The sequence below is a fragment of the Paraburkholderia sp. CNPSo 3272 genome (assembly GCF_024206495.1).
In the GTDB taxonomy this organism is placed as follows: Bacteria; Pseudomonadota; Gammaproteobacteria; order Burkholderiales; family Burkholderiaceae; genus Paraburkholderia.
The window spans coordinates 393,197-449,934 of sequence record NZ_JAMBPQ010000001.1 but is presented as its reverse complement, the minus strand read 5'-3'; the positions used below and the strand labels follow the sequence as shown (position 1 = coordinate 449,934).

Sequence of the window (56,738 nt, the reverse complement as noted above, 5' to 3'; positions counted from 1 at the left end):
AACGACGGGAGGTGACAGTGGTGAGGCGAGCGGCGCGCAAGATCAGCGATATCGCGCGGCACTGGGCGGAAGCGTCGCCCGAGGCCGTGGCGATACGCGAAGAAGCAAAGGTGACGAGCTTCGGGCAGCTTTGGAGCGACGTTGGGCAAGCGCAGCAGTTTTTGCGCGAGCAGGGTGTGGACGTGGGCGACCGCGTGCTGATCGTGGCCGAAAACTGCTCGGCCGTGGTGACGCTGCTGTTCGCGCTTTCGGAAATCGGCGCGTGGCCGGCCGTGGTCAATGCGCGGCTCTCGGAGCGTGAGATCGAAACGATCCGCGCGCATTGCGGGCCGCGTCTCATGCTGTTTACGCACGGTGCTTCGCCCGATGCGCTGCGCCACGGCGTGCGCTATCGCGCGCGCGAAATCGCGCCCGCCGGGCTCGGTCCGCTGATGATGGCCGCGCCCGACCTCGACGCCGCGCGCGAGGCCGAGGCGCTCGCGCACGAGGTCGCGGTGCTCCTCTACACGTCGGGCACGACGGGCCAGCCCAAGGGCGTGATGGCCACCCATCGCGGCCTGCTGCATTTCGCGCATGTCTCGGCGAGGTCGCGCGTCATGACACAGGCGGACTGCGCGTACGCGGTCATGCCGATGTCGCATATTTTCGGCCTCGCCACGCTGCTGCTCGCCACGTTCGAGGCGGGCGCGAGCCTGCATCTCGCAGCGCGCTTCTCGGCGGAGGAAGTCGTGAAAGCGCTGGGCGCCTCCGAAATCTCCATTCTCCAGGGCGTGCCGACGCTCTTCACGCGCATCGTCGCCTATGTGCGCGAGCACGGCGGCACGGTGCATGCACCGCGTCTGCGCTACCTGTATACGGGCGGCGGTCCGCTCGATCCCACGCTCAAGCAGCAGGTCGAAGCGCTCTTCGGCATGCCGCTGCATCACGGCTACGGCATGACTGAGTACGCGGGCTCGCTCTTCATCACGCGCATGGACCGTCCGCGCAAGGATGTCTCCTCGGGCGAGATCGTCGAGGGTGCCGAGTTGCGCGTGGTCGGGCCCGACGGCCACGATGTGCCGCGCGGCGAAGCGGGCGAATTGTGGGTGCGCGGTCCCGGCGTCATGCACGGCTACTATCGCGAGCCGGGCCTGAGCGCGGAAGTGCTCGATGCGCAAGGCTGGCTCAAGACCGGCGACCTCGGCCGGCTCGACGCGGAAGGCGCGCTCTTCATCGTAGGCCGCTCGAAGGATCTCATCATCCGCTCGGGCTTCAATGTGTATCCCATCGAGGTCGAGTCGGTCATCAACACCTACGCGTCGGTGCGCCAGAGCGCCGTGGTGGGGCGGCGCGACGCCGAAGGCAACGAGGAAGTCGTGGCTTTCGTGGAAGCGAAGGAGGGCGCGACGATCGACACAGCCGATCTAGCCCGCTACCTGAGCGAGCGGCTTTCGGCCTACAAGCGCCCCTCGGAAATCGTGGCCATCGACATGATTCCGACCACGGCCAGCGGCAAGCTGCAAAAGCAGCCGCTGCGTGAAATGGCCAAACGCGCCGTCCGCGCTCACTGAGCATTCCTCATCTTTCTCATCCTCACGGGCGGCATCGTTGCCGCCTGATCAACGATTGCAGGACATACACCATGATTCGCGACCAGGAAACGATGAACGTTCTGCTCGATAACGTCGCGCGCTTCGTGCGCGAGCGTCTCGTGCCGAACGAAGAGCGCGTGGCCGAAACCGATGAAATTCCGGCCGACATCGTCGACGACATGAAGGCCATGGGTCTCTTCGGCCTGACCATACCGGAGCAGTACGGCGGGCTCGATCTCACGATGGAAGAAGAGGTGCTCGTGATGTTCGAACTCGGCAAGACTTCGCCCGCGTTTCGCTCGATCATCGGCACGACGGTGGGCATCGGCTCGCAGGGCATCGTGATCGACGGCACCGACGAGCAAAAGGCGACGTGGCTGCCGAAGCTTGCGAGCGGCGAGACCATCGCGAGCTTTGCGCTCACGGAGCCGGGCGCGGGCTCGGACGCCGCCTCGATCAAGACGCGCGCCGAGCGGCGCGGCGACCACTACGTGGTGAACGGCACCAAGCGCTTCATCACGAATGCGCCGCAGGCCGGCATGTTCACGCTGATGGCGCGCACCGATCCGGACGAGCCGCGCGCGGGCGGCATCACCTCGTTCATCGTCGACGCGAAAACGCCCGGCATCAGTTTCGGCAAGCGCGACAAGAAGATGGGACAGCGCGGCGCGCATACCTGCGACGTCATCTTCGAGGACGTGAAGGTGCCCGCGGAGAACATCATCGGCGGGAAGGAAGGCGTGGGCTTCAAGACCGCGATGAAGGTGCTCGACAAGGGGCGCATCCATATCGCGGCGATCTGCGTGGGCGTGGCGCAGCGCATGCTCGACGACGCGCTGCGCTACGCGATGGAGCGCGAGCAGTTCGGCGAGAAGATCGCCGAGTTCCAGCTCGTGCAGGCCATGCTCGCCGATAGCCAGACCGAACTGTACGCGGCGCGCTGCATGGTGCTCGACGCGGCGCGCCGGCGCGACGCCGGCCAGAACGTGAGCACCGAGGCGGCGTGTGCGAAGCTCTTCGCATCCGAAATGTGCGGGCGGGTGGCAGACCGCGCAGTGCAGATCTTCGGCGGCGCGGGCTATATGTCCGATTATGGCATCGAGCGTTTCTACCGCGATGTGCGCATCTTCCGCATCTACGAAGGTACGAGCCAGATTCAGCAGATCGTCATTGCGCGCAACATGATTCGCGCGGCTGGCGGGCGCTAGGCGAGAGGGGCGGCGCGCAGCACGCGCGCCGCGTCATGGGCTTATTCCAGGCGGCCGATGCCGTCGGCCACCAGCAGATCGACGAGCTTGCGCGCGAACAGGGGCAGCGCATCGCGCTCGGCCATGCAGATCTGCAGCTTGCGCACGGCCCACTCATCGGTGAGCGGGACGATCTTGAGCGACATGGTTTGCGCGTGGCGGCGCGCTGTGCCCTCGGGCAGCACGCCAATGCCGATGTTTGCCTCGATCATACGGCACGCGGCTTCAAAATTGCCGATCTGGATGCGCCAGCGTATCGTGCGCTGCAAATCCGACGAGGCGCGCTTGAGGAACGAGAAAATCGCGCTCTCGTCGGGCGGCCCGATGAAGTCGTAGTCGAGCGTATCGGCAAACGCCATCTCGCTCGCCTGCGAAAGCGGGTGGCTCAGCGCGGTGACGAGCACGAGCCGGTCGCGCCGGTAGGGCAGCACCTGCAGTCCCTCGGTGCGCACATTGCCGGCCACGATGCCGATATCGATCGTGCCGTCCTGCACGGCGCGCACGATGTCGGGCGAAAGGCGCTCGTGAATGTCGACGTACACATCGGGATGATTGATGAGGTAGGTGCGCAGCACGGCGGGCAGGAATTCGCTCATCGCCGTGGTATTCGCAAACACGCGCACATGGCCCTTTACACCCTGCGAGTATTCCTGCAGGTCTCCCGTGAGTTGCTCGAGCTGCTTGAGCACGCGGCGCGCGTGCGCAAGCAGCGTCTCCCCGGGTCCCGTTAGCGTGACCCCCTGGCTCGTGCGGCTCAAGAGCTTCACGCCCACCTGTTCCTCCAGGTTCTTGATTCGCGTGCTCGCCGCGGGCAGTGACAGGTGCGCGCGCTCCGCGCCGCGCGTGAGGCTGCTAGCTTCGGCTACGTGTGTGAAGAGCTTCAGGTCGACGAGATCGAAATGCATGGATGAATGCCGTGACTCCAGTGTCCGTCAGCTCGTTCGTTCGGGGGATGCAAAAAACATGCGGGACGAGCAGACTCCAGCCATTATTGCGCCGCAGCGCAATGCACGCCATTAGCGATAGTACGGGTTAATCCTGGCCGAAACAGGCGTTCGGCATATCCAAATTGTGCAGCCTGGGCCGATGCGTCAAGCTGGAACACGAACGGCACAGCTTGCCGCATAACGATTCAAATCGAATGAACGCCCGGCGCAAAGCGGGCTGGAGGAGCGAAAACGATGACGACGCAACGAATGCTGGACGGCAAGGTGGTGGTGGTGACGGGTTCGGGCGGGGGCATTGGCCGCGATATCGCACTCATGATGGCCCGCCACGGCGCGAAAGTCGTGGTGAACGACGTAGGCGCCTCGCTCACCGGCGAGGGCCACAACGACGGCCCCGCGCAAGCCGTGGTGAACGAGATCAAGGCGTTCGACGGTCAGGCCACGGCGAACACCGACAGCGTGGCCGACGCCGCCGGCGCCGCGCGCATCGTGCAGAACGCGCTGGATGTGTTCGGGCGCATCGATTGCGTGGTGAACAACGCGGGCATCCTGCGCGACCGCTTCTTCCACAAGATGAGCGAAGAAGAGTGGGACGCCGTGCTGAAGGTTCACCTCTACGGCTCCTACTATGTCTCGCGCGCCGCCGCCGACCACTTCAAGGAGCAGCGCAGCGGGGCGTTCGTGCATATGACGTCAACGTCCGGGCTGATCGGCAATCTTGCGCAGGCCAACTACAGCGCGGCGAAGCTCGGCATTGCGGGCCTGTCGAAATCCATCGCGCTCGATCTGGAAAAGTTCGGTATCCGTTCGAACTGTATCGCGCCGTTCGCCTGGAGTCGCATGATCAACTCGATCAAGATCGATTCGCCGGAACAGGAAGCGCGCGTCGCCAAGATCAAGCAGATGACGCCCGCGAAGATCGCGCCGCTCGCCGTCTATCTCGCGAGCGAGCAGGCCGCCGACGTGACGGGCCAGATTTTCGCGGTCCGCAACAACGAAATCTTCCTGATGAGCCAGCCGCGCCCCGTGCGTTCGGTGCATCGTGGCGAAGGCTGGACGCCGGAGACGATTGCCGAGCACGCCATGCCGGCGTTGCGCAAGTCGTTCCATACCCTCGATGTTTCCGCCGATGTCTTCAGCTGGGACCCCGTCTGATGACGCGCAGCCCGCGCGCGGCGCGCGTCGTCGACGCCGCGCAGCTCGATTTCGCGCAGTACGTGCGCCCGGGCGACACGCTCGCATGGGGCCAGTGCGGAGCCGAGCCGTGCACGCTCACGGCGCTGCTGATGGCGCAGCGCAAGGCAATCGGCGGGCGTTTTCGCGTGTTCGTAGGCGCATCGTGGTCGGACACACTCGAGCCCGCCTATGCCGACTGCGTGGACTTCATGGCCTATGGCGCCTCGGGTACGAACCGGCGGCTCGAACGCGAGGGCGTGCTCGACATCCTGCCCTGTCACTACTCGCAGTTTCGCAGCGCGCTGACGAGCGGTCCGAATCGCATCGACGTATTGATGCTGCAAGTCGCCCCCGCCGATGAGGCGGGCCGCTACAGCCTCTCGATCGCCCATGAGTATCTCGTGCCGCTGATCGACAGCGCGCGTGTGGTGATTGCGGAGGTGAATGCGGCGGCGCCCTGGACCTACGGCGAGCGCATGTTGCGTGCCGACGATTTCGATGCGCTCATCCATACCGAGCGCGCGCCGCTGGAAGCGCCGGCCACGCAGGCCGGCGACACCGAGCGGCGCATCGCGCAATACGCCGCTTCGTTGATCGAAGACGGCTCGACGATCCAGTTCGGGCTGGGCGCCCTGCCCGAAGCCATCGTCGCGCAGTTGCGCGACCGGCGCGACCTTGGCGTGCATAGCGGCACCATCGGCGACGCCGTGGTCGAACTGATTGAGGCCGGCGTGGTGACGAATGCGCGCAAGTCGCGCGATCGAGGCGTGAGTGTGGCCGGCACGATGATGGGCACGCGCAAGGTCTACGCGCATGCGCACTGCAATGCGCAGATCCAGTTTCGCGCCACGGCCTATACGCACGACATCGACGTGCTCGGCAGCCTCGACCGGTTCGTGGCGATCAATTCGGCGCTCGAAGTCGACTTGACGGGCCAGGTCAATGCTGAGGCCGCCGGTGGCCGCTATGTGGGCGCGGTGGGCGGAGCGCTCGACTTCATGCGCGGCGCGGCGCGCTCGCACGGAGGTGTCGCGATCGTCGCGCTCGCCTCGAGCACGCGGCATGGCAGCCGCATCGTCGCGCGTCTTTCGGGGCCGGTCAGCACACCGCGCAGCGACGTGGCGGTGATCGTCACCGAGCACGGCGTGGCGGACCTGCGCGGGCTTACGCTCGCGCAGCGCACCGAGCGCATGCTCGCCATCGCGCCGCCGCAGTGGCGCGAACAGCTGGCCGCGCAACACCATGCGCGGCGGGATGCGATAGCGGTTTGACGGTACGCAGGCGCACGACGCGGCGAACAACAACCAGACACCATGCAAAGGAATCCGAAATGAGAAGAGCAGCGATAGTCGCACCGGTACGCACGCCGGTGGGCACGTTCGGCGGCAGCCTGCGCCCCGTTTCCGTCGAAACGCTCGCGGCCACGGTGCTGCGCGAAACCATCGCGCGCAGCGGCGCAGACCCGGCGCGCATCGAAGACGTGGTCTTCGCGCAGTCGTATGCGAACAGCGAAACGCCTTGCATCGGCCGCTGGGCCGCGCTCGAAGCGGGGTTGCCCGTGCAGGTGCCCGGCATGCAGATCGATCGCCGTTGCGGCGGCGGGCTGCAGGCGGTCGTGACTGCCGCGATGATGGTGCAGAGCGGCGCGGCGGACGTGGTCGTGGCCGGCGGCGTGGAAAGCATGAGCAATATCGAGTACTACACGACCGACATGCGTTGGGGCGCCCGCGCGGGCTCGATAAAGATGCACGATCGTCTCGAGCGCGGCCGCGAACGCTCGCAGCCCGAGGGGCGCTTCGGCTACATCTCCGGGATGATCGAAACGGCGGAGAACCTCGCGAAGCAATACGGCATCACGCGCGAGGAAGCGGACGCTTACGCCGTGCGCAGCCATCAGCGCGCGGCGGCGGCATGGGAGTCGGGCCGCTTCGCCGACGAGGTGGTGGCGGTGTCGGTGCCGCAACGCAAGGGCGACCCGGTGCTGTTCGCCCGTGACGAAGGCGTGCGCGCCGACGCTAGCGAAGCGTCACTCGCGAAGCTCAAGCCGCTCATGAAAGGCGGCAGGGTGACGGCGGCCAACGCGAGCCAGCAGAACGACGCCGCGGCTGCATGCCTGATCGTCGCCGAAGATCAGCTCGATAAACTGGGCCTCACACCGCTTGGCTATCTGACGGGTTGGGCCGCTTCGGGATGCGATCCCGCGACGATGGGCATCGGCCCGGTGCCGGCCGTGCAGAAGTTGCTGCAAAAGACCGGGCTCACCTTCGATCAACTCGATCTCGTCGAACTTAACGAGGCCTTCGCGTGCCAGGTGCTCGCCGTGCTCAAGGGTTGGGGCTGGCACGACGAATCGCGGCTGAACGTGAACGGCTCGGGCATTTCGCTCGGTCATCCGATCGGCGCGACGGGGGTGCGCATGCTCACGACCTTGCTATACGAACTGCAGCGCCGCAAGGGCCGCTACGGCCTCGAAACGATGTGCGTGGGCGGCGGGCAGGGCATCGCGGCCATTTTCGAGCGGGCGGCGTGAGTACGAACGCTTCGTATCCCTACTGAACATAAAAAGGAGGAGACGATGCTCGATGCACTCAACGCGCAGCTCGCGCGGCTGCAAACGCATCCGTTCTATGCGGGACGTCTGCCGGGTAGCGTTGCGAGCGCGGCGGAGTTCGCCGAGCGCGTGCCGCTCATGACGCGCGCCGAACTGGTGGCCGAGATGAATCGCCCCGGCTACGGCGCGTTTGCGCCGGCCGTCCCGCCGGTGCGCGTGCACCTCACGCCGATGGGCGCAACGCTGGTGCCCATCCTGCAGAGCGCAGCCGACCTGCGCGCCATCGAAGCCGCTTGCGGCCAGCATCTCGACGCGTGCGGCATCGGCGCCGGCGACGTCTGCATGGTGACGTTCGGCTATCACCTTTTCGTTGCGGGGCTTTTCTATCAGACCCAAATGGAAGCGCGCGGCGTGGCGTGCATTCCGCATGGCCCCGGCGAGACCGAGCGCGCGGCGCGCGTTGCGCAGCAATGCGGCGTGACGGTGCTGGCCGGTAATCCGTCGCACGCGCTCAAGCTCATCGAAGCAGGTTGCCCCGTGCCGCGTGTGTTCTTCGCGGGTGGCGAAGCGTTCACGGGCAACGCCGCGCTATACGCCCGCGTGCGCGAAGCGATGCCGGGCACGTTGCTGATCGACAGTTACTCGCTTTCCGAATGTCTGCCCGTGGCGCGTACGTTCCCCGGCGGCACTGGTGTGCACGTGTTCGACGAACTGCTGTACGCCGAAGTCATCGACCCGGACACTGGCATGCCGGTCGCCGAGGGCGAGCGTGGCGAACTCGTGCTCACCCATCTGCAGAAGGAGTTGCAGCCGCTCGTACGTTATCGCACCGGCGACCTCACGGTGCTCGAGCGCACCGCGCCCGTGCATGGGCGCACGGTGTCGCTGCCGCGCGTGGTGTTCGGCCGCGCCGATTCGATGGTGAAGATCAAGGGCGTGAAGGTCTACCCCTCCGAGTTGAAGACGGTGCTGCTGGGCGTGGAGGGCGCAACGGGCGCGTATCGGCTCGTGGTCGGGAGAAAGGCTCATGGCGGCGACCATCTGACGCTGCAGGTGGAGGGGACGGTGCAGGGCGGCGCAATCGAGGCCATAGCCGAGCGCTTCAAGCGCCAGACGCTGATACACGCGGACGCCATCGAGACGGTCGCGAAGATCGAAAGCGCGGGCCTGGTAGAAGATCAACGGAGAGAGACGACATGAATGCAAGCGCAACGCAAAACCCATCCCCGTGGCGCCTCGTCGTAGGCGGCCACAGCTACGCGGACTTTTCGATTTCGGTGTCGCCGGCCGTCGAGCGCGCCGTGGCCGAGAATCTCGCGCCGCCCACGGTCTATCTGAACGTCTTCAACGAAGACAGCATCACCGTAGGCGTAAACGAAGATCCGAACCAGGTGCTCGATTTGCCGTTCTGCCGCGACAACAACGTGCTCGCGCGGCGGCGCGTGAGCGGCGGCGGCGCGATCTACGCGGGGCGCGGCTCGGCATTCCTCGCGTTCTATCTGCCGATCGGTCTGCCCGGCGTGCCCCAAACGGCGGCGCAGGCGTTTCCCACCATCCTGGGACACGTCGCCGAAGCGCTGCGTGATGTCTTCGGCCTGCAGGCCGCTTACCGGCCGCTGAACGACGTCGAAATCGACGGTCGCAAGCTCGTGGCCACTTCGCTCAAGATCGAAGGGGGCGTGCTGACATTCCGCATTCTGCTGAACGTGAAGGCGATCGACACGGCGATCGCGGCACGCGCCATGCCCATGGCGCCCGAGAAGGTCAAGGACAAGAAGCACAAGGATCTCGGCTCGCGCTACACGTTTCTGGAGCAGGAGCTCGGCCGCGAAGTGAGCGCCGATGAGTTGACCGCGTGGGTCACGGCCTGCGTTCGCCGCACGTTCGGTGAAATGGCGCTCGAGTCTGGCGCGCTCGGCAGCGAAGAACTCGTTTTTGCCCAGCAATACGAGCGCGAACTGCACGAGGAAAGCTGGTTCCATGAAAAGAGCGAGGCCACTCGTTACAGCTCGATCACCCAGACGGGCGACCGTATCGTGCGCGGACGCGAAAAGGCGCCGGCCGGGCTGATCTGGCTGAGCCTGCTCGTGCGTGACGGCACGGTGGTCAAGGCGATCGTCAATGGCGACTGGCACCCGCGTCCGCTGGCATCGGTCGCCTGGCTCGAAGACGGCTTCACGGGACTCGCCGCCACACGCGAGGCGTGCGCGGCGCATATCGAGGCATTTCTCGCGCGCCCCGACGTGGAGTTCGCAGGCGTCGAGCCGATGCATCTCATCACGGCGCTCGACAAGGCGCTCGTTGAACTCGCCAGCGCCGGGGTGAGCGCATGAGCGAAAAAACCTTGCTGATTGAACAGGACGCGGGCGTCGCGACGCTCACGTTCAATCGTCCGGAAGCGAAGAACGCGCTCAACGGCGAGATGCGCGTGGAATTGCTCGAAGCCGTGCAGCGCATACGCGCCGATCGCGGCGTGCGTGCAGTCATTCTGCGCGGCGCGGGTGACGACTTCTGCTCGGGCGGCGACGTGCGCGGCATGAACGTGACGAGCGCCGAAACGGGACGCGACCGGATCGACGACCTGCATGGCTGGGTCAGCATGCTGATCGACCTCGACCGCCCGGTGATCGCAGCCGTGGATGGCGTGTGCTACGGCGCGGGCTTCAGCTTTGCGCTCGCCGCCGATTTCGTGATTGCCAGCACGCGGGCGCGCTTTTGCATGCCTTTCATGAAAGTCGGTCTCGTGCCCGATTGCGGCGCGTTCTATACCCTGCCGCGCATGGTGGGACTCGCGCGTGCGAAGGATCTCGTCTTTACGGCGCGCGAATTACGCGCTGCACAAGCGCAGGAGATCGGCGCGGTGCTCGAAGTCGTCGAGCCCGAACAGCTTCATGCGCGCGCTACGCAGGTCGCGGCCAGCCTCGCGACGGCGTCGCCCATTGCGTTTGGTCTGGCAAAGCGCGCGTTGAACCAGTCGCCTGGCAGCGATCTGCGCGCGATGCTCGAAATCGAGTCCGCGGCGCAGGGCATTGCGTTCACGACCGAATTCCATCGCGAGGCCGTGAAGCGCTTTCGCGAGAAGGCCGATCCGCTCTTCAAGTGGCCCGCCGCCGAGGCCTGAACTTTCACCCCATGCACCGCCATGACGATCGACTATCACACCCTGCGCAACTGGCCGTTCAAGGACGTCGAGCAAACCTATACCGCGCGCGACGCCATGCTCTACAGCCTCGCCGTGGGATACGGCGCCAATCCCGTTGATCCGGACGACCTGGCATACGTCTACGAAAAAGAGTTGCGCGTGCCGCCGACGTTTGCCGTCGTGCTCGGCTTTCCCGGCTTCTGGGCACGCGACCCGCGCTCGGGCATCGACTGGGTGCGGCTATTGCACGGCGAGCAGAGCCTCGTGATGCACAAGCCGCTGCCGCCGGCCGCGACCGTGATCGGCCGCTCGCGTATTACGCGCGTGGTCGACAAAGGCGCAGGCAAGGGCGCACTGCTCGAAATCCAGCGTAGCATTACGGACAAGGCAAGCGGCGAGTTGTATGCCACTGTCACGCAACTCACGTTCTGCCGCGGCGACGGCGGCTTCAGCGCGCACGACGGCTCGAGCGACGAAGCGCCCGCGCCGCCGCCGCCGATGCCCGAGCGCGCGCCCGATCATCATTGCGATCTGCCGACGCGCCCGGAAACGGCGCTGATTTATCGGCTGTGCGGTGACGACAACGCGTTGCATGCCGACCCGCAGGTCGCGCGCGCGGCGGGGTTCGAGCGGCCCATCCTGCACGGGCTCGCCACGTGGGGCGTGGCCGCGCATGCCCTGCTCAAGACCCTGTGCGCGAGCGACCCGCAACGCCTCGCGGCCTTTCACGCGCGCTTTACCGCGCCTGTTTATCCGGGCGAAACGATCCGCACCGAGATGTGGCGAGACGGCAGCGAGGTGAGTTTTCGCGCACGCGTGCTGGAACGCGACGTGCTCGTGCTCAATCATGGACGCGCGCAATTGCGCTGAACGCTATTCTGCATAACGAAGGATTAGACTATGGCCCGTCAACCGAAACCGCTCGTGCGCTCCGATATCGCGTACAGCACGCCCGATCGTATCGTCGTGCGCGGCAAGAGCCTGCCCGACGAAGTGCTCGGCCACATGAATCTCGGCGACTTCGCGTATCTGCAACTCACGGGCAAGGCGGCCACGCCGCAGCAGTCCGCCATGTTCAACGCGATCGTCATCACGCTCGTCGAGCACGGCATGACGCCCAGCGCCATCGCCGCGCGCATGACCTATGCGGGCGCACCCGAGTCGCTGCAGGCGGCCGTCGCCGCGGGGCTATGCGGGCTCGGCTCGGTGTTCGTCGGCAGCATGGAAGGCGCGTGCCGCATGCTGTCTGAGACGCTGCCTTATGACGGCCAGTGCGACGATCTCGAGAAACTCGCAGTCGATACCGTCGCCGCATGGCGCGCGCGCGGCACACCGATTCCGGGGCTAGGCCATCCGCTGCACAAGCCCATCGATCCGCGCACGCCGCGTCTTTTCGAGCTGGCCGCGCAAAACGGCATGTCGGGGCGCTATGTGAAGCTCATGCAACTCATTGGCGCAGAAGCGGAGCGTGCGTCGGGCAAAGCGCTGCCGATCAATGCGACGGGCGCGATCGGCGCGATTTGCTGCGAATTCGGCTTCCCGTGGCGCATCGTGCGCGGCTTCGGCGTGATGGCGCGCGCGATTGGCCTCGTGGGTCATCTGCTCGAAGAAGGTGAGCGCCCCATGTCGTTCGAGTTGTGGCAGCGTGTGGAAGACGAAGCCTCTGCACACTTGCGCGGCGAAGCGTGAGGCCGGCGCGCGGTCCTGGTTGAAAGGCGCGTGCAAGTATCGCGCGGCAATGGTCGGGGGATTAACGAAAGCGAAAGGGCTGATTCGGCAAAGGCAACTTCGCGAAGCGGCGCCAGCCGTTCATAGTATGGCCAACAGGCCCTGATCTCGCAACGGAGAATTGCCATGCCGGAATCGCAAACGCCAACGCTCAGCGCGTGGCTCGACACGACAGAAACGCTTACCGACGACATCACCGCGTTCCCTCTGCGCGCGCTCGCAGCCACGCTCGATCGCGAAGCCCCTGATAGCGCCGTACCGCCGCTGTGGCACTGGCTCTATTTCCTGCCTGTCTCGCCGCTCGCGCAGGCGGGTGCCGATGGACACCCGAAACGCGGCGGCTTCCTTCCGCCGGTCGACCTGCCGCGCCGCATGTGGGCGGGCGGGCGTCTCACATTTCACGCGCCCCTGCACGCGGGCAGCGAGGCCGCGCGCACTTCCACCATCGCCAATATCGAAGACAAGACCGGCCGTAGCGGCCGTCTCGTGTTCGTGACCGTGCAGCATCGCTATGAGAGCGGCGGGGCGCTGTGCATCGAGGAAGAGCACGACATCGTCTATCGCGACGCGCCGCAGCCCGGCGCGAGCGCGCCCAAGCCGGTCGTAGCTCCTGAAGGCGAGACCTGGTCGCGAACGCTCACGGCCAGCACGCTCATGCTGTTCCGCTATTCCGCGCTGACCTTCAACGGCCATCGCATTCACTACGACTTCCCGTATGTCACACAGGAAGAGGGCTATCCGGGCCTCGTCGTGCACGGCCCGCTCATCGCCACGCTGCTGCTCGACCTCGTGCACCGCGAGCGGCCCGACGCCACGATCGCGACGTTCGCGTTTCGCGCGGTACGGCCCACGTTCGCGGGCAACGCGTTCACGCTGTGCGGCAAGCTCGCGGACGACGCGCGCTCGGTCGAACTCTGGGCGAAAGACCACGACGGCTATCTGACGATGCAGGCCACCGCCACGCTGGCCTGAACGGCAACACGATTATTCATAGCGAATTCATATCGATCATGCAAACCACGCAACAAGATTCGTTTCAGGACATCCGCGAAGCCGTGCGCGATCTGTGCCAGCAGTTCTCCGGTGAATATTTCCGCAAGATCGACGAGGCGCGCGGCTATCCTGAGGAGTTCGTCGACGCGCTCACGAAAGCGGGGTGGCTCGCTGCGTTGATTCCTCAGGAGTACGGCGGATCGGGTCTGGGCTTGACCGAGGCCTCGGTCATCATGGAAGAGATCAACCGCTCGGGCGGCAACTCGGGCGTTTGCCACGGCCAGATGTACAACATGGGCACGCTGCTGCGCCACGGCTCGCCCGAGCAAAAGCGCAAGTATCTGCCGAAGATCGCGAGCGGCGAACTGCGTCTGCAATCGATGGGCGTGACCGAGCCCACCACGGGCACGGATACCACGAAGATCAAGACCACGGCGGTTCGCAAGGGCGACCGCTACGTGATCAACGGGCAAAAGGTGTGGATCTCGCGCGTGCAGCATTCGGACCTCATGATCCTGCTTGCGCGCACCACGCCGCTTGCCGACGTGAAGAAGAAGTCTGAAGGCATGTCGATTTTCGTGGTGGACTTGCGCGAGGCGATTGGCAACGGCCTCACGGTGCAGCCGATTCTCAACATGGTCAATCACGAGACCAACGAACTCTTCTTCGATAACCTCGAAATTCCGGCGGAAAACCTGATCGGCGAGGAGGGGATGGGCTTCAAGTACATCCTCGACGGCCTGAACGCCGAGCGCACGCTCATCGCGGCCGAATGTATCGGCGACGGCTACTGGTTCATCGACAAGGTGAGCGCCTATGCCAAGGAGCGCATCGTGTTCGGGCGGCCGATCGGCCAGAACCAGGGCGTGCAGTTTCCCATCGCCCGCGCGTTCGTCAACGTCGAAGCCGCGAGCCTGATGCGCTTCGAGGCCGCGCGCCGCTTCGACGCGCACGAGGTCTGCGGCGCGCAGGCCAATATGGCGAAGCTGCTAGCCGCCGACGCTTCGTGGGAAGCGGCGAATGCATGCCTGCAATTCCATGGCGGTTTTGGCTTCGCCTGCGAGTACGATGTGGAGCGCAAGTTCCGCGAGACGCGCCTGTACCAGGTCGCGCCGATCTCGACCAACCTGATCCTCTCGTACGTGGCGGAGCATGTGCTCGGCCTGCCGCGTTCGTTCTGACCGGAGACGCGCGCCATGAGACCACTCGATGGTATCAAGGTCGTCACGCTCGAACATGCGATCGCCGCGCCCTTCTGCACGCGCCAGCTTGCCGATCTCGGCGCGCGCGTGATCAAGATCGAGCGGCCTGGCGTGGGGGACTTCGCGCGCGGCTATGACGAGCGCGTGCATGGACTCGCGTCGCACTTCGTGTGGACGAACCGTTCGAAGGAAAGCCTCTCGCTCGACGTCAAGCACAAAGAGGCCGCGCCGATCCTCGACGCGCTGCTAGCCGACGCCGACGTGCTCGTGCAGAATCTCGCGCCGGGTGCTGCGGCGCGACTCGGACTGAGCTATGAAGCGCTGAGCGAGCGTTACCCGAAGCTGATCGTGTGCGACATCTCCGGTTACGGCGACGACGGTCCTTACCGCGAGCGCAAGGCCTACGACCTGCTGATCCAGAGCGAATCGGGCTTTCTGTCCATCACGGGGTCGCCGGGCGAGCCCGCGAAGGCGGGTTGCTCGATCGCCGACATCGCCGCAGGCATGTATGCCTATTCGAACATCCTGAGCGCGTTGCTGATGCGTGGTCGCACCGGGCGCGGCTGCCGCATCGACGTTTCGATGCTGGAGAGCATGGTGGAGTGGATGGGCTATCCGCTCTACTACGCGATCGACGGGCAAACGCCGCCGCCGCTCGCAGGCGCTTCGCACGCGACAATTTACCCATATGGGCCGTTTCCGGCCGGTGACGGCAAGTCGGTGATGCTCGGCCTGCAGAACGATCGCGAATGGAAGCTCTTTTGCGAACACGTGCTGTCGCAGCCGGAACTGGCCACCGATGAGCGCTTTGCCGCGAACTCCCAGCGTTCCGCGCGCCGTGCGGAACTGCGTGAACTGATCGTCGAGGCGTTTTCGAAGCTGACCGCGGCGCAGGTCATCGAACGGCTCGATCGCGCCGGCATTGCCAACGCCCAGATGAATACGATGGCCGACGTGTGGGCGCATCCGCAACTGCAGGCGCGCGAGCGCTGGCGCGAGGTGAAAACCTCGGCGGGGATCGTTCCGGCGCTGTTGCCGCCGGGCGCGCCTTCGGCATTCGATGCGCGAATGGATGCGGTGCCGGCGCTCGGTCAGCATACCGAATCAATCCTGCGCGAGCTTGGCTATGACGAATCGCGCATCGATGCGCTGCGCGAAGCGGGCGCCATCTGAACGCGTCTTGCGCCTCGCAAACCGACTCCACTGAACTACGCTGCCATGACAGATCATCCCAGCCGCGCACTTGCGGCGTTCGCCTCGCAACTGCGCTTCGATTCGATCCCGTCTCACGTCGTCGAGCGCACCGTCAATCTCTACGTAGACTGGCTCGGCTCCGCGCTGGGCGGCAAACTCGCGCGCCCAGTAGAGACGATTGCGCGTTTCGCACGCGCCGCGCGCGGCGCCCCCGAAACGCAGGGCCCGTGCGATGTGATCACGGACCGCACCCGCACCACGGCGTATTTCGCCGCGATGACCAACGGCGCCGCTTCGCATTTCGTCGAGCAGGACGACGTGCACAACGGCTCGGTGCTGCATCCAGCGACCGTCGTGTTTCCGGCGACGCTGGCGCTCGCGCAGGCGCTCGGCGCAACCGGGCACGAGTTCATCGCGGCCTCGGTGGCAGGCTACGAAGTGGGCATTCGCATCGGCGAATTCATGGGTCGTTCGCACTACAAGATATTTCACACGACCGGCACCGTTGGTACGATCGCGGCTGCTGCCGCGGCCGGCCGCCTGCTGAAGCTCACGCCCGAGCAGATGCTCGACGCGTTCGGATCGGCGGGCACGCAGGCGAGCGGCTTGTGGGAATTCCTGCGCGACGCAGCCGATTCGAAGCAACTGCACACGGCCATGGCGGCGGCGAACGGCCTGATGGCTGCCGAGCTCGCGGCAGACGGATTTCGCGGCGCGCAGCGCATTCTCGAAGGTGCGCAGGGCATGGCGGCGGGCATGTCGAGCGATGCCGATCCAGGAAAGCTGGTCGATCGCCTGGGAGAGCGTTGGGCCACGGTCGAAACGTCGTTCAAGTATCACGCAGCGTGCCGTCACACGCATCCGGCCGCTGACGCGCTGCTGTCCGTGATCGAAGCGCATCGTCTGAACCCCGACGATATCGCGAGCGTGACGGCGCATGTGCATCAAGGCGCCATCGACGTGCTTGGCAGCGTGGTCGTGCCGAGCACCGTTCACCAGGCGAAATTCAACATGGGAACCGTGCTCGGCCTGGTCGCATACCGCGGCTATGCGGGCGTGAACGAGTTCGAGCGCGACTACTCGGCGGACAATATCGCCGCGTTTCGCTTACGCGTGACGATGGCGCTCGACGAGGAAGTGGACCGCGCGTATCCCGCGCGCTGGATCGGCAAGGTGAGCGTCACGACGCGCGACGGCCGCACGTTGCAAGGCCGCGTGGACGAACCGAAGGGCGACCCGGGCAACACGCTTTCGCGCGAGGAGATCGGCGCGAAGTTCGTGCGGCTCGCGGCATTTTCGGGCGCAGCGAGCGAAATCGATGCGCAGCGCCTGCTCGACGCGGCGTGGGGCATTGCCGAGGCGCAGCGCGTGGGTACGCTGTTCGGCGAGAGGGCGGGTGTATGAGTGCCGCGCTTTCCCGCTCGTATCTCTTCGTGCCGGGCAACCGGCCCGAGCGCTTCGAGAAGGCGCGCGGCGCGGGGGCGGATGCCGTGATCTTCGATCTGGAAGATGCGGTCGCGCCGGACCAGAAGGGCGCGGCGCGCGACGCCGTGCTTGCGTCGCTGGACCCCGTGCGCCCCGTGTGGGTGCGCGTGAACGGCACCGACACGCCCTGGTTCTCCGATGACGCCGCCGCGCTCGCGGGACATGCAGGCGTGGCGGGCATCATGTTGCCGAAAGCGGAAAGCGCGGAGCAGGTCGCGGCGGTGCGCTCAGGCGCACACGACGCGCTGCACGTGTTGCCGATCGTGGAAACGGCGCGCGGGATCGCGGGCCTGGATGCGCTGTGTGGCGCGCGAGGCGTGCTGCGCGTGGCGTTCGGCACGCTCGACTTTCAGGTGGATATGGGCATCGACGGCGACGGCGAGGAACTCGACGCGTTCCGTTCGCGGATCGTGCTGGCATCGCGGCTTGCGGGCATCGCGGCCCCCGTGGACGGCGTTTCGACCGTCTTCGACGACGCCGATGGACTCGAGCGCGAGGCGCGGCGCGGGCGGCGCTTCGGCTATGGCGGCAAGCTATGCATTCATCCGAAGCAGATCGAGCCCGTGCATCGCGCGTACGCATGGAGCGAGCTAGAGCGCACGTGGGCGCAGCGCGTGCTCGACGCGGTGCAGGCGAGCGGCGGCGCGGCGGTGGCGCTAGACGGCAAGATGGTCGACATGCCGGTGATCCTCAAGGCGCGGCGGATTCTGGGGGTTTGAACGCTTGCCGCTGTCGTTGAAGCTGCTGCGCAGAAGTCGATAAAGAAGGCGCCTTTGTTTTCACAAAGGCGCCTTTCGTTTTTTGTTACTAGCCAGCGGAAGGCCTTAGCCGATTGCGCCAACGAGTTCGGGTACGGCCGCAAACAGGTCGCCCACGAGGCCGTAGTCGGCCACGCTGAAGATCGGTGCTTCTTCGTCCTTGTTGATCGCGACGATGACCTTCGAGTCCTTCATGCCCGCAAGGTGCTGAATCGCACCGGAGATGCCGACCGCCACGTACAGTTGCGGCGCGACGATCTTGCCGGTCTGGCCGACCTGATAGTCGTTCGGCACGTAGCCGGCGTCGACGGCTGCGCGCGAGGCGCCGAGCGCGGCATTGAGCTTGTCCGCGAGCGGTTCCAGCACCAACGCGAAGTTCTCGCCGCTACCAAGACCCCGGCCACCCGAGACGATGATCTTCGCGCTCGTGAGTTCCGGACGGTCGAGCTTCGTGACTTCACGGCTCACGAATTGCGAAAGTCCGCTGTCGGCTGCGGCTTCGATGTTTTCGATCGCTGCGTTGCCCCCAACGGCAGCGACAGCATCGAACGCCGTCGTGCGCACGGTGATGACCTTGACCTGGTCGACCGATTGCACCGTCGCGATCGCATTGCCGGCGTAGATCGGACGCTCAAACGTGTCGGCGCTGTCGACTGCCGTGATATCGCTGATCTGCGCGACGTCGAGCTTCGCGGCAATACGCGGCGTGACGTTCTTGCCCGCTGCCGTTGCCGGCGCCAGGATGTGCGTGTAGTTCTTCGCAATGCCCAGCACCGTTGCTTCGACGTTCTCAGCAAGGCCCTGCTCGAGTTGCGGCGCGTCGGCCAGCAGCACCTTTGCCACGCCTGCGATCTTCGCGGCTGCGTCCGCTGCGGCCTGCGCATTGCGACCCGCGACCAGCACGTGCACGTCGCCGCCAATCTTCTGTGCTGCGGCGACCGTGTTCAGCGTCGCGGCCTTGATCGACCGATTGTCGTGTTCGGCTATTACCAGGTTCAGCAGATTCGTCATTTTGTTTCGCTCCCCTTACAGAACCTTGGCTTCGGTTTTCAGCTTCTCGATCAGCGCCGCAACGTCCGGCACCTTCACGCCGGCCGTTCGCTTCGGCGGCTCGGCAACCTTTAGCGTCTTCAGGCGGGGCGCGACGTCGACACCCAGATCCGAAGGCTGGATCGTCTCCAAAGGCTTTTTCTTCGCCTTCATGATGTTCGGCAGCGTGACGTAGCGCGGCTCATTCAGGCGCAGATCCGTCGTGACGACTGCGGGTAGCTTGAGCGACAGCGTTTCCGCACCGCCGTCCACTTCACGCGACACGGTCGCCTTGCCGTTGGCGACGACCACCTTCGAGGCGAACGTGGCTTGCGGCAGGTTCGCCAGCGCGGCGAGCATCTGGCCGGTCTGGTTCGAATCGTCGTCGATGGCCTGCTTGCCGAGAATGATCAGCGACGGCTGTTCCTTGTCGACCAGCGCTTTCAAGAGCTTCGCCACGGCGAGTGGCTGCAGATCGTCGTTCGACTCCACCAGCACGGCGCGATCCGCACCGATAGCGAGGGCCGTGCGCAGCGTTTCCTGGGCCTGCGAAACACCGCACGAGACGGCAATGACCTCGGTCGCCGCGCCGGCTTCCTTCAGACGAACCGCTTCTTCCACGGCAATTTCATCGAACGGGTTCATCGAAAACTTCACGTTGGCGATATCCACCCCCGTGCCGTCCGACTTCACTCGGACCTTCACGTTGTAATCGACCACGCGCTTGACGGGCACCAGAATTTTCAAGCTCTCTCTCCTCGATAGGGGCAATGCTTTCGTCTCTGACGAAGACCTTCGTCACTGTGACAGACGCGTGAGCTGCGCGGAATTCAGCTTTGTGGAAGGCGTGCTTCGAGCGCGCTAAAGCCGCGCCGCGCAACCTGCATGGGCGCGAAGCGTCGCATGAAGGCAGCGCGCGCCGCAATCGTCCATTCGAACGAAGCGGCGCGCGTGCAAGGAAGGGGCCGCGTCAGTTCTTCTTGTCGCGCACGAAGTGCAATGCGAAGCGCACGAGACGCGGCATCGTTTCGGGCCGCAGCAGACGCTTGTCGTAGCCCGCAAAGCGTCGGTCGTTTTCGGCGAGACAAAGGCGCATGAGTTCCGGCACGCTAATGTCGACGTCCGTCACCTGTTGCGCGCCGTTCATCGTGAAGTTGTTGTCGTGCCGGTGTTCGTTGCCCTCGGCGTCCATGGCGCGCGCGAGGCCGACGCGCTCCCACGCCAGAAAGGCCCAGACGCCCGCCACCTTCAGCTCGAAGCGAATGCGTTGCCACCAGTTGAGCCGGGCGCGATGCCACGCCAGCCAGTTCGCGAACAGCAGGATATGGCGGCATTCTTCCTGCATGACGGGCTCGAACGTGTCGATGAGTTCGGGCGGAAAGAGGCCCGAACGATGCGCGACTTCGAAGAGGCCGAACGCGAAAAAGCTGTCCACGCATTCACTGTAGCCCGTCACGAGGTAGGCCCATTCGGCGTCCTCGGGGTACACGTAGGGCGGTTCGCTCGCGAGCTTGATGCCGTACGCCGCCACCATGCGCGAGAGCACTTCCTTGTGGCGGTTCTCTTCCCACGCGTTGAGTGCGAGCGCGTCGCGCATCACGGCGTCGTCGAGCGAGGCGGCATAGGCGGCCATGCGCAGGCGCGCGCGGCCTTCCGTTTGCACGGCAATGTCCCAGATGGGCAGATCGGTAATGCGCTTGAGCGCCGCGGGTTCGAGCTGCGGCCAATCGAGTACCGAGGGCCGGTAAGGATTGAAGGTCTCGCGGAACATGCGGCACATCTCGTCGCGATGCAGGTCGGAGCCGGGCGTGAGCGCACCGGCGACACGGCTCGTCCAGTGGCGCGTGTTGCGCTCGGCGGCGTCGAGCGTCTCGCGGTCCGGACGCTCGACTGGCAGCGCGGGCGCGTTGAACCCGGGAATGAGTTGCGACGCATCGAAGGCGTCGAGTAGCAGGTCGTCCATCTCGCTGTTCTTTTGCTGGTGGCTGCCGCACGCGACGCTTTCACGGTTGCCAGGATGCATAAGAGACTGCAGTCGTCGCAAGAGCTTACTTCGAACCGGCGCAGCGCGCGACGAGCACGGCGTTCCGTTGAATCGTTAGCTATCGTTCAGACGTCGCGCAAGAATGCCGCTTCCGATCGAGTCTGTCTCGTTCGGCGCAATAACGGCCCGCCCCATATCGAATCGTTGAACAATCGCGGCGCGAACGCGCGGGCCTGAGCATGGCGGTGCGGCGCGCTTGCCGCGTGGGGTAGCGGGTCGTCATGGAAAACGCGGCAAACGCGGCAAGTGCGCAAGCCGCGCGGCGCTTTCGCGCACTTCAACGCAGTTGCGCGAAGGCGATCAACAGCACCATGCCGCCGATGGCGCCGTCGAGCACGCGCCATGCACCCGCACGCCGGAACAGCGGCGCGAGCACGCGCGCGCCATAGCCGAGCGCGACGAACCACACCGCGCTCACGGACATTGCGCCGATCGCGAAGGCGAGGCGGCTGCCCTGCGGTTCTCGCGCGCCGGCCGTGCCGATCAGCAGGAAGGTGTCGAGATACACGTGCGGATTGAGCCAGGTGAACGCGAGCGTCATGAGGATGATCGGCCACGCGCGCTGCGCGGGGGCATCCGCCGCAGCATGGCTGTCCAGCACCGCGTGCGAAGGGCGCACCGCACGGCGCAGCGCGCCGATGCCGAACCACACGAGCCAGGCGAGCCCCACGTACAGCACGATGTGCACGAAGGTCGGGTAGCGCTCGACGAGCGCCGAAGCGCCGCCTACCCCCGCGCCGATCAGCACGAAGTCGGAGAGTGCGCAGAGCAGGACGATCTTGCCGACGTGCGAGCGCAGGATGCCCTGACGCAGCACGAACGCATTTTGTGCGCCGATCGTGACGATGAGCGAGGCGCAGAGCGCCGCGCCGTGAGTGAAAGCGAGCCAGTTCATGACGGTTGCGAAGAAGGCAGGAGCCGCGGGCGGCGCGGTGCGCGGCGCCTGCATTGGACATCGACAGGGAATGGCGCTAGTCTGCCGCCATGAGCCACATAAGCAAAGCTCATTTTCATTAACCGGATTAAGGAACGCTAATGCTCGACTATGCCTTGCTCGATGCGCTCGCCGCCGTCGTGCGGCATGGTTCGTTCGATCGCGCCGCGGGCGCGCTCAACGTTACGCCCTCGGCGGTTTCGCAGCGCGTGAAGCTGCTGGAGGAGCGCGTGGGCACCGTGCTCGTGAAGCGCGGCCAGCCTTGCGTCGCGACGGCTTCCGGCGCCCTGCTGTGCCGTCATACGGAGCGCGTGCAATTGCTCGAGGCGGAACTGGGCGGGGCGATGCCGACTTTCACGAGCGCGCTGGGGGCGGCGCGGCCGACGCTGCGCGTGGCCGTCAACGACGACAGCGTGGGCACCTGGTTCATCGACGCCGTGGCGGCCTTCTGCGTCGAGCGCGGCATTCTGCTCGACCTCGTGATCGACGACCAGGATCACACCGCGCAACGCATGCGCGACGGCAGCGTGCAGGGGGCCGTCACGACGCAGGCGGAGCCCGTGCAGGGCTGTCGCTCGACGCGCCTTGGGCGCATGCGTTACCTGGCGGTGTGCTCGCCGGCGTTCTTCGAGCGGCATTTCGCGCAGGGCGTGACGCGCGACACGCTGCGCCACGCGCCGTGCGTCGAGTTCAATCCCAAGGATCAACTGCAAAAGCGCTTCATTCGCCGCATTACGCGCGCGCAGATCGACGCGCCACTGCACTGGATTCCCCACGTAGCCGGTTTTTTGCGCTGCTGCCTGAACGGCCTGGGCTGGGGCATGTGCCCCGAGCGCATGATCGCGCCGCATCTCGCGCGCGGCGAACTCGTCGAGCTCACGCCCGGCCGGGCGCTCGACGTCGAACTGTACTGGCAAAGCTGGCGGCTTTCCATTGGCTGGCTCGATGACTTCGGCGCCATGCTCAAGGTGCGCGCCGGCGAATTTCTCGATCAGGGCCGCGGCGCGTAAGACGCGCGCCGCGCGATATCTTCACTCGGTTGTCTTTATCCGCGGATTCAATGTCGGATTAGTGCGCTGACTTTCGGTGCGCACGACAGTGCTCGTAACATCACCGTTTTGTTGCTATTCGCCTCCTGCGAGTTGCACAATGTCACCATCGGCGCGCGGCATGCGTCTAAAGCAATATCCGAAATCCATTAATTGCTTTTCGAATAGTGGAATGCTTCGATATTCGCTGGGTGTGGGGACTGCAAGCTTCGTGCGAGAATTTCGCGTCCAATAGACTGACGTTTAGTATGTGATATGTCTGATGCGCCGATGCCAAATAGAAGCCTTGCGTTTCATTGATCGGTCATATCCCGTGTGTAAGAGTGGGGTCGTCGCGCTGCCGGTAAAGGCCGTGAGAACGGCCATGGGCGGTATTCCAGGCTCGGTCCGGGGCGCAGGATGCGGCGGGCGCCGTAACAATTCAGTTATGGGAGAAAAGCGCGCGACTTGTCACATCCCGCCTGAAACCGGTTATTTTTTCCGCAGTGAGATTGTTAAGTATCATCAAATCGGCAAAAAAGTTCACAGATGTAAAGAAACCAACATTGGAGGCTTGCAGTCGGAACTGAAAGCCCTGCTATCTCGTTTTTTGCGTTTCGCATTATCGTGTGAAAATTGCGTTTTTCCTGTGGATTGCGAGTTGGACACGCTATAATCCGGACGTGGCAGAGTGCTTATTCGACCGGCATATTTGAATCGTTTCCACGTGCACGAGGTGCATTATGACGAAATTAGATACCGGCAGCGTTTGGCAACAAACTATTGACCTTCTGTCCGCGGCTTCCGAGCCGTTGAGCCTGGACAGCGAATTCGAAGGCGGCAGAAGCTGCAAACCGGTACCCATCACACGCGGCGCATCGGAGGCGGCCAACCGGCGGCGCGCCACGGTCCGTTCGTGGGATGCGCAGGGCATCACCTTGATCCGGCGGCATGATCCGGACAGCATCACCGTTTGCTGGAGCGACGCCACCTACGGCCGTTACTCCGACCAGTTGTGGCGGGTCTGCACGGCGCGCCGCAGCGCCATTTGCGCGCTGACCGGCGAGAAGATACGTCGCGGCGACGCGGTGTTCCGGCCGAGCCCCAACCGCCGCCATCGCCCGGCCAACGCCGACGCGATGATCCTCGCAAGCAAGCTCGACAACCTGCCCAACGCCGTGGTCGCGGCGCGTCTGGACGAGGCGCTGGCCGCCTGAGCGGAGTGCCTGCGCGCACCGGTCGCCCGCGCGGGTAGGCCGCCCGCCGCTCACCTGCCACGTGGCTGGTCACACCTCGTCATGCCGATGTCATAAAGCTGCACAAGAACAAAACGGCGCCCCAAGGGGCGCCGTTGTTCGTTTGCAGGAGAAAGGCGAGTCGCCACCGTCCGCAGGCGCAGGCGCAACCGGCGCCCGACCCGGCGGCGCACCGCTCACACGGTGGCGTCGCGGGCGTTTTCCTCTTCGAGCGCGTCGCGCGTCTCCGGCATCGCCAGCCAAACCATCAGCACCGCCGCGGCGCCCGCGCTCGCGAGCGCGAGGAAGCTCACCGTATTGCCCAGATGGTCGGCGATAAAGCCGGCCAGCGCCGTCGAAAGCGTCGCCCCGATCCCCGCCGAAAGCCCGAAGAGCCCGATACAGAGGTTGTAGCGGCCTTTGCCGCCCGCCACGTCGGCGGCGATCAGCGGCAGCATCACGCCGAACACGGCGGCCGACAGGCCGTCGAGCATCTGCACCGGCACGAGGAAATACGGGTTGCCGACGGCGGCGAACAGCAGCGCCCGCAGCGGCAGCGCGCAAAAGCCCAGAATCAGCACGGGGCGGCGCCCCCAGGCCTGCGCGGTGCGGCCGACCCAGGGCGACATCAACGCGACGATGGCTTGCGGCACGATGATGCACGCCGCGATTACGAGCTGAACGTTGTCGCCCATGCCGGCCGTCACTTCGCCGGCGGCGAGGTTGAGCATCGCGGCGTTCGAGAGGTGGAACAGCACCACACACGCTGCGAAGGTCAGCATGCGCCGGTCGCGCAGCAGGTCGAAGATCGTTTCGCGAGGTTCGCCGGCGAGTGCCGCGGCGGCCTTGCCGGGCTTGGCCGCGGGTTTGGCGTAGGCGGCGTTCTGGTCGTACTCGATCATCGCGAGCGCGACGAGCGCGGGCAACGCGAGCGCAGCCGTCAGCCAGAACACGGAGCGCGGCGACCAGTACTCGCCGCACAGGCCCATCAGGCCGGCGGCCACCGCACTGCCGATCGAGGCCCAGCGCGCGTTGCGGCCAAGCCGGTCGCCCAGGTTCTGGCGGCCCACCAGCGCGAGCGCGAGCGCCGCCATGGCCGGCACGAGCATGCAACTGGCGAAGCCGTGGAAGACCTCGGCGGCCATGACCGCCACGACGGTCGGGCTCGCGGCGAGCAGGACGGCAGAGATGATGATCGCGATGATCGCCCACGCGGCGGCGGCCTTCTTGTTGCGCAAGGCGTCCACAGCCGCGCCGCCCGGCACCTGGCTCACCATCGCGCTGATCGTGCCCACCGAAAGCGCCAGGCCGATCTCGCCCTGGGTCCACTTGTGCGATGCCAGATACGAGGCAATGAACGGCCCGAAGCCCGTCTGTACGTTCGCCACGAAGAAGTTCAGCCAGTCGAGCGCGCGCACGCTGCGCTGGCTTGGATTGGGTTGTTGCATGGTGCCGTCCGTCATTTGGCACCGTGGGCGTTGGCCGCCGAGGCGACGGGCGATGCAGCGGGCGCTGCTTGCGCAGCCGAAGCAGCCGAAGTGGCCGAAGCAGCCGGAGCGGCCGGAGCCGGCGGCGGGGCGGCCGGCGCCACCGCGTGCACCGGCTGGTCGGGCGCGTAGGGCGGCGAGGCATCCACCTGCTGATCGCTCATTTCGAGCTGCGCTTCGAGCGTGTTGTTCTTCGTGACGAAGCGCAGCGCCGACCAGTCGGCCGCGATCGTATGGCGTTTCTCGAGCGTGCCGCTCACGTCGAGCACGACGGCCTGCGGGGCGGCGCTGCCGTCGAGCAGTACGTCGACCACGCGGCCCACCTTGCCGCCGTTGGCGCGTTCCACGTCCGCGTCGAGCATCGGCAGGCGCGTCGCGCTCGCCTCGGGGTTGCCGGGCTGCGGGGCGCCGGCCTTGGGCCGGTCGGGGACCTGCAACTGGTTCGCAGGCAGGGCGAGCGTGATGGCCGGCGTTTTCGCCTGGGTATTCACACGCACGCCGCTCCACGGGAAGTTGGCCTTGCGGTCGCCAATGCCCATGAAGCCCTGCAGGTTCACCACGACGTCGACGGGCTTGCCGCCGGGGCCAGTGACCATGTCGACGGCGCGGCCCACGACCTTGCCGTCGGTCTTTTGCACTTCGCTGTCGAGCAGCGTGCGGAAAGTGCCGCGTTCGAGCGTGCGCACCTGCACGATGGGCGCCGGGGGCGGCGCCGGCGGGGCGCTCGCGGGCGCGGGCGGCGGCGGCGCCGGACGGCGGCGGTGCACCGGCGCGGGGCGCGGCTTCTTCGGCGCCGGCCTGGTTGTACTCTCCGTCTCCGGCTCGCTTGCCGCCTCGGGCGCGGACGCGGCCTCGGGCTCGCTGGCGGCCGGCTCGGGCTCCGTGGCCATGGGCGCTTCCGGTTCGGGCGGCGGGGCCGGACGGAACAGGCTGCAGCCCGAAAGCGTGAGCAGCATCAGCAGCGTGAGGGCGTACGGAAAGTGAAAAACAGGACGTGTGGAACGCAAGAAGCCGCGTCTCATCTACTGAAACTCCTTGGAGCGGCCGGCGCGGCGCGCGCGCGGCAGGGGAAGCCGGGTCGGGATGCGTGAGTGTAACCCGCGCACCGGCCCGATCCGCTTAAGAACCGCTTAATGACGGCGTCGGCGACGAGCGTAGGCGACCAGCGTAGGCGACAAGCCAGGCGACGCGCCGCAAGTCCCGCGCCGGGACGGTCGCGCTTCGTCACACGAAACCGGCCCCGGTTCGCGCGGCAACGGCCCGCTTCACGGCCAGGTGTAAACGCGGGGGGGCCGTCACGCCGTGCCCTGTACACGGGCATATAAGCATCGCGGCATGAACTCAATGCGACTCGTGCGATGGGAGCGCAAATCGTGTTCGCCTAACCTTCGCTCCATCCATAAAGAGATGTCAAAACGATGAGCGCCGGGAAGTTGAAGAAGGCGCCGGCAACGCGTCGACACGACTAATTCAATTCGAGACAAACCTGATGACGGATCGGGCTGGTGAGCCGTGAACCGTTTCAGCACGCTGATAAAGGAGGCAATCACCATGATCGAACCCCACGCGCAGCCGCTAGCCGGTGCGAGCGCCGCCGAAGTCGAGTCCCCGGATTCATTCGGGCCGGCCTCGGGATTCATCGACCGTTATTTCGACATTGCCGCGCGCGGCAGCTCGCTGCGTCAGGAGGCGATTGCGGGCGTCACGACGTTCCTCGCGATGGTCTATTCCGTGTTCGTCGTGCCAGGCATGCTCGGCAAGGCGGGCTTCGACACCAGCGCCGTGTTCGTGGCCGTGTGCCTGACCACGGCGTTCGGCTCGCTGCTCATGGGCCTGTGGGCGCGCCTGCCGATCGCCATCGGCTGCGCCATTTCGCTGACGGCGTTCACCGCCTTCGGCCTCGTGCTCGGCAAGGGACTGAAGCCCGAAGTGGCGCTCGGCGCGGTGTTCCTCATGGGCCTCGTGTTCACGGGCATTTCGGTGACGGGCGTGCGCTCGTGGATCCTGCGCAACCTGCCGCACGGCATCGCGCATGGGACGGGCATCGGCATCGGCCTGTTCCTGCTGCTGATCGCCGCCAATGACGTGGGCCTCGTGGTCAAGAATCCGGGCGCGGGGCTGCCGGTCTCGCTCGGCCATATCACCTCGCTGCCCGTGATCCTTTCCGTGGTCGGCCTCGCCGCGATCTTCGGCCTCGTGCGCCGCCGCGTGCCGGGCTCGATCCTGATCGTGATCGTCGCTATCTCGGCGCTCGGTCTCGCCATCGATCCGGCCGTGAGCTTTCATGGCGTGTTCGCGTGGCCTTCGCTGTCGGCGCCGGGCCATGCCTCGCTGATCGGCGCGATGGACGTCAAGGGCGCGCTCTCGCTCGCCGTGCTGCCGAGCGTGCTCGCGCTCGTGATGACGGCCGTGTTCGACGCCACCGGCACGATCCGCGCCGTGGCAGGGCAGGCGGGCCAGCTCGACGCGAACGGGCGCATCGTCAACGGCGGGCGCGCGCTCACGGCCGACTCGGTCAGCTCGATCTTCTCGGGCTTCCTGGGCGGCGCGCCGGCCGCGGCCTATATCGAATCGACGGTGGGCGTGGCAGCGGGCGCGAAGACGGGCTTCGCCGCCGCCACGGTGGGCGTGCTGTTCCTCGCGGTGATGTTCTTCGCGCCGCTCGCGGGCCTCGTGCCCTCGTATGCGACGGCGCCCGCGCTGATGTACGTCGGTCTCATGATGCTATCGAGCGTGAGCCGCCTCGACATGGCCGATATGGTCGATTCGATGTCGGGCCTCGTCTGCGCCGTGTTCATCGTGCTCACGGCGAACATCGTCACGGGCATCATGCTGGGCTTCTGCACGCTCGTGATCGGCCGCCTGGTGAGCGGCGAGATCCGCAAGCTGAACGTCGGCACGGTGGTGATCGCCGGCGTGCTGGCCGCGTTCTATCTGGGCGGCTGGGCCATCTGATAACCGGATGACCCGGTCATTCGCCCGGCGGCCAAGGCGGCCCGCCCGGGCGGCTGCACGGCCCGCGTCGCTTCACGGCGGCGCGGGCCGTGTGGCTTTTGCGCGCCACCCTCTGGCGCGTTACTCCGGCAGCACGCTGTTGCGAGCCTTGCCCGCTTTGCGCGGCTTGCGCGGCTTGGGCTCCACGCCGATGCGCGGGTCGCGCGCGAGCACGAGCGCGCTCAACTGCGCGGCCGTGTCTTCGAAAGCCGCATCGGCTTGCGGCACATACAGCCATTTGCCGAGCACGGGGTGCACTCGCAATGCGGGCATCGCGTCGATGAGCGCCGCATGGTTCTCCCGCGACGTGCAGACCAGCACGCCGTTGAACGGCGGATCGCGGTCGGCGGCCACGAGGCACAGCAGGCCGTCGAGATAGGCGGCGTCGCAGCCGAACATCGGCTTGCACAGATAGCCGGCCTCGCGCTCGAAGGCGTCGAAGATTCAGAGCAGCGAGTTGCGGATTTTGGACGGCATGGCGTGACGTGGCAGAGAGAGCAGGGCGCGGCGCGCAGAAATCGCCATTCTAGTGGCGTCGATGCTGCCGTGTGCGCCGCTTCTGACGAATGACTTGCGCATGCCTTGACATCGCGTGCTCATCGCCTATGCTAAACCGCATGGTTAAGTATGAAGTCGCTCCCCTCGACCGCACCTTCGCGGCGCTCGCCGATCCTACGCGGCGCGCGCTGCTCGCACGCCTCGCGCAGCACGACGAACTCTCGGTGAGCGCGCTCGCGCAGCCATTCGCGATGTCGCTGCCCGCGGTCATGAAGCATCTGGACGTTCTCGCTCAGGCGGGCCTCGTCACGCGCGCGAAAACCGGCCGCACCGTGGCGTGCCGGCTCGCCGCGGGGCCGATGCAGGACGCGATGCAGTGGCTCGCGCACTATCAACGGTTCTGGAGTGAAACGCTCGATCGACTCGCCGCTTTCGTGGAGGAAGATGCATGTCTACCCAACCCGCAGCCGGACCCGGCGTCGCCCATCCGTCTCCCAGCCTCACCATCCGGCGACGCCTCAACGCCACGGCCGCGAAGGTCTACGCCGCGTGGACGCAGCCGTCGCAACTGATGCGCTGGATGCACCCGTTCGACACCACCTGCGTTCACGCCGAAGCCGACGTGCGCGTGGGCGGGGGCTTTCGCGTGATCATGCGCGGCGCGAACGGCGAGGACCACGACGTGAGCGGCACCTATCTCGAAGTCGTGCCCGACGAAAAGCTCGTATTCACGTGGGCATGGCGCAGCACGCCGGAGCGCGAGTCGCTCGTCACGGTGACGCTGCGCGCCGACGGGGCCGCCACCGACCTCACGCTCAAGCACGCGCGCTTCTTCGACGAAGCGGCGCGCGACTCGCACAACGAGGGCTGGACGAGTTCGATCGATCAACTGGTGGCGCTGTTCGACTGAACGGCGCTCATTCAAGCGCAAGGAGGAATCGAGAGATGCAATCGCACAAGATCGTTTCGCAGACCGAATGGCTGGAAGCCCGCAAGGCGTTACTCGCCGAAGAGCGCGCTTTCACGCACGCGCGGGATGCGCTGGTGGCGAAGCGCCAGGCGCTGCCGTGGGTGAAGGTCGACAAGACCTATACGTTCGAAACATCGCAGGGCCCGCGCACGCTCGCGCAGCTATTCGGGCCGCGCAGCCAGCTGATCGTTTATCACTTCATGCTCGGGCCGGAATGGGAAGAAGGGTGCCCAGGCTGCTCGTTCCTCTCCGACCACGTGGACGGCATGCTGCCGCATCTGGAGCATCACGACGTGACTTACGTGGCCGTTTCGCGCGCGCCGCTCGCGAAGATCGAGGCGTTCAAGCAGCGCATGGGCTGGCGTTTTCCATGGGTTTCGTCGAATGGGAGCGACTTCAACTTCGACTATCACGTGTCGTTCAGCGAGGCCGACAAGGCGCGCGGCAAGGCGATCTACAACTACACCGAGCAGGACTACATGAGCGACGAGCTGCCCGGCGTCAGCGCGTTTTATCGCGATGAAGCGGGCAACGTGTATCACACGTATTCGACGTATGCGCGCGGCGGGGAGATGCTGATCGGCACGTACGCGATGCTGGAGTTGACCGCAAAGGGACGCAACGAAGAGAAGGACATGCGCGAGTGGATGCGCCACCACGATCGCTATGAAGACGCGCCCGCGCAATCGTCGTGCTGTGCGCACGAGAAGGCGTAGTGGTGCGGCGCTGGGAGGGTAGTTGTTAGTGCAACGAAAGAAAAATGCTGCGCGCGTCGCGAAACAATCGTGAAAGAAGCGTCTTAGAGCGACATCTCGAACGCGGGGCGCAGCAGCACTTCTATCGCCATCACGATGAGTCCCATCGCGCCGGCGGCGAGCGTCAGCGTGCCATATTCGTCGTAGCGCGTGTCGTAGAGGCACGCGACGATGAACAAGATGGCCATCAGATTGGTCAGCCAGTAGAAGTTCAGCGCGAGGAGCATCGGCGTATCCGGTGCCGGCGCGCAGCGCGCCGGCGGCTAGTGCAAGACGCTCGGATTCTAGCGGAGCGACCTTACGGATACGCAACAATTACGTGCGCTACAACACTTATTTCTGCGCGATCGGCGCTTTTAGCATCTCGTTGCGGATCCAGTCCGTGACCGAGGTGCGCTGCGGCTGCCAGCCGAGCAGCGTGCGTGCGCGCTCGCCGCGCACGCGGCTATTCGAGCCCAGGCCGTACGACGCCATTTCGTAACCCCATTCCTCGATTGCGGCTTCGAGCGGCCAGTCCTGCGGCGCGCCCAGACCCATCACTTCGGCGAGCGCCGTGGTCATATCGCGGAAGTTCGCCTCGCCGCTTTCCACGAAGTAGAACGTACCGGCCGGCGTGTTTTCGAGCGCGAGGCGATAGAGTTCGGCCACGTCGTCGACATGCACGTTCGACCAGATGTTCAGGCCGAACCCTACGTGACGCATCACGCCGCTCTTCTGCGCCTGGCGGATCAGCCGCGGCAGTTGCACGCTCGCGGCGCCCGGCACCGCGCCCGCGCCGTAGATCAGCGTGTTGCAGAGCACGGCGCTCCTCACGCCGCGCGCCGCGGCCGCGAGCACGAGATTGTCGATGGCCACGCGCGCCGCCTTGTCGGCGGTCGGCGCGGGCAGGGCGTCTTCGCGATAGATGTGTGCGGTTGCCTCGCCGCCCGACGCGTCGCCCACGATGCTCGAGCCGCTCGTATGCAGGAGCGTCTTGCCGGAGCCTTCGAGCGCGTCGATGAGCGCCTCGACCGCGCCGCGATGGTCGCTGCTCGCCGCGTTGATCACGGTGTCGGCGGCGCGCGCTTGCCCCATCAGCGTTGCGCGGTCGTCGAGATTGCCCTGTACGGGCGTGATGCCGAGCTTTTCGAGGTCGGCGATCTGCTCGGGCCGGCGCACGAGGCCGCGCACCGTGTGGCCCGCGCGCACGAGATGCGCCGCGATCGAACCGCCGATAAATCCGCCTGCGCCTGTCACGAAGACTTTCATGAGTTGCTCCTGATCCTGTCTTGATTGCGATGGAAGCCAGTATCGGGGCATCCGGGTTTTGCAAAAACCGTGTTAGTCTCAAATGAATATTGACTGCGGATCAAAAATCCTACGATGAAGACGTCGACCGACGAACTGCTCGTATTCGTCACCGTGATCGATGCGGGGTCGATTACCGCTGCGGCGGAAAAGCTCGAGCAGACCGTATCGGGCGTGAGCCGCGCGCTGACGCGGCTCGAAAAGCAGCTGGGCGTCGCGCTGATCCTGCGCACCACGCGACGCCTGCAACTCACCGAAGAGGGTGAGCTGTTCCTCGATCGCGCCCGCGCGATTCTCGCGGCGCTGGCCGATGCCGAGGAAGCCGTCACGCGCCATCGCGAGCGTCCCTCCGGGCGGTTGCGCGTGGATGCGGCCACGCCGTTCATGCTTCACTGCATCGTGCCGCACGTCGCGGCATTCGCCGACGCTTACCCCGAGATCGAACTCGAACTCACCAACAACGAGCGCATTGTCGATTTGCTGGAGCAACGCGTGGACATCGCCGTTCGCATCGGCACGCTGCAGGACTCCACGCTGCACGCGCGCTCGCTCGGCACGAGCCGGTTGCGCATTGTCGCGAGTCCCGGCTATCTGGCGGCGCACGGCACGCCGCGCAGCGTGGCCGCGTTGCGCGACCATCGGCTGGTCGGCTTCACGGCGCCCGCGCATCTGAACGGCTGGCCCCTGCGGGTGGCGGCCCGCGACGAAACGCGCGCGGCCGCGAAGACCCAGGAGATCGAGCCCGGCTACACGATCGCGCCTGCGCTTTCGGCGTCGAGCGGCGAGACGATACGCCAGCTCACGCTCGCCGGCAGCGGCATCGCGTGCCTCTCCGACTTCCTCACCACGGCGGACCGCGAGGCGGGCCGCCTCGTTACCGTGCTCGACGACGCGCTGATCGAGTCGCGCCAGCCAATCCACGCCGTCTACTACCGCAGCGCGGCGCTCGCGGCACGCGTGCAATGCTTTCTCGCGTTCATTGGGGGCAGGCTGCAACTCGATGGGTGACGGGCGCTGGCGGCCCTCTCGTGGATAGTCCCAGGCTACAGAGGCCGCAAAGGGGAGTTGTATAGACAGGCGCGCCAGGCTAGACTTCGGCCACTTTCGCGACTTGTATAGACAGGATTCGATCATGTTCCCGACTCTCCGCCTCACGCCCGGCCATCTGACCCTGCCCCAACTGCGCCAGATCGCGCGCGAGGCAGTGCGGCTCGAGCTCGATCCGGCCAGCTTCGCCGGCATCGACGCGGGCGCACGCGCCGTTGCCGAGATCACGGCGAAGGGCGAGCCCGCCTACGGCATCAATACGGGCTTCGGGCGTCTGGCGAGCACGCATATCCCGAGCGACCAGCTCGAACTGCTGCAGCGCAATCTGGTCCTCTCGCATGCGGTGGGCGTGGGCGAGCCGATGTCGCGCCCGGTCGTGCGTCTGCTCATGGCGTTGAAGCTGTCGAGCCTGGGCCGTGGCTATTCGGGCATCCGCCGCGAAGTGATGGACGCGCTCATCACTCTCTTCAACGCCGACGTGCTGCCGCTCATTCCAGTGAAGGGCTCGGTGGGCGCATCGGGAGACCTGGCGCCGCTCGCGCATATGTCGGCGGTGCTGCTCGGCATCGGCGAAGTGCTCATCCGCGGCGAGCGTGCCAGCGCCGAAGCCGGTCTCGCAGCCGCGGGACTCAAGCCGCTCGCGCTGCAGGCCAAGGAAGGTCTCGCGCTGCTCAACGGCACGCAGGCTTCGGCGGCGCTCGCGATCTACAACATGTTCGCGATCGAAGATCTCTACCGCACGGCACTCGTTGCTGGCGCGCTCTGCGTGGATGCGGCGGCCGGTTCGGTGAAGCCGTTCGACGCGCGCATTCACGAGCTGCGCGGCCATCGCGGCCAGATCGAGGCGGCCGCGGCCTATCGCACGCTGCTCGAAGGCTCGGCGATCAACCTCTCGCACCGCGACTGCGGCAAGGTCCAGGACCCGTACTCGCTGCGCTGCCAGCCGCAGGTGATGGGCGCGTGTCTGGACCAGATGCGCCACGCGGCGCAGGTGCTGCTCATCGAGGCGAACGCGGTTTCCGACAATCCGCTGATCTTTCCCGAAACGAATGAAGTGCTCTCGGGCGGCAACTTCCACGCGGAACCGGTGGCCTTCGCCGCCGACAATCTCGCGCTGGCCGCAGCCGAAATCGGCGCACTGGCCGAGCGCCGCATCGCGCTGCTCATCGACGCGACGCTCTCGGGCCTGCCGCCATTCCTCGTGAAGGACGGCGGCGTGAACTCGGGCTTCATGATCGCGCACGTCACCGCGGCTGCGCTGGCATCGGAAAACAAGACGCTCGCGCATCCGGCCTCGGTCGATTCGCTGCCGACTTCGGCGAACCAGGAAGACCACGTTTCGATGGCGACGTTCGCCGCGCGCAAGCTCGCCGACATCGCCGGCAACACGGCCAACATCCTCGCGATCGAACTGCTCGCCGCAGCCCAGGGCGTGGACCTGCGCGCGCCGCATCACACGAGCCCGGCGCTCGCGCATGTGATGCAGTCGGTGCGCGCCGAGGTGCCGCATTACGACCTCGACCGCTACTTCGCGCCGGATATCGAGGCGATTACGCGTCTCGTACAGAACGGCGCCATCGCTTCGCACAGCCCGCTCGCGTTCGAGTCCGAGGCGCAATAACGCGCAAGCACGCGCGATCACGCACAAGCAGGCGCCAAGCCAAAGCACGGCCAACGCGATGAACGCTCCCGCATACCAGGGCATCAAGGACTTCATCCTCGCGCGCATTCACGCCGGTGAGTGGAGCGAGGGCGACCAGGTGCCTTCGGAGAACGAACTGGCGCGCGAGTTCAAGGTCGCCCGCATGACCGTGAACCGGGCGTTGCGCGAACTCACGGCGGAACAGGTGCTCACGCGCGTGCAGGGCGCGGGCACCTTCGTCGCGCGGCCCAAGTACGAATCGACGCTCGTCGCCATTCGCAGCATCTCCGACGAAATCCTCGCGCGCGGGCACCGCTACCGCGCCGAGGTGCTCGAGATCGGAGTGCATTGCGCCGACGAGGCGCTCGCCGTCGAAATGGGGCTCGCCGCGAACGATCAGGTGTTCAACTCGCGCGTGCTCCACTTCGAGAACGACGAGCCCGTGCAGCTCGAAGAGCGCTGGGTCAATCCCGCCGTCGCGCCCGATTACGCGGCGCAGGACTTCACGCACATCACGCCGAACCAGTACCTCGTGCATGTCGCGCCGCTGCAGGGCGTGGAGTACCGCATCGAGGCGCTTGCCCCCGAGGCGCAGACGCGCACGCACCTCGCCATGGGCGATGCCGAACCGTGCCTCGTGCTGCACCGGCGCACCCGCTCGCGCGGGCTCGTCGCTTCGGTCGCCAATCTCTGGCATCCGGGTAGCCGCTATCGCTTCACCGGGCATTTCTAGCCACCCGGGTCGGGCTGCCCCGGTCCCTTCGCGCCGCTCGCCGCGATTTCCTCAGTCTTTTCCCAGTGCGTCGCGAGTCGTCATTGGCATGCGTCTTGCGCGCTTGGCGGAGGGCTGACCAGGCTGCCAACGAAGTGCCAGGCAAGTGCCAAGCAGGTGCCAGGTAAGTGCCAACAACGGTGCGCGGATTGGGGCACGGCCCAGGAAAGCGCGCATGGTGCGCCGCAGCCCGTATCATTGGCAGATGACGCGAACGAAGGAGGAGCTCCGCAATGGACGATGCCAACGCCACGCTCATGCCGATGTGGCGGGCCAATCTGGCACTGCTCACGCGTGAGGTCGGGTCGGCCACGCGGCTCGCGCGCATGATGACGTTCTCCGCGAGCTACATGAAGCTGATCGTGTCGGGCGAGCGCGACTTCAGCGCGGAGTTCGTGCGCGGCGTGGAAGCCGTCACGGGTCTGCCCGAAGGCTGGATGGACGTGAAGCACGACAGCGCCGACGTGCCCGACGAGACACGCGAAGCGATCGCGAGCGAGACGCCGCGCGCGCGCTTTCGCGGCACCGCGCATCCGGTGCGCAAGGCGCCCGTGCTGCGCGTGGAGCCGATCTTCGGCCAAGGCGCGAAGCGCGAGGAAGCGACGGCGACGCCCGAGGTGCACCGGCGTCTCGCGGGCACGCGCAAGATCCGCGATCTCGCCGCACAGGACGTGCGCAAGCTCGAGCGCTATCTGAGCGTGCCGCCCGTCGAGCCGGCGGTGCTGCGCTCGCGTATCGAAGACGTGATCAACTACGCCGACCCCGACGAGCGCGTGCGCGCCGATCTCGAAGGCCGCCTCGAGCAGATCGAGAAGCATCGCGAAATGCTGCTGCGGCATGTCTCGCGTCTCTACGCGCTGCTGTCGCGGCTGGGTGACGACTGATTGACTGATTCGTTGCCCGAATCATCGTCGGAAGATCATCGCTCCTGGACGCGCAGTTCCGCGAGGATCTGGTCGGCGAGAAAGTCGCACGGCGGACGGTTCGAGCGTGCGCTGCGCGCGAGCACCACTTCCAGTTCGGGCAGTGCCGGCAAGCCATGCTGGCGGCCGAGCGTGACGAACGTCTCGGGCACCGCGCAGCGCGCGAGCGGCGCGATCGCGAGACCCGCGGCCACCATGCTGCACAGGCCCATCAGGCTCGGGCTTTCATACGATGTGCGATAGGCGATCTTCGCGCGCTCCAGCGCCTGGATCGCGTTCGTGTGCGCGACGCTGCCGCCGCCGAAGAGGGCGACCGGCAGCGGCCGCTCGCGCCAGATCTCGCGTCCGCTCGCCGCGCTCACCGCCGCGGGGGGCGCGGCCCATACCATCGGCTCGAAGCGGATGAACTCGCCCGCGAGGCCTCGCGTACGCGTGATGCAGGCGAGATCGATCTTGTTGTCCTTCAGGAGCGGCAAGAGCGCGCTGCTCGGCAGCCCGATCACCTGGATCTCCACCTTCGGCCAGTTCGCCGAGAACTTGCGCAGCACCGGCGGCATGAGCGAGGACGCGTAGTCGTCGGGCACGCCGATCGACACGCGCCCCGTCACCTCCGGGTGCGCGAGCGAGGCCCACGCTTCGTCGCGCAACGCGAGCATGCGCCGCGCGTAGGCGATGAGCGTCTGGCCGTCGGGTGTGGGCGTGACGCTGCGCGGCGCGCGGATAAAGAGCGGCTTGCCGATGGATTCCTCGAGCGCGCGAATCTGCATGCTGAGCGCGGCCTGCGAGCGGTGCACGAGCGCGGCGCCGCGCACGAAGCTGCCGGCGTCGGCGACAGCCACCACCATGGCGAGCACGTCGAGGTCGAGGGTCTTCATTGGTATAAGAAAAATTGATCGAAGGCTTCAATATAACGCGTTTGTCTGAACGCAGGGACACGCCGATACTGGGGCCGTACCGACCCTTCGCGTTGTTCTTCGCGCAGTTATCCGCATCGTCCTTCGCTTTTCGGAGAAGCCCATGTTGATGTCACCGCCCATCGATTTGACCTACGAACGATTCCAGCAACTGCAGATGCGGCTCGACATGTCGCGCGGCAAGCCTTCGCCCGAACAGCTCGATCTCTCTCAGGCGCTCATCGACGAGGCCGGGCAGGCCGGCTATTGCGCGCGCGATGGCTTCGATTGCCGCAACTACGGTCTGGCGAGCGGCTTGCCGGAGGCGCGCGAGCTGGGCGCCGGTCTGCTCGGCGTGCCGGCCGCACAGGTGATCGCGGCGGGCAATTCGAGCCTCGAACTGATGCACGACGCGCTGACCTTCGCGCTGCTGCACGGCGTGCCGGTGGGCGAGGGCGCGGAGGTTGGCGCGCCGTGGCGAGCGCAAGGCGAGATCGCGTTCCTGTGCCCGGTGCCGGGCTACGACCGCCACTTCGCGATCTGCGAGGCGCTGGGCGTGCGCATGATCGCCGTGCCGATGCGCGAGGACGGCCCCGACATGGACCGTGTGGAAGCGCTCGTGCGCGACGATGCGTCGATCAAGGGCATATGGTGCGTGCCGCTCTACAGCAACCCGACGGGCGCGATCTGGTCCGACGAGGTGATCCGGCGTCTGGCCGCGATGCCCGCCGCGCCCGACTTCCGGCTCTTCTGGGACGACGCCTACCGCTTCCACCACCTGAGCGACGAAGCGCACACGACGCTCGACGTATTCGAGGCCTGCGCGGAGGCGGGCCACGCCGGGCGCGCGCTGATGTTCGCGTCGCTGTCGAAGGTGACGTTCGGCGGCGGGGCGTTCGCGTGGCTCGCCGCCGCGCCGCGCAACGTGGCCTGGTGGCAGAAGCACTCGGCCGTGCGCACCATCGGGCCGGACAAGCTCAACCAGTTGCGCCACGTGCGCTTTCTGCGCGAGCGCACGACGCTCACCGGGTTGATGGCGCGCCATCGCGCGCTGCTCAAGCCGAAGTTCGATGCGCTCGACGCGGTGTTCCGCGCGCGCCTCGCCGGCGTGCCCGGCGTGAGCTGGAACGTGCCGCGCGGCGGCTATTTCATCAGCCTTTATGCCCCGCACGGTTGCGCGCGCCGCACCGTCGAACTCGCGGCGGCGGCGGGACTCGTCCTCACGCCCGCGGGCGCGGCGTTCCCCTATGGCGTCGATCCGCACGACAGCCATCTGCGGCTTGCGCCGTCGTTTCCGGCGCTCGAGGAGGTGCGCCTCGCCGCCGAGGGCATCGCGCTGTCGCTGCTGCGCGCCATCGAGGAACGGCGGCGATAGCGGCCGGGGCCGCTGCGGCGGCGCTCGCGGCGATGTGTTACAACGGCAGACATAGTCCACGGAAGTAGCCAACGAACGCAGCCAACTTCACGCGAGGTTGCCGTGCAAGGTCTCGCCGTTTCATTGCAACGCGCGCTCGCCCAGCGCGAGCGCGAAGGCCGCGCCGCCAGCGGCCGTGCGCCCGCGGCGCGCCCGCTCGCGGCGGGCGCCGGTTGGTCGGTCGACGATGTCGTCTGCACGCTCGGCCCCGGCGACCGGCCTTACGAGGAGTGCCACACGAGCGCGTGCCTCGCCGTCGTGGCTGCAGGCGTATTCGGCTACCGTAGCGGCAACGCGCGCGCGCTGATGACACCCGGCGCGCTCATGCTCGGGGAAACCGGCGCCTGCTTCGAATGCGGCCACCGTCACGCGGCCGGCGACCGCTGTCTCTCGTTTCACTACGACCCCGCCTGGCTCGACGAGCAGGCCGCAGCCGCTGGCCTCGCGGCCGGCGCGCGCCGCTGGCGGGCCGCGCGGGTGCCGGCGTTGCGCGCGCTCGCGCCGCTCGTGGCGCACGCGTGCGCCGACGCGCTCGCGCAAGAGCGAGGTCACGCGCCCGGGATGTCCGCCGCCGCCTGGGATGAAATCGCACTGGAACTCGCGCTCACGACCTTGCGTGTGGTCGCGAGCGGCAAGGATGCGGGCACCCCTGCCATGCCGGGCGCCGCCGCGGCGGCACGCGTGGTCGCGACGCTGCGCCTGATCGACGAAACGCCCGACGATGCGCATACGCTCGCCAGCCTCGCGAGCGCGGCGGGCGTGAGTGAGTTTTATTTGCTGCGCACCTTCTCGGCCGTGGCCGGCGTGACGCCGCATCAATATCTGCTCCGCGCGCGATTGCGCGCCGCCGCACTGCGTCTTGCCGCCGACGACGAAGCGAAGATCGTCGACGTTGCGCTCGCGAGCGGCTTCAACGATCTGTCCAATTTCAACGCGGCGTTTCGCACGGAGTTCGGCGGGAGTCCCCGCGCATGGCGTGCCGCAGAGCGCGAGCGCCATCTCACGCAGACGTCATGGCCGAACGCCGCGCAAGCGGCGGCGCGCGCCTGAGACGCCCATGACGCGAGGCGAGGGGCTCAGGCGCGCCGCCCGGTGCGTTGCGTCGCGCCTTGCGTTGATCCTGACGTTGACCCTGGCGTTGACCCTGACAATCACGAGCGGCCCCGCCCGCGCCCAGGCGAGCGACCGAAGCCCCGACAGCGCGGCGCGCGTCGAGACTGCCGCTAGCGCCGCGCAAACCGACGTTCCGCCATACACGCTCGAGCGCGACGTGCATCTGTTCGTCGTGCAGCAGGACGGCTCGGTCGTCGAGGACGACGACACCGTGCTGCGCGCCAACACTACCGCCGGCGTGGACGAGATCGCCCAGCGCTACGTCTGGTTCAATAAGGATATCGAAACGATTACCCAGCTCTCGGCCGAAACCATCGATCCGGACGGCACCGCGCACGCGGTCGGTGCGAGCGGCATTCGCGACGTGCAGGAGCCGCGCTCGGCGGGCGCGCCCACGTTCGAGGACGGCGTGCTGCGCACGGTGATCTTTCCGGGCGTCCAGGTCGGATCGCGCGTGCATCTGCATTTCGCGAAGCGCCGCGCGAAGGCGCTCGACGCGGGCGCGTTCTCATACTTCGTCGAGCCGACCGGAGAACCGGTCGAGTTTCAGCGCCTCATCTTCGATCTGCCGGCCAACGTGCCGCTCCACGCCGACGCGCGCGGCTACGCGGCGCTCTCCCCAGAGACGGCGAACGGCCGTACCCGCTACGCGTTCGAGTATCTACACGGCCCCTATCCGCCGCTCGAAGCGGGGGCGGTGGCTTACGTGAACTGGGGCGACCGGCTGATGGTGTCGACGGTGCCCGACTTCGCCGCATTCGCCGCGCGCTACCGTGAAGCCGCCGCCGATCCCACCTCGACCGATCCGGCCATCGCGGCGCTTGCGCAGGCGCTCACGGCGGGCGTGAGCGACCCGCGCGACAAGGCGCGCCGCATCTACGACTGGATGCGCTTCAATATCCGCTACGTCGCGCTCTTTCTTGGCGAGACCGCGGCCGTGCCGCATCGCGCGACCGACATCCTGCGCAACCGCTACGGCGACTGCAAGGACCACGTGGCGCTCTTCAGCGCGCTGCTCGCGGCGGCGGGCATACGCGCCGAGCCCGTGCTGCTTGATCTCGGCCCCGTCTATACGCTGCCCGACGTGCCGGGCTATGGCGCACATGCGATCAACCATGCGATCGCGTGGCTGCCCGACCTCGGCATCTACGCGGACACCTCCTCGGGCGGCTACGCGTTCGGCTACCTGCCGCCGGGCGTGATGGACCGGCCCACGCTGCTGGTCGACGACGGCGTGCTTTCGCGTACGCCCGCGACCGAGCGGCGCGAGCGCACGGCGCGCCTGTCGCTCGAGGTGGGCGCGACCGGCGACGCCGCCTACAGCTACTACGTGGAAGACGAAGGCGCGGGCGCGGAGCCCGAGCGCAATTCGTTTCGCCGCGCGACGCACGCCCAGGCGCAGCAACTCGCGGCGCAGCGCCTGCGGCTCACCGGACTCGCCGGCACCGCGCACGTGAGCACGGGCCCGACCGAGGCAACCGACGGACCGTTTTCGGTGACGATGGAAGGCACGCTCGATCATGTGGTCTGGCGCGACGGCACGACCGCAATCCCCACCACGAGCAGCTTCACGGGTGGCATTGCCACGCAGATCGACAGCTGGCTCGCGCAGCCGCGCCGCACGCAGCCGTGGGCGTGCATCGGCGGAGAATTTACGGAAAGCGCGCAGATCGTGCTGCCCGCGTTCGGGCGCGTGACCGACGTGCCGCAAGACACGCAGGTGAGCGACGCGTTCCTCGACTACACGTCGCACTACGTGTTCGACGCGCGCTCGCGCACGCTGCAGATCGAGCGGCGGCTAGCGGCGCGTTTTGGTCGCCAGATGTGCACGGCCGACGAATTCTCGCAGATGCGCGACGCGCTCGTGCGCATCGAGCGCGACACGCAGGCGCAGATCGTCGTGCGGGCCGCGGGCGCGCCGCAGCAGCCCTGAGCGGCGCTCAGCCGCCGCGCGTCGTCACGGGCACCCACACGCCTTTCTTCACCTGCCAGAGCGTGGAGGCGCCGTTCTTGAGCGAGCCGTCCGGCTCGAAGGCGATGCGGCCCGTCACGCCGTCGAAGGCCAGCGCCTTGAGGGCGCTGCGGTAGACCTCGGGTTGCGCCGATTTCGCGTTGACCATCGCGTGGATCGCGGCCCACGCCGCATCGTAGCCGAACGGCGCGTAAGCGAGCACGTTGGTGCCGAAGCGGGCTTTATAGGCCTGCTCGAAACGCGGGCCCTCCGGCAACTGCGCGAGCGGGCGGCCGTACTCCCAGGCCATCGCGCCTTCTGCGGCTGCGCCCGCGGCCTGGGTGAAGTACGCGTTCGCCACGCCGCCGCCGCCCACGAACTGCGCGTTCATGCTGCGCGCCTTCATCTGCTTCGCGAGCGCCGCGCCCTGGTGCGCGAGACCGCCGAAGTAGAGCAGATCGGCATCGGCGGCCTTGATTTTCGCGAGCTGCGGACCGAAGTCGCTCGCGATGCTTTCCGCGAACTCGCGCGCGACCACGTTGCCGCCATGCTCGCGCACCGCGCGCTCGAATACGTCCGCTTCGCCCTGACCGAAGGCGGTGCGGTCGTCGATGATGGCCACGCGTTTGGCCTTCATGACGTCCACGGCCCAGGCGCCGGCGATGCCTGCGTTCTGCGCGTCGTTTGCAATCACCATGAAGGTGTTGGCGAAGCCTTGCGACGTGATGACGGGATTGGTGGCCGCGGGGCTGATCATCGGAATGCCCGCGCTCTCGTAGATGCGCGAGGCCGGAATGGCCGAGCCCGAGTTGAAGTGCCCGACCACGGCGTTGACCCCCTGGTTCGCGAGCGTCGCCGCGGCCTGCACGCCGAGGCGCGGGTCGCTGCGGTCGTCGATGGGCACCAGTTGGAAGTGAGCCGTCTGCTCGCCGATCTTGAGGTTTTGCGCGTTCGCTTCGTCGAGGGCGAGCTGCACGCCGTTTTGCAGATCGCGGCCGTAATTGGCGTAGTCGCCCGAGAGCGGCGAGACGAAGCCGATGCGCACGTCGAGCGGGCCGGCGGCGAGCGCGCTGCGGCTCGCACCGAGCGTCCCGACGGTGGCCAGCGCGCCAATCAGGAGCCCTGCCGCAAGATTGCGGCACGCACGGTGAGGCGTGGAGAATGCGCGGGCGCTAACGGTTTCAGGCGCGGCAGCGAGACTCATCATGACTCCTTGCGCGACAGCGGCGCCGTGTTCTTGTGTGCGTTTTGTCCGGGTACGCCGCGCCGCGCGCCGGCGTGGCGAGGCGGGGCGTCTCGTCTTCGGGTCTTGCGTCTTGCTGTTTGCGACTGCGGCTTGCCGGAACGGCTGTGCGACGGCTGCGCGCCTGGGTGGGGTGTCTCAGCCAGCTCCCCCTGTGCGCCGGCTGGGCGCGCGCCTTCGTGAGGCGGCGGATGGCGAGGAATATATCAGGCCGCCCGGTCAGCCGCTCCCGCCGTGTCGCGCGCTCGGGCTACTCGCCCCTTTGCAGTTCGAAGAGCGCCTCGCGCAGGCGCACGAGCGGCGCCATGGTGTCGGCGCTCGCCCATCCTTCGAGGTCGTCGAGCGCGCGGTTGCAGCCGTCGAGCAGCACGTCCAGATCGACGGGAATGCCGTTGGCGAGCGCGAAGCGAATCGTCGCTTCGAAGCGTTCGCATTCGTCGTCGCCGTACGAGATGTCGAGCGTGTCGGCAATGGTCTGGGCGATGTCGCTGCGTTCGCGCTCGCTCACGTCGACGAAGTCGATGATGCCGCGCGCGACGTCGGGCGCATGGTAAAGCGCGATGTCGAGCCACACGGCGGCGTCGAAACCGCTTTCGTGGCTTTGTTCCTCGAAGTATTCGATGGCTTCCTGCTCGTGGGTCTCGCCGGCGGCGACGGCGAGGCAAAGCTGCTCGAAATACTCTTCCTGTTCGCTACGGATTGAATCGGACATCGGTCATTCTCTAAAGACGGTGGGCGCCGCGGCCGCGCACTGTGTTGGCCGCTGCGAATCATGCGGACGGCATTATAGGCTGGCCGCGCGCGCCCCTCTTCAGTTTAGGCAGCTTCCACCGCCCAGGCGTCGAACCATTCGCGCGGGCGCGCGATCTGGTCTTGCGCCGCGACGATTTCCAGCTCGTAACGGCCTGCGTCGTAAGTCGCCTTCACCACGGCGTGCACGGCCGCGAGCGTGTGTTCCAACGCGCGGCGCAGCGAGTCGCCGAGCATCAGGCGCGCGACGAACACCGCGCTCGTCACGTCGCCCACGCCCACCGGCTGGCGCGCGAACGGGTAGAGCGGGCGCTGGCCGAGCCATGCTTCATGCTCGGTCACGACGAGCATGTTGAAGCGGTCGGCGGGGCTGTTGCGGTCGAGCAGATGCTTTACGAGGACCAGCTTCGGGCCGCGGCGCAACAGGTCGCGGCACGCGAGCACGCCTTCTTCGGCGGTTTCGATCTCGCGGCCCACGAGCCGTTGCAGCTCGGTGTGATTCGGGATCATCGCGTCGGCGACCTCGGGCATGTTGCGCACGAGGAACTCCTGAATGCCGGGCTCGACGCGGCAGCCGTTCTCGGCGTTGAGCGTGCCCATCACCGGGTCGCAGAAATAGCGCGCCTGCGGGTTGGCGGCTTTCACGGCGCGCACCACGTCGATCACGGCCTGAGCCTGCTCTGGTGTGCCGAGGTATCCCGACAGCACCGCATCACAGCGCGGCAGCACGCCGATCGCGCCGATCCCGTCGACGAGGTCCATGACCTCTTCCGAGCCGATGGCGGCGCCGGTCCAGTGGCCATATTGCGTGTGATTCGAGAACTGCACCGTGTTGAGCGGCCAGACATTGACGCCCAGGCGGCGCATGGGAAACACCGCGGCGCTGTTGCCCGCGTGACCGAACACGACGTGCGACTGGATGCTCAAAACGTTTTTCATGGCCGGTCCAGATTTCGTTATCGCTTGCGGCGCTCTAGCAGCGCGCCTTTGCGCAGGTGCAGCAACGATAACCGAATTCGCTGCGCCCGGTCGATGGATGCGTGGGCGCGGTGTTGCGCGCGCGCCCGCGGCCGGCGCCTGCAATGCGCCTGGGCAGGCGCTAGGCCACGACGTGTTGACCGGCCAGCTCGCGATAGAGCGCCATGTAGCGTTGCGCCGACGCCGCCCAGCCGAAGTCCTGCTGCATTGCACGCGTGCGCGTCTCGCGCCAGTCGCGGCTGCGCCCATAAAGCGCGAAGGCGCGGCGAATCGCGGCCGTGAGCGCGTCGGGTTCGAAGCGTTCGAACACGAAGCCGGTGGCGAGACGATCGGCGAGATTTTCCAGCGAGGCGTCGACCACCGTATCGGCGAGTCCGCCCACCCGGTGCACGAGCGGCAGCGCACCATAAGCGAGCGCATAGAGCTGCGTGAGGCCGCACGGCTCGAAGCGCGAGGGGACCATCATCACGTCGGCGCCCGCGACGATCTCGTGCGCCAGCGCCTCGTCGAAGCCCAGCTCCACAGCCACCGATTCGGGATGCTGGTGCGCGGCGCGCGCGTAGCCCTGTTCGAGGCTGGCGTCGCCGGTGCCGAGCACGACGAGCTGCCCGCCGCGCGCGACGATCTCGGGCAGCGCCGCGAGCAGCAGGTCGAGGCCCTTTTGCTCGGTGAGCCGGCTCACCACGCCGAACACCGGGGCGTCGTGCTTCTGCGCGAGCTTCAGGCGCGTCTGCAGCGCCGCTTTGCAGCGCATCTTGCCGCTCTGCCGCGTGGCCGAATAGCGGGTGGCGATGGCCGCGTCGCTCGACGGATTCCAGACGGCGTAGTCCACCCCATTGAGAATGCCGACGAGGTCGTGCGTGCGTCCGCGCAGCAGCGCCTCGAGGCCGCCGCCCTGGGCGACCGTCTGAATCTCGCGTGCGTAGGTCGGGCTCACCGTCGTGATCTTGTCGGCGAAATAGAGGCCTGCTTTCAGAAATGAAAGCTGGCCATAGAACTCCACGCCATGCATGTTGAAGAAGTCGCGCGGCAGGCCGAGCGTGTCGAACTGCTGGGCCGGGAAGATGCCCTGGTAGGCGAGATTGTGGATCGTGAAGATCGAGCGCGCGCCGCCGGGCGCCATGCTCGTGCCGCGCTCGCGCGCCGCCGCGCGCAGATACGCCGGCGCGAGCCCCGCGTGCCAGTCGTGCGCCTGCACGATGGCGGGCGCCCAGTCGGCATCGAGGTGCAGCGCGAGTTGCGCGGCGGTCCAGCCGAGCAGCGCGAAACGTTGCGCGTTGTCGCCGTAGGGCACGTGTTCGGCGTCGAGATAGGGGTTGCCGGGGCGCGCGTAGAACGCGTCGGCGCGGATCATGTAGACGGCAAGCTCGCTGCCGGGCAGGCGCCCGAGTTCCAGCGTCGCCTCGGGCGCGCCGAAGGTGCGCGCGAGGCGCGCGACGGGGCGCAGGTCCTCGAGCCCCGCCGCCACGGGCGCGAAGCCCGGCAGCAGCAGGCGGGCGTCGGCGCCCTGTTCGATCAGCGCGGCGGGCAGGGCGGCGGTGACGTCGGCGAGGCCGCCGGTCTTCAGAAGCGGATACAGCTCGCTGGCTACGTGCAGGACGCGAATGGTCATCGGGAGTCAGTCCTCTCGGTGCTCGGGTTGCTTGCGGGTTGCTTGCGGGTTGTTTGCAGATTGGCGCGCCCGTGAGCGAAGCCGGTCTGGCGGATCGGCTTCGCAAGGCGCATGACTAGCCAGGCATTTTCGCCAGCGCATCGCTCGTGACGAGTACGACGCCGCTTTCGGTGCGATAAAAGCGTTCGGCGTCGCGCGCGGCGTCTTCGCCGATCACGGTGCCGTTGGGAATCGTGCAGCCGCGGTCCACGACGACCTTGCGCAGCCGGCAACTCGTGCCCACCGTCACCTCCGGCAACAAGACTGCCTCGGCAATGTTGCAGAACGACTGCACCACGACATTCGACGAGAGCACCGAGCGCGAGATCTGCGAACCCGAGATCACACTGCCGCCGCACACGATCAGGTTGGTGCCGGAGCCCTGCAGACCGTTGAGGTCGCGCACGAACTTGGCAGGCGGTAACTGTTCCTGGTAGGTCCAGATCGGCCAGTTGCGGTCGTAGAGATCGAGCGCGGGGATGGTCGAGGCGAGGTCGAGGTTGGCGGACCAGTAGGCGTCGACCGTGCCCACGTCGCGCCAGTAGGGTTCGGCGGCCGGGTCCGACGACACGCACGACATGCTGAACGGATGGGCGATCGCATGGCCGTCGCTCACCACGCGCGGAATGATGTCCTTGCCGAAGTCGTGGTCGGTGGCCGAGCGCGCGATGTTCTCTTCAAGCAGTTTGACGAGATAGTTCGTGTCGAACACATAGATGCCCATGCTCGCGAGCGCGATGTCCGGGCGCCCGGGCATGGCGGGCGGATCGTCGGGCTTTTCGACGAAGCCGGTCACGCGGCGCGACTCGTCCACGGCCATCACGCCGAACGCGCATGCTTCCATGCGCGGCACCTCGATGCATCCCACCGTGCAGTCGGCGCCGCTCGCGGCGTGGTCGGCGATCATGCGCGTGTAGTCCATCTTGTAGATGTGGTCGCCGGCCAGCACCACCACGTACTTCGGGCTGATCGAGCGGATGATGTCGAGGTTCTGGTACACGGCGTCGGCGGTGCCCCGATACCAGTGCGCGCCTTCCACACGCTGCTGCGCGGGCCACAGGTCGAGGAATTCGTTGAATTCGCCGCGCAGGAAGCCCCAGCCGCGCTGCAGATGGCGCAAGAGCGAGTGCGCCTTGTACTGCGTGACGACCGCAATGCGGCGGATGCCTGAATTCAGGCAGTTCGAGAGGGCGAAATCGATGATGCGGTACTTGCCGCCGAAATACACGGCCGGCTTCACGCGCTTGTTGGTCAGCGGCCCGAGGCGTGTGCCGCGGCCGCCAGCGAGCACGATGGCGAGGGTGGTGCGTTGCAGATCGTTGAGGCTTGCCGGAGTTTCCATGGTCGTCTCCTTGTTGTGCCCCCCGGTATGGCCGCCGCGGCCCGCCTCGTCGTGCCGGGCCCGCGCGGTCCTACTTTTTCGTGCCTGACGCGTCCCTGACGCGGCGCGTTACGCGATGCAGCACGCGTGCATCGCTCGCGTCGCGGACGTCTCTTGCGTGCTGTATTGACTGTTCTAGCACCGAATGCAGCGTAGCGCGAATTGCCTGTGCGCAGGGCCAGACATGCGCGCCGCATTCGCGCGAGGCGTTGGTGAGCAGCAAATGGCATGCCGCACAGGTTCGCGGGCGAGAAAGCCGGCACGAGCGCAGCGGGGCCGCTAGAATCGCTGGCTGTACCGGCGCCATTTCGCCGTTCTGTTTTCTGTCCGACCTTTCGCCCGATCTCCCGTCGATGAGAGCCATCCTGAACCACACGCTTGCCCGCTTTGCCCCCTTCGTCGTCGCGCTGAGTGCGGCCGCGCTCTGTCACGCCGCCCTCGCTGCCGACCCCGACGCAAGCGGGGCCGCGCCGTCGACGGCGGCGTCAGTGCAAGCCGCGACCGAGACGCCCGACGGCCCCGCGTACGGTCCCGAGCTGGAGGGCTTCGAGTATCCGCATCCCGTGCATGACTTTGCGTTCGTTTCGCAGGGCCAAACGCTGCATATGGCGTACATGGACGTGCAGCCCGCGAAACCGAACGGACGCACCGTGGTCCTGCTGCATGGCAAGAACTTCTGCTCGGCGACGTGGGATGCCAGCATCCGCGAGTTGCACGCCGCGGGCTACCGCGTGATCGCGCCGGACCAGATCGGCTTTTGCAAATCGAGCAAGCCCGCTGCGTATCAGTTCAGCTTCCAGCAGCTCGCGCGCAACACGCATGCGCTGCTCGCGGCGCTCGGCGTGCATGATGCGACGATTGTCGGTCATTCGACGGGCGGCATGCTCGCGGTGCGCTACGCACTCATGTATCCGCGCGAAACCGAGCAGCTCGTGCTCGTGAACCCGATCGGGCTCGAAGACTGGAAGGCGAAGGGCGTGCCGTCGATTTCGGTGGACGACTGGTACGCGCGCGAACTCAAGACGAGCGCCGACGGTATTCGCCGCTACGAGCAGGCCACTTATTACGCGGGCCAGTGGCGGCCGGCCTACGAGCCGTGGGTGCAGATGCTCGCGGGCATGTATCGCGGGCCGGGCAAGACGCAGGTAGCGTGGGACTCCGCGCTGCTCTACGACATGATCTACACGCAGCCGGTGATCTATGAGTTCGGCCAGTTGCAGATGCCGACGCTCTTGCTCATCGGCGACAAGGACACGACCGCCATCGGCAAGGATCTCGCGCCGCCCGAGGCGCGCGCACAGCTCGGGCACTATCCGGCGCTGGCGAAAGCCGCGCAGCGCGCCATTCCCCACGCGACGCTCGTTGAATTCGCCGATCTCGGGCACGCGCCGCAGATGCAGGATCCGCGGGCGTTCCATGCCGCGCTGCTCAAGGGCCTCGACGCGTTGAACACATCGCGCTGACGGCGCGCTCGAGGGCGGGCGCGGTGGTTACCGTCCCGCCGCGGCTTCCTTCAATTCCTCGCGCGCTTGCGCCGCCATCTCGAACGAACGCAGGCGCGCCGCGTGATCGTAGATCTGTGCGGTGACGATGAGCTCGTCGGCGCCGGTCTGCTCGATCACCGAGGCGAGGCCCGCGCGCACGGTTTCCTGGTCGCCCACCACGGAGCAGGCGAGCGAGTGCGACACGCCGGCGAGTTCGAACTCGTTGGCCGCGATCTGCTCGACCGGCGCAGGCAACTGCCCCGGCGTGCCGCGCCGCAGATTCACGAACTGCTGCTGCAGCGAGGTGAAGAGAAAGCGCGCTTCTTCGTTGGTGGGCGCGCCGAACACGTTCACGCCGACCATCGCATGGGGCCTCGCGAGCACCGCCGACGGACGGAACTGCGAACGGTACAGACGCAGCGCCGTGAGCAGATGGTCGGGCGCGAAGTGCGAGGCGAACGCGAACGGCAGACCCATGGCCGCCGCGAGCTGGGCGCCATAGAGGCTCGAGCCGAGGATATAGAGCGGCACGTTCAACCCGGCGCCGGGCACCGCGCGCACGCGCTGGCCTTCGACAGGCGCGGCGAAATAGCGCTGCAGTTCGGCCACGTCGTCGGGGAAGCTGTCGGCGCTGCCCTGCAGGTCGCGGCGCAACGCGCGCGCCGTGGTCTGGTCGGTGCCGGGCGCGCGCCCGAGGCCGAGGTCGATGCGGCCGGGGTAGAGCGCTTCGAGCGTGCCGAACTGCTCGGCAATCACGAGCGGCGCGTGGTTCGGCAGCATGATCCCGCCCGAGCCCACGCGGATGGTCTGCGTGCCGCCCGCCACGTAGCCGATCACCACCGAAGTCGCCGCGCTGGCGATCCCCGTCATGTTGTGATGCTCGGCGAGCCAGAAGCGGTGGTAGCCGAGTCGCTCGGCGTGCCGGGCGAGATCGAGCGTGTTGTGCAGCGCGGCGCCGGCATGGGAGCCAGCGGGGATGGGCGAGAGGTCGAGTACGGAGAAGAGGGTCATGGGCTAGCGTGGGCCTGTATCGAGAGCGCGACGCACGTGCCGTGCGTCGCCGGTTTGCTCGACGCGAGGCCGCAAGGCAGTCGCAAGGTGCGGCCATTGTGCCAAACCCCTTTCGTTCATGCTGGCGCCCTTCGGGAACCCATGCCGCCGGCGTGGGTTCAGAAATGGCTGACTGCGCTTACGCCAGTCGATTTGAATATTAACGAGAACCACTCCTGTTTAAATGTCAAGCGCGCTCTTTCAATTCAAAGTTATTAAAGGATCATTTCTATAGGCTTACCGAATTTTTTCGGGGCGGAAAAGCTCTGGAAGGCAGCTGTTTAATCACTGAAATAGTTACGCTTTTACGACTTTGGCAACGCATTTTCCCGCGTCCGTCGGAAGCAACTGACGGAGCTTGCTGATACAATTTTTGGCGTCGAATCGGGGATCGACCATGTCCAATGTTTCATACGATGGTTTATCTCCATTCATTGTTTGTTCAATTGCCTCGCATCGTGCAAACCGGCATCCATTGTCTGGTTTCCTGCTTCAAATTCGTATTGCGGCTAAGATGCGCGGCTTATTCTGGATTTTCAGGGCAGGGAAATGGTACGTGGTGAAACGCGAATTCCGGTCGGGGCACCGCAGGAGCTTCTCCCCTTGCGCGCAGCCCGCGGCGAGCGCGGCTTGGCCCACGTGACCCGGCAAGGCGGCGCGTCATGACGGTGGCGCAGATTTTCGCCATCCCGGCGCCCTGGCCCGCGCTCGTCTGGGTCGTGGTCGTGCTGTGCGGCGTGGCTGCTTTCTACGGCCTCGTGGCCGCGCTGACGATGCCGCGCCTCGGTTCGGCCGCGCTCGTGCGCGAAGCCGCGCGCCGCGCGCGCCGTGCGCAACCGCAGCCCGTGAGTGTGCTCAAGCCCTTGTGCGGCGCCGAGCCGCGTCTCTACGAGAATCTCGCGACCTTCTGCGAACAGCGGCATCCGCGCTTTCAGTTGCTGTTCGGCGTGTCGTCGTCGGCGGATCCGGCCATTGCCGTGGTGCGCCGGTTGCAGGCGGCGTATCCCGGCCACGACATCGAGCTCGTGATCGACCCGCGCGTGCACGGCAGCAATCTCAAGGTGAGCAACCTCATCAATCTGGCGGCGCGCGCGCGCTACGACGCGATCGTCGTGGCCGACAGCGATATCGCCGTCGAGCCCGACTATCTGGAGATCGTCACCGCGCCGCTCGCCGACCCGGACGTGGGCGTCGTGACCTGTCTTTACAGCGCCCGCAGCATCGGTGGTTTCTGGCCCCGCGTGGGCGCGCTCTTCATCAACGAGTGGTTCGCGCCTTCGGTGCGCGTGGCGCATTCCACAGGCTCGCGCGCGTTCGGTTTTGGCGCGACGCTCGCGCTTTCCCGTGCGACGCTCGAGCGTATCGGGGGTTTCGCCGCACTCAAGGACTGTCTCGCCGACGACTATCTGCTCGCCCGCTATGCGCGCGATCATGGCCTCGCCACGGTGCTGGCGCCGGTGGTGGTCGCCACCGACGTGATCGAGCCGACCTTCGGCTCGCTCTGGCTGCGCGAGACGCGCTGGTTGCGCACCATCCGCTCGGTGAATCCGGCGGGCTTCGCTTCGCTGTTCATCACGTTTCCCACGCCGTGGCTCGTGCTGGGCGCGCTGTTCTACGGCCTGCTCGCGGCCGGCGCGGGCATCGGCGCGTGCGCGACGACGCGCGCGGCGCTGGCCGGACTCGCCACGGCCACGATGGCGGGTATCATTGCGCGTTTGATACTGCATGCGCGAGCGAGCGGGAGCTGGCGCGGGTTCTGGCGCGATTTGCCGCTCGTGCCGTTGCGCGACGTGCTGCTGGCTTTGCAGTGGCTTTCCGCCGCGTTCGGCTCGCACGTGATCTGGCGCGGCGTGCGCGTGAGCGTCGCCAATCCCGAGGCCGCAGCGCCTTCCGCCATGGCCAGGCCCGCGAGCGCGCGGCGGCCTGCCGTCGAAGGATCGGACGCTCGCTGAGGTCGCCGCTTTTATACCGCGCTGTTGTAGCGCGCTTTTTATACCGCGCTTTTTATACCGCGCTTTTTATACCGCGCTTTTTATACCGCGCTTTTTATACCGAATTGTCACCTCAATCATCACCCGACACAGTACGGGTACCCGGAGCACTCATCGCATGAAAACGCTGTTTCTGCAGGCCCCGTCGTATGACGGCTTCGACGGTGGCGCGGGCTCGCGCTACCAGGCAAAGCGCGAGATCCGCTCGTTCTGGTATCCCACCTGGCTCGCGCAGCCCGCGGCCCTCGTGCCCGACAGCCGCGTGCTCGACGCGCCGGCCGACGGTCTGGGCGTGGAAGAGACGCTGAAGATTGCAGCCGCATACGACCTCGTCATCATCCACACGAGCACGCCGTCGTTCCCGACCGATGCGCTCTTCAGCGAAGACCTCAAGAAGCGCAAGCCGTCGATCGTCATCGGTCTGGTGGGCGCGAAGGTGCAGGTCGATCCGCACAATTCGCTGACCGCGAGCGAGGCGATCGATTTCGTCTGCCGCGAGGAATTCGACTTCACCTGCAAGGAAATCGCCGAAGGCATGCCGCTGGCCGAGGTCAAGGGCATCTCCTGGCGCGCGAAGGACGGCTCGATCGAGCACAACCCGGGCCGTCCGGTGCTGGAAGACATGGACTCGCTGCCGTTCGTCGCGCCGATCTACAAGCGCGACCTGAAGATCGAGAATTACTTCATCGGCTACCTGAACTACCCGTATGTGTCGATCTACACGGGCCGGGGCTGCAAGTCGCGCTGCACGTTCTGCCTGTGGCCGCAGACCGTGAGCGGCCACGTCTACCGCACGCGTTCGGTCGAGAACGTGCTGGAGGAAGCGAAGTGGATCCGCGAGAACATGCCTGAAGTCAAGGAGCTCATGTTCGACGACGACACCTTCACCGACGACCTGCCGCGCGCCGAAGCGATCGCCATTGGCCTCGGCAAGCTCGGCATGACGTGGTCGTGCAACGCGAAGGCGAACGTGCCGTACAAGACGCTCAAGGTCATGAAGGAAAACGGCCTGCGCCTGCTGCTCGTGGGCTTCGAATCGGGCGACGACCAGATTCTCGTGAACATCAAGAAGGGCGTGCGTACGGACTTCGCGCGCCGCTTCAGCGCCGACTGCAAGAAGCTCGGCATCAAGGTTCACGGCACCTTCATCCTGGGGCTGCCCGGCGAGACGCAGGACACGATCAAGAAGACGATCGAGTATGCGAAGGAAATCAATCCGCATACGATTCAGGTGTCGCTGGCCGCGCCCTATCCGGGCACGACGCTCTACAAGCAGGCCGTGGAAAACGGCTGGATGGAAGAGAACAAGACCATCAACCTGGTGAGCAAGGAAGGCGTGCAACTGGCGGCGATCGGCTATGCGCACCTGTCGCGCGACGAGATCTATCACCACCTCGAACAGTTTTACCGGCAGTTCTATTTCCGGCCGTCGAAGATCTGGGAGATCGTGCGCGAGATGCTCACGAGCTGGGACATGATGAAGCGGCGTCTGCGCGAAGGCGTGGAGTTCTTCCGCTTCCTGCGCGCACACGAGGCATGATGGACCGCTCGTCTCACGATGCGCGCGCGCTCATCTTCACCGCCGACGACTTTGGCCTGCATGAGCGGGTCAATGCGGCGGTGGAGCGCGCGCATCGCGAGGGCGTGCTCGACTGCGCGAGCCTGATGGTGGCCGCGCCCGCCGCGGCGGACGCCGTGGCGCGGGCGCGCCGCACGCCGGGTTTGCGCGTGGGGCTGCATCTGGTGCTGGCCGATGGCGCGGCCATGCTGCCGCGCGCGCAGATTCCCGCGCTCGTCGATTCGCAAGGGCGTTTCGGCGACAACATGGTCCGCGACGGCGTGCGTTTCTTCTTCCTGCCGCACGTGCGCAGGCAGCTCGCAAAGGAGATCCGCGCGCAGTTCGAAGCGTTCGCGGCGACCGGGCTCGCGCTCGATCACGTGAATACGCACAAGCATTTTCACCTGCATCCGACGGTGCTCGCGCTGATCCTCGAGATCGGCCGCGACTATGGTCTGCGTGCGATGCGTCTGCCGCTCGAGGCAGGCGCGCCGTTCGCGCTCAAGCCCTGGCTCGCGCTCGTGCGCGCGCGGCTTGCGCGTGCGGGGGTTGCGCACAACGACTACGTGGTCGGCATCGCGAAGACGGGCGCAATGGACGAGGCAGCCGTGCTCGAGGCGCTCGCGAATCTGCCCGCGCAGGGCGTGGGCGAGATCTACTGCCATCCGGCGCTCGCCGATGAAGCGCGCGAAGGACCCCTCACGCCCTCGATGCAGACGTATCGCCACGCCGACGAATTCGGCGCGCTGATCTCGCCACGCGTCGCCGCGGCGCTCGCGCAAGCGCGCGTGCGCCGGGGCGGCTTCACCGACGTGTTCTTCGGCGCAGCTTCGGGCTGCGGGCTCGCCGCGTCACGCGGCCCCGAGGTGCCGGTGTCATGAAGTGGCTGCAATGGCTGGGCCTGCCCCTCGGGATCGCCATCCTGATTGGTCTCGTCGTCCATAACGGCGCGCACGACGTGCTGCGTGTGATCGGCACGGCAGGCCCCATGCTGCTCTGGCTCGTGCCGTTCCACGCGTTGCCGCTCCTGCTCGACGCGCATGCGTGGCGCCTCCTGCTCGACAAGCGCGCACCGCTGAGCTTCCTCTGGTGGACCGCGACCGTGCGCGAGGCCGTGAACCGGCTGCTGCCCGTGGTCGGCGTGGGCGGCGAACTCGTCGGCATTCGCCTCGCGCGCTGGAAGGTGCGCAATGCGAGCGAGGTCACGGCTTCGGTGATCGTCGAGGTGTTCGTGACGATCGCCGTGCAATACGCGTTCTCGGCGCTCGGCGTCGTGCTGATCGTCGCGGCGACAGGCGACGGCGGTTCGCTGCGCACCATCGTCACGCTCGCACTGGCGCTCGTGCTCTCGGCGCCGCTGCCGGTGCTCGCCGTGCTTCTGGTGCGGCGCGGTGGCGTTTTCCATGCGATCGAACGCTGGGCCGCGAAGCTGCTCGGCGCCGATAATCCACTCATGCTCGGCATCGACGGCAAGCAGCTCGATGCCGATCTCGACGCGCTGATGTCGCGCACGGGCCTCATGGTCCGCGCTTTCTTCTGGCAGCTCGGCGGCTACATGCTCGGCGCGTTCGAGACGTGGTGGGCGCTCGCGCTGCTCGGCCATCCGGTGACGGTGGGCGATGCGCTCGCCATCGAAGCCATCACCCAGGCCGTGCGCCATGCCGCCTTCATGGTGCCCGCCGGCCTCGGCGTGCAGGAAGTCGCCGTGGTGCTGCTCGCGCAGCTTTTTGGCGTGAGCCAGGACGTGGCGTTCTCGCTCGCGCTCGTCAAGCGCATGCGCGAAGTGGTGTTCGGCGTGCTCGCGCTGCTCTCGTGGCAGGCCGCGGAAATCGTTCGCACACGTCGCGCCATGCGCCACGGCGCGCAGGCCGCCGCGCAGTCTGCTGATGCGCTGCCCGCCGCGGCGAGCGTGTCCGCACGCGCGCCCCGCCCGAAGCGGGACTCGCAGCACGAAGAGGTCCATTGACGGTACATTGTGGACATGTCGGTGCGCGGCGGATCGGCGCGCGTCGACGCAAGCCCATGTTGATGCGTTAGCAAGAACATGAAGCCCACGTTTTCATTCACGCGTTCGCTCGCGCTCGCGTGCGCCGCCACGGCGGCGTTCACGCTTTCCGGCTGCGACGATCACCAGTTCGATGCCATGCTCGACACCATCCGGCAGGGATTCAAGGCGTTCTTCGATTCCGTGAAGCCCGACGCGCTGCTGCTCAAGGGCCTCACGCCCGGCGTCTCTACGCTCGAGCAGGTGCGAGAGCAAATGGGCAAGCCCGAGACCGAGCGCGTGTTCGACGACGGCTCGCGGCGCCTCGAATATCCGCGCGGCCCGCAGGGCCTCAATACCTGGATGGTCGACATCGGTCCGAACGGGCGACTCGTGGCCATCACTCAGGCGCTCACGGCTGAAAACTTCGCGAAGATCCGTGTCGGCATGAGTGAGGACGAGGTCCGGCGCTTACTCGGTAAGCCCGGGCAGGTGGCCGGCTACCGCTTGAAGAAGGAGACGGTGTGGAGCTGGAAGTGGCTGGAAGGGGGCGTGACGCCCGAAGCGTATTTCAACGTGCATTTCGGACCGGACGGGCGAGTCACGACGACCTCGCGCTCGGACGTGATCCGCGGTCGTTGACTCCGTCGACGCAGTT

The 56,738-nt window shown here is 66.6% G+C and carries 51 protein-coding genes; 34 read left to right on the top strand and 17 right to left on the bottom strand.

Annotated features, from left to right (window positions below; genetic code table 11):
* Positions 1–17 precede the first annotated feature (17 nt).
* Positions 18–1,550: a class I adenylate-forming enzyme family protein gene (locus tag M3I53_RS02165; RefSeq protein ID WP_254314320.1), complete on the top strand. Its 1,533-nt coding sequence runs from the start codon at positions 18–20 to the stop codon at positions 1,548–1,550.
* A 71-nt stretch (positions 1,551–1,621) separates the two neighbouring features.
* Positions 1,622–2,779 (top strand): acyl-CoA dehydrogenase family protein, encoded by a 1,158-nt coding sequence (locus M3I53_RS02160; protein ID WP_254314319.1) that lies wholly within the window; start codon positions 1,622–1,624, stop codon positions 2,777–2,779.
* Positions 2,780–2,820: 41 nt separating this feature from the next.
* Here the strand turns inward: M3I53_RS02160 and M3I53_RS02155 are convergent, their stop codons facing one another.
* The gene (locus tag M3I53_RS02155; RefSeq protein ID WP_254314318.1) at positions 2,821–3,723 is read right to left on the bottom strand and encodes a LysR substrate-binding domain-containing protein; all 903 of its coding nucleotides are present in this window, start codon (positions 3,721–3,723) and stop codon (positions 2,821–2,823) included.
* A gap of 291 nt (positions 3,724–4,014) precedes the next feature.
* On the opposite strand from M3I53_RS02155, the gene M3I53_RS02150 reads away from it, so the two are divergent.
* From M3I53_RS02150 to M3I53_RS02090, 13 genes are all read left to right on the top strand, one after another.
* Positions 4,015–4,920, top strand: coding sequence for an SDR family NAD(P)-dependent oxidoreductase (locus M3I53_RS02150; RefSeq protein WP_254314390.1), 906 nt, complete (start codon positions 4,015–4,017; stop codon positions 4,918–4,920).
* On the top strand, positions 4,920–6,212 hold the full coding sequence (locus tag M3I53_RS02145; protein ID WP_254314317.1) for an acetyl-CoA hydrolase/transferase family protein: 1,293 nt from the start codon (positions 4,920–4,922) through the stop codon (positions 6,210–6,212). The genes M3I53_RS02150 and M3I53_RS02145 overlap by 1 nt, the downstream gene beginning before the upstream one ends.
* Before the next feature lie 59 nt (positions 6,213–6,271).
* Positions 6,272–7,471, top strand: a complete 1,200-nt coding sequence (locus tag M3I53_RS02140) for an acetyl-CoA C-acetyltransferase (RefSeq protein ID WP_254314316.1) — start codon at positions 6,272–6,274, stop codon at positions 7,469–7,471.
* 45 nt (positions 7,472–7,516) lie between these two features.
* Positions 7,517–8,692 carry a phenylacetate--CoA ligase family protein gene (locus M3I53_RS02135; RefSeq protein WP_254314315.1) on the top strand — a complete coding sequence of 392 codons (1,176 nt, stop codon included), beginning with the start codon at positions 7,517–7,519 and terminating at the stop codon, positions 8,690–8,692.
* Positions 8,689–9,825: a hypothetical protein gene (locus M3I53_RS02130; protein WP_254314314.1), complete on the top strand. Its 1,137-nt coding sequence runs from the start codon at positions 8,689–8,691 to the stop codon at positions 9,823–9,825. The genes M3I53_RS02135 and M3I53_RS02130 overlap by 4 nt, the downstream gene beginning before the upstream one ends.
* Positions 9,822–10,613 carry an enoyl-CoA hydratase/isomerase family protein gene (locus M3I53_RS02125; protein WP_254314313.1) on the top strand — a complete coding sequence of 264 codons (792 nt, stop codon included), beginning with the start codon at positions 9,822–9,824 and terminating at the stop codon, positions 10,611–10,613. The genes M3I53_RS02130 and M3I53_RS02125 overlap by 4 nt, the downstream gene beginning before the upstream one ends.
* A 21-nt stretch (positions 10,614–10,634) precedes the next feature.
* Positions 10,635–11,504 (top strand): MaoC/PaaZ C-terminal domain-containing protein, encoded by an 870-nt coding sequence (locus M3I53_RS02120; RefSeq protein WP_254314312.1) that lies wholly within the window; start codon positions 10,635–10,637, stop codon positions 11,502–11,504.
* A 30-nt stretch (positions 11,505–11,534) separates the two neighbouring features.
* Positions 11,535–12,323 carry a citryl-CoA lyase gene (locus M3I53_RS02115; RefSeq protein ID WP_254314311.1) on the top strand — a complete coding sequence of 263 codons (789 nt, stop codon included), beginning with the start codon at positions 11,535–11,537 and terminating at the stop codon, positions 12,321–12,323.
* Between the two features lie 165 nt (positions 12,324–12,488).
* A complete protein-coding gene (locus M3I53_RS02110) occupies positions 12,489–13,334 on the top strand; it encodes a MaoC family dehydratase N-terminal domain-containing protein (RefSeq protein WP_254314310.1) in 846 nt (281 codons plus the stop codon).
* A 38-nt stretch (positions 13,335–13,372) separates the two neighbouring features.
* A complete protein-coding gene (locus M3I53_RS02105; protein WP_254314309.1) occupies positions 13,373–14,536 on the top strand; it encodes an acyl-CoA dehydrogenase family protein in 1,164 nt (387 codons plus the stop codon).
* A gap of 15 nt (positions 14,537–14,551) precedes the next feature.
* Positions 14,552–15,730: a CaiB/BaiF CoA-transferase family protein gene (locus M3I53_RS02100; protein ID WP_254314308.1), complete on the top strand. Its 1,179-nt coding sequence runs from the start codon at positions 14,552–14,554 to the stop codon at positions 15,728–15,730.
* A 45-nt stretch (positions 15,731–15,775) separates the two neighbouring features.
* Positions 15,776–17,155, top strand: a complete 1,380-nt coding sequence (locus M3I53_RS02095; RefSeq protein WP_254314307.1) for an MmgE/PrpD family protein — start codon at positions 15,776–15,778, stop codon at positions 17,153–17,155.
* Positions 17,152–17,955: a CoA ester lyase gene (locus M3I53_RS02090; RefSeq protein ID WP_254314306.1), complete on the top strand. Its 804-nt coding sequence runs from the start codon at positions 17,152–17,154 to the stop codon at positions 17,953–17,955. The genes M3I53_RS02095 and M3I53_RS02090 overlap by 4 nt, the downstream gene beginning before the upstream one ends.
* A gap of 105 nt (positions 17,956–18,060) precedes the next feature.
* Here the strand turns inward: M3I53_RS02090 and M3I53_RS02085 are convergent, their stop codons facing one another.
* The 4 genes from M3I53_RS02085 to M3I53_RS02070 all read right to left on the bottom strand — a co-directional run bounded on the left by M3I53_RS02085 (position 18,061) and on the right by M3I53_RS02070 (position 21,962).
* On the bottom strand, positions 18,061–18,996 hold the full coding sequence (locus M3I53_RS02085) for an electron transfer flavoprotein subunit alpha/FixB family protein (protein WP_254314389.1): 936 nt from the start codon (positions 18,994–18,996) through the stop codon (positions 18,061–18,063).
* 24 nt (positions 18,997–19,020) lie between these two features.
* Entirely contained in the window at positions 19,021–19,770 is a 750-nt protein-coding gene (locus M3I53_RS02080) for an electron transfer flavoprotein subunit beta/FixA family protein (protein WP_254314305.1), read from the bottom strand.
* Between the two features lie 223 nt (positions 19,771–19,993).
* Positions 19,994–20,986, bottom strand: coding sequence for a ferritin-like domain-containing protein (locus tag M3I53_RS02075; protein WP_254314304.1), 993 nt, complete (start codon positions 20,984–20,986; stop codon positions 19,994–19,996).
* Positions 20,987–21,344: 358 nt separating this feature from the next.
* Positions 21,345–21,962 carry a LysE/ArgO family amino acid transporter gene (locus M3I53_RS02070; RefSeq protein ID WP_254314303.1) on the bottom strand — a complete coding sequence of 206 codons (618 nt, stop codon included), beginning with the start codon at positions 21,960–21,962 and terminating at the stop codon, positions 21,345–21,347.
* Positions 21,963–22,102: 140 nt separating this feature from the next.
* Here M3I53_RS02070 and M3I53_RS02065 point away from each other — a divergent pair, with 140 nt between their 5' ends.
* Together M3I53_RS02065 and M3I53_RS02060 are read left to right on the top strand one after the other, a co-directional pair.
* Complete coding sequence (locus M3I53_RS02065; protein WP_133183488.1) at positions 22,103–23,011, top strand: LysR family transcriptional regulator ArgP; 909 nt, start codon at positions 22,103–22,105, stop codon at positions 23,009–23,011.
* Positions 23,012–23,841: 830 nt separating this feature from the next.
* Complete coding sequence (locus M3I53_RS02060) at positions 23,842–24,246, top strand: DUF3331 domain-containing protein (RefSeq protein ID WP_254314302.1); 405 nt, start codon at positions 23,842–23,844, stop codon at positions 24,244–24,246.
* Positions 24,247–24,461: 215 nt separating this feature from the next.
* Here M3I53_RS02060 and M3I53_RS02055 read toward each other — a convergent pair whose 3' ends face one another.
* Positions 24,462–25,712, bottom strand: coding sequence for an MFS transporter (locus tag M3I53_RS02055; RefSeq protein ID WP_254314301.1), 1,251 nt, complete (start codon positions 25,710–25,712; stop codon positions 24,462–24,464).
* A gap of 11 nt (positions 25,713–25,723) precedes the next feature.
* Positions 25,724–26,773, bottom strand: coding sequence for a PRC-barrel domain-containing protein (locus tag M3I53_RS02050; protein ID WP_254314300.1), 1,050 nt, complete (start codon positions 26,771–26,773; stop codon positions 25,724–25,726).
* Between the two features lie 529 nt (positions 26,774–27,302).
* Here M3I53_RS02050 and M3I53_RS02045 point away from each other — a divergent pair.
* Positions 27,303–28,706, top strand: a complete 1,404-nt coding sequence (locus tag M3I53_RS02045) for an NCS2 family permease (RefSeq protein ID WP_254314299.1) — start codon at positions 27,303–27,305, stop codon at positions 28,704–28,706.
* A gap of 120 nt (positions 28,707–28,826) precedes the next feature.
* On the opposite strand, the gene M3I53_RS02040 is transcribed toward M3I53_RS02045, so the two are convergent.
* Positions 28,827–29,189 carry a hypothetical protein gene (locus tag M3I53_RS02040; protein WP_254314388.1) on the bottom strand — a complete coding sequence of 121 codons (363 nt, stop codon included), beginning with the start codon at positions 29,187–29,189 and terminating at the stop codon, positions 28,827–28,829.
* A 173-nt stretch (positions 29,190–29,362) separates the two neighbouring features.
* On the opposite strand from M3I53_RS02040, the gene M3I53_RS38385 reads away from it, so the two are divergent.
* Genes M3I53_RS38385 through M3I53_RS02025 form a run of 3 tightly spaced genes read left to right on the top strand, consistent with a single transcriptional unit; the run spans position 29,363 to position 30,929 of the window.
* Complete coding sequence (locus M3I53_RS38385; protein WP_254314298.1) at positions 29,363–29,815, top strand: metalloregulator ArsR/SmtB family transcription factor; 453 nt, start codon at positions 29,363–29,365, stop codon at positions 29,813–29,815.
* Positions 29,749–30,153 (top strand): SRPBCC domain-containing protein, encoded by a 405-nt coding sequence (locus M3I53_RS02030; protein ID WP_254314387.1) that lies wholly within the window; start codon positions 29,749–29,751, stop codon positions 30,151–30,153. The genes M3I53_RS38385 and M3I53_RS02030 overlap by 67 nt, the downstream gene beginning before the upstream one ends.
* Before the next feature lie 35 nt (positions 30,154–30,188).
* Positions 30,189–30,929, top strand: coding sequence for a thioredoxin family protein (locus M3I53_RS02025; RefSeq protein ID WP_254314297.1), 741 nt, complete (start codon positions 30,189–30,191; stop codon positions 30,927–30,929).
* An 83-nt stretch (positions 30,930–31,012) separates the two neighbouring features.
* Here M3I53_RS02025 and M3I53_RS02020 read toward each other — a convergent pair whose 3' ends face one another.
* Both M3I53_RS02020 and M3I53_RS02015 read right to left on the bottom strand, forming a co-directional pair.
* Positions 31,013–31,195: a hypothetical protein gene (locus tag M3I53_RS02020; protein WP_254314296.1), complete on the bottom strand. Its 183-nt coding sequence runs from the start codon at positions 31,193–31,195 to the stop codon at positions 31,013–31,015.
* A gap of 106 nt (positions 31,196–31,301) precedes the next feature.
* Entirely contained in the window at positions 31,302–32,216 is a 915-nt protein-coding gene (locus tag M3I53_RS02015) for an NAD-dependent epimerase/dehydratase family protein (RefSeq protein WP_254314295.1), read from the bottom strand.
* A gap of 114 nt (positions 32,217–32,330) precedes the next feature.
* Here M3I53_RS02015 and M3I53_RS02010 point away from each other — a divergent pair, with 114 nt between their 5' ends.
* The 4 genes from M3I53_RS02010 (at position 32,331) to M3I53_RS01995 (ending at position 36,600) form a co-directional block, all read left to right on the top strand.
* Positions 32,331–33,263 carry a LysR family transcriptional regulator gene (locus M3I53_RS02010; RefSeq protein ID WP_254314294.1) on the top strand — a complete coding sequence of 311 codons (933 nt, stop codon included), beginning with the start codon at positions 32,331–32,333 and terminating at the stop codon, positions 33,261–33,263.
* A 124-nt stretch (positions 33,264–33,387) separates the two neighbouring features.
* The gene (hutH, locus tag M3I53_RS02005; protein WP_254314293.1) at positions 33,388–34,923 is read left to right on the top strand and encodes a histidine ammonia-lyase; all 1,536 of its coding nucleotides are present in this window, start codon (positions 33,388–33,390) and stop codon (positions 34,921–34,923) included.
* A 58-nt stretch (positions 34,924–34,981) separates the two neighbouring features.
* Complete coding sequence (hutC, locus tag M3I53_RS02000) at positions 34,982–35,677, top strand: histidine utilization repressor (RefSeq protein ID WP_254314292.1); 696 nt, start codon at positions 34,982–34,984, stop codon at positions 35,675–35,677.
* Positions 35,678–35,949: 272 nt separating this feature from the next.
* Positions 35,950–36,600: a hypothetical protein gene (locus M3I53_RS01995; RefSeq protein WP_254314291.1), complete on the top strand. Its 651-nt coding sequence runs from the start codon at positions 35,950–35,952 to the stop codon at positions 36,598–36,600.
* A 35-nt stretch (positions 36,601–36,635) separates the two neighbouring features.
* Here the strand turns inward: M3I53_RS01995 and M3I53_RS01990 are convergent, their stop codons facing one another.
* Positions 36,636–37,514 carry a LysR substrate-binding domain-containing protein gene (locus tag M3I53_RS01990; RefSeq protein ID WP_069269346.1) on the bottom strand — a complete coding sequence of 293 codons (879 nt, stop codon included), beginning with the start codon at positions 37,512–37,514 and terminating at the stop codon, positions 36,636–36,638.
* A gap of 142 nt (positions 37,515–37,656) precedes the next feature.
* Here M3I53_RS01990 and M3I53_RS01985 point away from each other — a divergent pair, with 142 nt between their 5' ends.
* From M3I53_RS01985 to M3I53_RS01975, 3 genes are all read left to right on the top strand, one after another.
* On the top strand, positions 37,657–38,907 hold the full coding sequence (locus tag M3I53_RS01985; RefSeq protein WP_375542449.1) for an aminotransferase class I/II-fold pyridoxal phosphate-dependent enzyme: 1,251 nt from the start codon (positions 37,657–37,659) through the stop codon (positions 38,905–38,907).
* A gap of 102 nt (positions 38,908–39,009) precedes the next feature.
* Positions 39,010–39,996 (top strand): AraC family transcriptional regulator, encoded by a 987-nt coding sequence (locus M3I53_RS01980; protein ID WP_254314290.1) that lies wholly within the window; start codon positions 39,010–39,012, stop codon positions 39,994–39,996.
* Positions 39,997–40,084: 88 nt separating this feature from the next.
* A complete protein-coding gene (locus M3I53_RS01975) occupies positions 40,085–41,992 on the top strand; it encodes a DUF3857 domain-containing transglutaminase family protein (protein ID WP_375542448.1) in 1,908 nt (635 codons plus the stop codon).
* Between the two features lie 7 nt (positions 41,993–41,999).
* On the opposite strand, the gene M3I53_RS01970 is transcribed toward M3I53_RS01975, so the two are convergent.
* The 5 genes from M3I53_RS01970 to glgC form a co-directional block, all read right to left on the bottom strand.
* A complete protein-coding gene (locus M3I53_RS01970) occupies positions 42,000–43,217 on the bottom strand; it encodes a branched-chain amino acid ABC transporter substrate-binding protein (protein ID WP_254314288.1) in 1,218 nt (405 codons plus the stop codon).
* Between the two features lie 286 nt (positions 43,218–43,503).
* On the bottom strand, positions 43,504–43,965 hold the full coding sequence (locus tag M3I53_RS01965; protein ID WP_254314287.1) for a hypothetical protein: 462 nt from the start codon (positions 43,963–43,965) through the stop codon (positions 43,504–43,506).
* Positions 43,966–44,069: 104 nt separating this feature from the next.
* Positions 44,070–44,942: a pyridoxal kinase PdxY gene (gene pdxY / locus M3I53_RS01960; RefSeq protein ID WP_254314286.1), complete on the bottom strand. Its 873-nt coding sequence runs from the start codon at positions 44,940–44,942 to the stop codon at positions 44,070–44,072.
* Between the two features lie 160 nt (positions 44,943–45,102).
* Positions 45,103–46,593: a glycogen synthase GlgA gene (glgA, locus tag M3I53_RS01955; RefSeq protein WP_254314285.1), complete on the bottom strand. Its 1,491-nt coding sequence runs from the start codon at positions 46,591–46,593 to the stop codon at positions 45,103–45,105.
* Positions 46,594–46,708: 115 nt separating this feature from the next.
* On the bottom strand, positions 46,709–47,974 hold the full coding sequence (gene glgC / locus M3I53_RS01950) for a glucose-1-phosphate adenylyltransferase (protein WP_254314284.1): 1,266 nt from the start codon (positions 47,972–47,974) through the stop codon (positions 46,709–46,711).
* Between the two features lie 392 nt (positions 47,975–48,366).
* Between glgC and M3I53_RS01945 the strand changes: the two genes are divergently transcribed.
* On the top strand, positions 48,367–49,476 hold the full coding sequence (locus tag M3I53_RS01945) for an alpha/beta fold hydrolase (protein WP_254314283.1): 1,110 nt from the start codon (positions 48,367–48,369) through the stop codon (positions 49,474–49,476).
* Positions 49,477–49,503: 27 nt separating this feature from the next.
* On the opposite strand, the gene M3I53_RS01940 is transcribed toward M3I53_RS01945, so the two are convergent.
* Positions 49,504–50,508, bottom strand: coding sequence for an LLM class flavin-dependent oxidoreductase (locus tag M3I53_RS01940; RefSeq protein ID WP_254314282.1), 1,005 nt, complete (start codon positions 50,506–50,508; stop codon positions 49,504–49,506).
* A gap of 701 nt (positions 50,509–51,209) precedes the next feature.
* Between M3I53_RS01940 and hpnI the strand changes: the two genes are divergently transcribed.
* From hpnI to M3I53_RS01915, 5 genes are all read left to right on the top strand, one after another.
* On the top strand, positions 51,210–52,499 hold the full coding sequence (gene hpnI, locus M3I53_RS01935) for a bacteriohopanetetrol glucosamine biosynthesis glycosyltransferase HpnI (protein WP_254314281.1): 1,290 nt from the start codon (positions 51,210–51,212) through the stop codon (positions 52,497–52,499).
* Between the two features lie 157 nt (positions 52,500–52,656).
* Entirely contained in the window at positions 52,657–54,078 is a 1,422-nt protein-coding gene (gene hpnJ, locus M3I53_RS01930) for a hopanoid biosynthesis associated radical SAM protein HpnJ (protein ID WP_254314280.1), read from the top strand.
* Entirely contained in the window at positions 54,078–54,977 is a 900-nt protein-coding gene (hpnK, locus tag M3I53_RS01925) for a hopanoid biosynthesis-associated protein HpnK (RefSeq protein ID WP_254314279.1), read from the top strand. The genes hpnJ and hpnK overlap by 1 nt, the downstream gene beginning before the upstream one ends.
* A complete protein-coding gene (locus tag M3I53_RS01920; protein ID WP_254314278.1) occupies positions 54,974–56,062 on the top strand; it encodes a lysylphosphatidylglycerol synthase domain-containing protein in 1,089 nt (362 codons plus the stop codon). Before hpnK ends, M3I53_RS01920 begins: the two co-directional genes overlap by 4 nt.
* A 78-nt stretch (positions 56,063–56,140) precedes the next feature.
* Complete coding sequence (locus M3I53_RS01915) at positions 56,141–56,722, top strand: hypothetical protein (protein WP_375542447.1); 582 nt, start codon at positions 56,141–56,143, stop codon at positions 56,720–56,722.
* Positions 56,723–56,738: the final 16 nt, after the last annotated feature.

Excerpts from the sequence above, each read along its gene's own strand:
- M3I53_RS02140 (WP_254314316.1), top strand. The coding sequence starts at position 6,272 with ATGAGAAGAGCAGCGATAGTCGCACCGGTACGCACGCCGGTGGGCACG.
- M3I53_RS01970 (WP_254314288.1), bottom strand. The coding sequence starts at position 43,217 with ATGATGAGTCTCGCTGCCGCGCCTGAAACCGTTAGCGCCCGCGCATTC.
- hpnJ (WP_254314280.1), top strand. The coding sequence starts at position 52,657 with ATGAAAACGCTGTTTCTGCAGGCCCCGTCGTATGACGGCTTCGACGGT.
- M3I53_RS02150 (WP_254314390.1), top strand. The coding sequence starts at position 4,015 with ATGCTGGACGGCAAGGTGGTGGTGGTGACGGGTTCGGGCGGGGGCATT.
- M3I53_RS01990 (WP_069269346.1), bottom strand. The coding sequence starts at position 37,514 with ATGAAGACCCTCGACCTCGACGTGCTCGCCATGGTGGTGGCTGTCGCC.
- glgA (WP_254314285.1), bottom strand. The coding sequence starts at position 46,593 with ATGACCATTCGCGTCCTGCACGTAGCCAGCGAGCTGTATCCGCTTCTG.
- M3I53_RS02075 (WP_254314304.1), bottom strand. The coding sequence starts at position 20,986 with ATGGACGACCTGCTACTCGACGCCTTCGATGCGTCGCAACTCATTCCC.
- M3I53_RS02145 (WP_254314317.1), top strand. The coding sequence starts at position 4,920 with ATGACGCGCAGCCCGCGCGCGGCGCGCGTCGTCGACGCCGCGCAGCTC.
- M3I53_RS02110 (WP_254314310.1), top strand. The coding sequence starts at position 12,489 with ATGCCGGAATCGCAAACGCCAACGCTCAGCGCGTGGCTCGACACGACA.
- hpnI (WP_254314281.1), top strand. The coding sequence starts at position 51,210 with ATGACGGTGGCGCAGATTTTCGCCATCCCGGCGCCCTGGCCCGCGCTC.
- M3I53_RS02050 (WP_254314300.1), bottom strand. The coding sequence starts at position 26,773 with ATGAGACGCGGCTTCTTGCGTTCCACACGTCCTGTTTTTCACTTTCCG.
- M3I53_RS02065 (WP_133183488.1), top strand. The coding sequence starts at position 22,103 with ATGCTCGACTATGCCTTGCTCGATGCGCTCGCCGCCGTCGTGCGGCAT.
- M3I53_RS02015 (WP_254314295.1), bottom strand. The coding sequence starts at position 32,216 with ATGAAAGTCTTCGTGACAGGCGCAGGCGGATTTATCGGCGGTTCGATC.
- M3I53_RS01915 (WP_375542447.1), top strand. The coding sequence starts at position 56,141 with ATGAAGCCCACGTTTTCATTCACGCGTTCGCTCGCGCTCGCGTGCGCC.
- M3I53_RS02160 (WP_254314319.1), top strand. The coding sequence starts at position 1,622 with ATGATTCGCGACCAGGAAACGATGAACGTTCTGCTCGATAACGTCGCG.
- M3I53_RS01995 (WP_254314291.1), top strand. The coding sequence starts at position 35,950 with ATGGACGATGCCAACGCCACGCTCATGCCGATGTGGCGGGCCAATCTG.
- M3I53_RS02095 (WP_254314307.1), top strand. The coding sequence starts at position 15,776 with ATGACAGATCATCCCAGCCGCGCACTTGCGGCGTTCGCCTCGCAACTG.
- M3I53_RS02105 (WP_254314309.1), top strand. The coding sequence starts at position 13,373 with ATGCAAACCACGCAACAAGATTCGTTTCAGGACATCCGCGAAGCCGTG.
- hpnK (WP_254314279.1), top strand. The coding sequence starts at position 54,078 with ATGGACCGCTCGTCTCACGATGCGCGCGCGCTCATCTTCACCGCCGAC.
- M3I53_RS01985 (WP_375542449.1), top strand. The coding sequence starts at position 37,657 with ATGTTGATGTCACCGCCCATCGATTTGACCTACGAACGATTCCAGCAA.
- M3I53_RS01940 (WP_254314282.1), bottom strand. The coding sequence starts at position 50,508 with ATGACCCTCTTCTCCGTACTCGACCTCTCGCCCATCCCCGCTGGCTCC.
- M3I53_RS38385 (WP_254314298.1), top strand. The coding sequence starts at position 29,363 with ATGGTTAAGTATGAAGTCGCTCCCCTCGACCGCACCTTCGCGGCGCTC.
- pdxY (WP_254314286.1), bottom strand. The coding sequence starts at position 44,942 with ATGAAAAACGTTTTGAGCATCCAGTCGCACGTCGTGTTCGGTCACGCG.
- M3I53_RS02125 (WP_254314313.1), top strand. The coding sequence starts at position 9,822 with ATGAGCGAAAAAACCTTGCTGATTGAACAGGACGCGGGCGTCGCGACG.
- M3I53_RS02135 (WP_254314315.1), top strand. The coding sequence starts at position 7,517 with ATGCTCGATGCACTCAACGCGCAGCTCGCGCGGCTGCAAACGCATCCG.
- hutH (WP_254314293.1), top strand. The coding sequence starts at position 33,388 with ATGTTCCCGACTCTCCGCCTCACGCCCGGCCATCTGACCCTGCCCCAA.
- M3I53_RS02120 (WP_254314312.1), top strand. The coding sequence starts at position 10,635 with ATGACGATCGACTATCACACCCTGCGCAACTGGCCGTTCAAGGACGTC.
- M3I53_RS02100 (WP_254314308.1), top strand. The coding sequence starts at position 14,552 with ATGAGACCACTCGATGGTATCAAGGTCGTCACGCTCGAACATGCGATC.
- M3I53_RS02025 (WP_254314297.1), top strand. The coding sequence starts at position 30,189 with ATGCAATCGCACAAGATCGTTTCGCAGACCGAATGGCTGGAAGCCCGC.
- M3I53_RS01920 (WP_254314278.1), top strand. The coding sequence starts at position 54,974 with ATGAAGTGGCTGCAATGGCTGGGCCTGCCCCTCGGGATCGCCATCCTG.
- M3I53_RS01965 (WP_254314287.1), bottom strand. The coding sequence starts at position 43,965 with ATGTCCGATTCAATCCGTAGCGAACAGGAAGAGTATTTCGAGCAGCTT.
- M3I53_RS02130 (WP_254314314.1), top strand. The coding sequence starts at position 8,689 with ATGAATGCAAGCGCAACGCAAAACCCATCCCCGTGGCGCCTCGTCGTA.
- M3I53_RS02055 (WP_254314301.1), bottom strand. The coding sequence starts at position 25,712 with ATGCAACAACCCAATCCAAGCCAGCGCAGCGTGCGCGCGCTCGACTGG.
- hutC (WP_254314292.1), top strand. The coding sequence starts at position 34,982 with ATGAACGCTCCCGCATACCAGGGCATCAAGGACTTCATCCTCGCGCGC.
- M3I53_RS02090 (WP_254314306.1), top strand. The coding sequence starts at position 17,152 with ATGAGTGCCGCGCTTTCCCGCTCGTATCTCTTCGTGCCGGGCAACCGG.
- M3I53_RS02010 (WP_254314294.1), top strand. The coding sequence starts at position 32,331 with ATGAAGACGTCGACCGACGAACTGCTCGTATTCGTCACCGTGATCGAT.
- M3I53_RS02045 (WP_254314299.1), top strand. The coding sequence starts at position 27,303 with ATGATCGAACCCCACGCGCAGCCGCTAGCCGGTGCGAGCGCCGCCGAA.
- glgC (WP_254314284.1), bottom strand. The coding sequence starts at position 47,974 with ATGGAAACTCCGGCAAGCCTCAACGATCTGCAACGCACCACCCTCGCC.
- M3I53_RS02115 (WP_254314311.1), top strand. The coding sequence starts at position 11,535 with ATGGCCCGTCAACCGAAACCGCTCGTGCGCTCCGATATCGCGTACAGC.
- M3I53_RS01945 (WP_254314283.1), top strand. The coding sequence starts at position 48,367 with ATGAGAGCCATCCTGAACCACACGCTTGCCCGCTTTGCCCCCTTCGTC.
- M3I53_RS02070 (WP_254314303.1), bottom strand. The coding sequence starts at position 21,962 with ATGAACTGGCTCGCTTTCACTCACGGCGCGGCGCTCTGCGCCTCGCTC.
- M3I53_RS02020 (WP_254314296.1), bottom strand. The coding sequence starts at position 31,195 with ATGCTCCTCGCGCTGAACTTCTACTGGCTGACCAATCTGATGGCCATC.
- M3I53_RS02155 (WP_254314318.1), bottom strand. The coding sequence starts at position 3,723 with ATGCATTTCGATCTCGTCGACCTGAAGCTCTTCACACACGTAGCCGAA.